Origin of the sequence: Bacteroides sp. (assembly GCF_052357945.1) — a bacterium.
Lineage (GTDB): Bacteria > Bacteroidota > Bacteroidia > Bacteroidales > Bacteroidaceae > Bacteroides.
This window is the reverse complement of the sequence record NZ_DAWCXD010000005.1, coordinates 57,672-109,061: the sequence shown is the minus strand read 5'-3', so window position 1 is coordinate 109,061 and position 51,390 is coordinate 57,672. Positions and strand designations below refer to the sequence as shown.

The 51,390-nt window shown below is 41.8% G+C and carries 37 protein-coding genes and 1 pseudogene (1 of these 38 cut by a window edge); 21 read left to right on the top strand and 17 right to left on the bottom strand.

The features are described from left to right. Positions 1-487 precede the first annotated feature (487 nt). From ACT8YW_RS02850 to ACT8YW_RS02825, 6 genes are read left to right on the top strand one after another with little or no spacing between them, the layout of a single operon-like run. A complete protein-coding gene (locus ACT8YW_RS02850; RefSeq protein WP_444103927.1) occupies positions 488-1,297 on the top strand; it encodes a glycosyltransferase family 2 protein in 810 nt (269 codons plus the stop codon). A 1-nt stretch (position 1,298) separates the two neighbouring features. Then, a complete protein-coding gene (locus ACT8YW_RS02845; protein WP_004298294.1) occupies positions 1,299-2,348 on the top strand; it encodes a pyridoxal phosphate-dependent aminotransferase in 1,050 nt (349 codons plus the stop codon). Beyond that, positions 2,345-3,076, top strand: a complete 732-nt coding sequence (locus ACT8YW_RS02840; protein WP_004298295.1) for a phosphocholine cytidylyltransferase family protein — start codon at positions 2,345-2,347, stop codon at positions 3,074-3,076. Before ACT8YW_RS02845 ends, ACT8YW_RS02840 begins: the two co-directional genes overlap by 4 nt. A gap of 15 nt (positions 3,077-3,091) precedes the next feature. Next, positions 3,092-3,904, top strand: a complete 813-nt coding sequence (locus tag ACT8YW_RS02835; RefSeq protein ID WP_004298296.1) for a LicD family protein — start codon at positions 3,092-3,094, stop codon at positions 3,902-3,904. Between the two features lie 29 nt (positions 3,905-3,933). After that, positions 3,934-5,067: a glycosyltransferase family 4 protein gene (locus tag ACT8YW_RS02830; protein ID WP_444103926.1), complete on the top strand. Its 1,134-nt coding sequence runs from the start codon at positions 3,934-3,936 to the stop codon at positions 5,065-5,067. After that, positions 5,064-5,876: an FkbM family methyltransferase gene (locus ACT8YW_RS02825; RefSeq protein ID WP_004298298.1), complete on the top strand. Its 813-nt coding sequence runs from the start codon at positions 5,064-5,066 to the stop codon at positions 5,874-5,876. The genes ACT8YW_RS02830 and ACT8YW_RS02825 overlap by 4 nt, the downstream gene beginning before the upstream one ends. Here ACT8YW_RS02825 and ACT8YW_RS02820 read toward each other — a convergent pair whose 3' ends face one another. Next, positions 5,877-6,788, bottom strand: a complete 912-nt coding sequence (locus ACT8YW_RS02820; protein WP_004298299.1) for a lipopolysaccharide kinase InaA family protein — start codon at positions 6,786-6,788, stop codon at positions 5,877-5,879. Positions 6,789-7,020: 232 nt separating this feature from the next. Here ACT8YW_RS02820 and ACT8YW_RS02815 point away from each other — a divergent pair, with 232 nt between their 5' ends. Continuing rightward, on the top strand, positions 7,021-8,079 hold the full coding sequence (locus ACT8YW_RS02815; RefSeq protein ID WP_444103924.1) for a glycosyltransferase family 9 protein: 1,059 nt from the start codon (positions 7,021-7,023) through the stop codon (positions 8,077-8,079). Here the strand turns inward: ACT8YW_RS02815 and ACT8YW_RS02810 are convergent. The 3 genes from ACT8YW_RS02810 to ACT8YW_RS02800 are packed head-to-tail and all read right to left on the bottom strand — an operon-like array spanning position 8,062 to position 10,836. Then, positions 8,062-9,138 (bottom strand): glycosyltransferase family 4 protein, encoded by a 1,077-nt coding sequence (locus ACT8YW_RS02810; RefSeq protein ID WP_287768878.1) that lies wholly within the window; start codon positions 9,136-9,138, stop codon positions 8,062-8,064. The two genes, ACT8YW_RS02815 and ACT8YW_RS02810, sit on opposite strands and share 18 nt — an antisense overlap. Positions 9,139-9,195: 57 nt before the next feature. Then, on the bottom strand, positions 9,196-10,227 hold the full coding sequence (locus tag ACT8YW_RS02805) for a glycosyltransferase family 9 protein (RefSeq protein WP_444103922.1): 1,032 nt from the start codon (positions 10,225-10,227) through the stop codon (positions 9,196-9,198). 3 nt (positions 10,228-10,230) lie between these two features. Continuing rightward, positions 10,231-10,836 (bottom strand): DUF4254 domain-containing protein, encoded by a 606-nt coding sequence (locus ACT8YW_RS02800; protein ID WP_004324325.1) that lies wholly within the window; start codon positions 10,834-10,836, stop codon positions 10,231-10,233. 117 nt (positions 10,837-10,953) lie between these two features. Between ACT8YW_RS02800 and pdxB the strand changes: the two genes are divergently transcribed. Next, a complete protein-coding gene (gene pdxB, locus ACT8YW_RS02795; RefSeq protein WP_259025822.1) occupies positions 10,954-11,994 on the top strand; it encodes a 4-phosphoerythronate dehydrogenase PdxB in 1,041 nt (346 codons plus the stop codon). A gap of 106 nt (positions 11,995-12,100) precedes the next feature. Here the strand turns inward: pdxB and purN are convergent, their stop codons facing one another. Next, positions 12,101-12,727 (bottom strand): phosphoribosylglycinamide formyltransferase, encoded by a 627-nt coding sequence (purN, locus tag ACT8YW_RS02790; protein WP_004307440.1) that lies wholly within the window; start codon positions 12,725-12,727, stop codon positions 12,101-12,103. Between the two features lie 98 nt (positions 12,728-12,825). Between purN and ACT8YW_RS02785 the strand changes: the two genes are divergently transcribed. The 3 genes from ACT8YW_RS02785 to rnc are packed head-to-tail and all read left to right on the top strand — an operon-like array spanning position 12,826 to position 15,268. Continuing rightward, positions 12,826-13,062 (top strand): acyl carrier protein, encoded by a 237-nt coding sequence (locus ACT8YW_RS02785; RefSeq protein ID WP_002558672.1) that lies wholly within the window; start codon positions 12,826-12,828, stop codon positions 13,060-13,062. A 15-nt stretch (positions 13,063-13,077) separates the two neighbouring features. Continuing rightward, the gene (fabF, locus tag ACT8YW_RS02780) at positions 13,078-14,340 is read left to right on the top strand and encodes a beta-ketoacyl-ACP synthase II (RefSeq protein ID WP_287646376.1); all 1,263 of its coding nucleotides are present in this window, start codon (positions 13,078-13,080) and stop codon (positions 14,338-14,340) included. Then, positions 14,306-15,268, top strand: coding sequence for a ribonuclease III (rnc, locus tag ACT8YW_RS02775; protein WP_444103920.1), 963 nt, complete (start codon positions 14,306-14,308; stop codon positions 15,266-15,268). The genes fabF and rnc overlap by 35 nt, the downstream gene beginning before the upstream one ends. Here rnc and ACT8YW_RS02770 read toward each other — a convergent pair. Then, positions 15,210-16,220 carry an ATP-dependent 6-phosphofructokinase gene (locus ACT8YW_RS02770; RefSeq protein WP_444103919.1) on the bottom strand — a complete coding sequence of 337 codons (1,011 nt, stop codon included), beginning with the start codon at positions 16,218-16,220 and terminating at the stop codon, positions 15,210-15,212. The two genes, rnc and ACT8YW_RS02770, sit on opposite strands and share 59 nt — an antisense overlap. Positions 16,221-16,357: 137 nt before the next feature. Between ACT8YW_RS02770 and ACT8YW_RS02765 the strand changes: the two genes are divergently transcribed. Further along, complete coding sequence (locus ACT8YW_RS02765) at positions 16,358-17,884, top strand: GH3 auxin-responsive promoter family protein (protein ID WP_444103918.1); 1,527 nt, start codon at positions 16,358-16,360, stop codon at positions 17,882-17,884. 180 nt (positions 17,885-18,064) lie between these two features. On the opposite strand, the gene mnmA is transcribed toward ACT8YW_RS02765, so the two are convergent. Further along, positions 18,065-19,222: a tRNA 2-thiouridine(34) synthase MnmA gene (mnmA, locus tag ACT8YW_RS02760; RefSeq protein ID WP_444103917.1), complete on the bottom strand. Its 1,158-nt coding sequence runs from the start codon at positions 19,220-19,222 to the stop codon at positions 18,065-18,067. A 53-nt stretch (positions 19,223-19,275) separates the two neighbouring features. On the opposite strand from mnmA, the gene ACT8YW_RS02755 reads away from it, so the two are divergent. The 5 genes from ACT8YW_RS02755 (at position 19,276) to cysS (ending at position 29,618) form a co-directional block, all read left to right on the top strand. Next, entirely contained in the window at positions 19,276-22,116 is a 2,841-nt protein-coding gene (locus tag ACT8YW_RS02755) for a DEAD/DEAH box helicase (RefSeq protein ID WP_444103915.1), read from the top strand. A 145-nt stretch (positions 22,117-22,261) separates the two neighbouring features. Beyond that, complete coding sequence (locus ACT8YW_RS02750) at positions 22,262-24,850, top strand: DUF4955 domain-containing protein (RefSeq protein WP_444103914.1); 2,589 nt, start codon at positions 22,262-22,264, stop codon at positions 24,848-24,850. A 21-nt stretch (positions 24,851-24,871) separates the two neighbouring features. After that, positions 24,872-26,875, top strand: coding sequence for a PL29 family lyase N-terminal domain-containing protein (locus tag ACT8YW_RS02745; RefSeq protein ID WP_444103913.1), 2,004 nt, complete (start codon positions 24,872-24,874; stop codon positions 26,873-26,875). 239 nt (positions 26,876-27,114) lie between these two features. Continuing rightward, complete coding sequence (locus ACT8YW_RS02740) at positions 27,115-27,927, top strand: Cof-type HAD-IIB family hydrolase (RefSeq protein WP_444103911.1); 813 nt, start codon at positions 27,115-27,117, stop codon at positions 27,925-27,927. A gap of 209 nt (positions 27,928-28,136) precedes the next feature. Then, positions 28,137-29,618 carry a cysteine--tRNA ligase gene (gene cysS, locus ACT8YW_RS02735; protein WP_444103910.1) on the top strand — a complete coding sequence of 494 codons (1,482 nt, stop codon included), beginning with the start codon at positions 28,137-28,139 and terminating at the stop codon, positions 29,616-29,618. Positions 29,619-29,758: 140 nt separating this feature from the next. Here the strand turns inward: cysS and ACT8YW_RS02730 are convergent, their stop codons facing one another. The 3 genes from ACT8YW_RS02730 to ACT8YW_RS02720 all read right to left on the bottom strand — a co-directional run bounded on the left by ACT8YW_RS02730 (position 29,759) and on the right by ACT8YW_RS02720 (position 35,669). Then, a complete protein-coding gene (locus ACT8YW_RS02730) occupies positions 29,759-32,620 on the bottom strand; it encodes a chondroitinase family polysaccharide lyase (protein ID WP_444103908.1) in 2,862 nt (953 codons plus the stop codon). Positions 32,621-32,750: 130 nt separating this feature from the next. Further along, entirely contained in the window at positions 32,751-34,301 is a 1,551-nt protein-coding gene (locus ACT8YW_RS02725) for a sulfatase family protein (RefSeq protein ID WP_444103907.1), read from the bottom strand. 165 nt (positions 34,302-34,466) lie between these two features. Then, positions 34,467-35,669, bottom strand: a complete 1,203-nt coding sequence (locus tag ACT8YW_RS02720) for a glycoside hydrolase family 88 protein (RefSeq protein WP_444103905.1) — start codon at positions 35,667-35,669, stop codon at positions 34,467-34,469. Between the two features lie 185 nt (positions 35,670-35,854). Between ACT8YW_RS02720 and ACT8YW_RS02715 the strand changes: the two genes are divergently transcribed. Beyond that, on the top strand, positions 35,855-36,265 hold the full coding sequence (locus ACT8YW_RS02715; RefSeq protein WP_444103904.1) for a PaaI family thioesterase: 411 nt from the start codon (positions 35,855-35,857) through the stop codon (positions 36,263-36,265). A gap of 80 nt (positions 36,266-36,345) precedes the next feature. Here the strand turns inward: ACT8YW_RS02715 and ACT8YW_RS02710 are convergent, their stop codons facing one another. Beyond that, positions 36,346-37,221 (bottom strand): DUF3108 domain-containing protein, encoded by an 876-nt coding sequence (locus ACT8YW_RS02710; protein ID WP_008641759.1) that lies wholly within the window; start codon positions 37,219-37,221, stop codon positions 36,346-36,348. Further along, on the bottom strand, positions 37,166-39,082 hold the full coding sequence (locus ACT8YW_RS02705; RefSeq protein ID WP_444103902.1) for an Ig-like domain-containing domain: 1,917 nt from the start codon (positions 39,080-39,082) through the stop codon (positions 37,166-37,168). Before ACT8YW_RS02705 ends, ACT8YW_RS02710 begins: the two co-directional genes overlap by 56 nt. 337 nt (positions 39,083-39,419) lie before the next feature. Between ACT8YW_RS02705 and ACT8YW_RS02700 the strand changes: the two genes are divergently transcribed. Beyond that, a complete protein-coding gene (locus tag ACT8YW_RS02700; RefSeq protein WP_444103901.1) occupies positions 39,420-40,031 on the top strand; it encodes an HU family DNA-binding protein in 612 nt (203 codons plus the stop codon). Positions 40,032-40,149: 118 nt separating this feature from the next. Here ACT8YW_RS02700 and ACT8YW_RS02695 read toward each other — a convergent pair. Beyond that, positions 40,150-40,753, bottom strand: a pseudogene (locus ACT8YW_RS02695) (hypothetical protein); the annotation flags it as partial. 329 nt (positions 40,754-41,082) lie between these two features. On the opposite strand from ACT8YW_RS02695, the gene ACT8YW_RS02690 reads away from it, so the two are divergent. Together ACT8YW_RS02690 and ACT8YW_RS02685 are read left to right on the top strand one after the other, a co-directional pair. Continuing rightward, positions 41,083-41,427: a hypothetical protein gene (locus ACT8YW_RS02690; protein WP_444103900.1), complete on the top strand. Its 345-nt coding sequence runs from the start codon at positions 41,083-41,085 to the stop codon at positions 41,425-41,427. Between the two features lie 332 nt (positions 41,428-41,759). Next, on the top strand, positions 41,760-42,248 hold the full coding sequence (locus tag ACT8YW_RS02685; RefSeq protein ID WP_444103899.1) for an HU family DNA-binding protein: 489 nt from the start codon (positions 41,760-41,762) through the stop codon (positions 42,246-42,248). 213 nt (positions 42,249-42,461) lie between these two features. Here ACT8YW_RS02685 and ACT8YW_RS02680 read toward each other — a convergent pair whose 3' ends face one another. The 4 genes in view from ACT8YW_RS02680 to ACT8YW_RS02665 are tightly spaced (at most 27 nt apart) and all read right to left on the bottom strand, a layout consistent with a single transcriptional unit that may run on beyond the window. Further along, entirely contained in the window at positions 42,462-44,117 is a 1,656-nt protein-coding gene (locus tag ACT8YW_RS02680; protein ID WP_074636343.1) for a RagB/SusD family nutrient uptake outer membrane protein, read from the bottom strand. An 8-nt stretch (positions 44,118-44,125) separates the two neighbouring features. Beyond that, positions 44,126-46,897 (bottom strand): SusC/RagA family TonB-linked outer membrane protein, encoded by a 2,772-nt coding sequence (locus ACT8YW_RS02675; RefSeq protein WP_444103898.1) that lies wholly within the window; start codon positions 46,895-46,897, stop codon positions 44,126-44,128. A gap of 27 nt (positions 46,898-46,924) precedes the next feature. After that, positions 46,925-48,721 carry a RagB/SusD family nutrient uptake outer membrane protein gene (locus ACT8YW_RS02670; RefSeq protein WP_270604134.1) on the bottom strand — a complete coding sequence of 599 codons (1,797 nt, stop codon included), beginning with the start codon at positions 48,719-48,721 and terminating at the stop codon, positions 46,925-46,927. Positions 48,722-48,732: 11 nt separating this feature from the next. Continuing rightward, positions 48,733-51,390 carry the 3' portion of a SusC/RagA family TonB-linked outer membrane protein gene (locus tag ACT8YW_RS02665; protein WP_004298342.1) on the bottom strand. Its footprint extends 468 nt past the window's final position, so only the last 2,658 of its 3,126 coding nucleotides appear in the window; the start codon falls outside the window, past its right edge; the stop codon is at positions 48,733-48,735.

The window sequence follows — 51,390 nt, the reverse complement described above, 5'->3', positions numbered from 1 at the left end:
CTAAAACTTCCTTTTAGCATTCAGTATCTAATTAAAAGTCATAAATACAAAAAGAGCAGAGCTTAAGCGGAAAAAACTATTAACAAATAGTACACTATAAGTTTCTTAGAAAATATCATTTCCATTTACAAAATTTCCAGTTCAATACTTCCTAAAAACACGAGAGAAGCCCCCCTTTATTCTTAGTCATTTACAAGAGAAGTATTGCCAATGATATTTTACATATAATAGAATGTAATACGGCCTTTTGGAAAGAAGATTTATACAAATCCAATGGTTATAATGAAAAGGTGACTCGCCTGGGATACAAAGATAACGAACTTGTATGTATACTTATTAATTCCAGAACAGAAAAAAAGAATCATAAAATCTGATGCAGCTACCTTGAAAAAGCTCTCAATGCTTGTCACAACCAAATAAAATGTATACATTTGTAGAATTTTAGTGCAAGCCCCCTTAACTATTTAACTAACTTAGTAATAATTATATGAATAAACCCATGGCGAGCAACATAAGTACATCGCTAATTATATCCACCTATAATAGAAGCGACGCATTAGAATTATGCGTTAAAAGCGTGCTACGTCAATCTCTCCTTCCTGATGAAATTATCATTGCCGATGATGGTTCTAAAGAAGATACAGGAGAGCTAATTCATCAATTGGCTACTTCTTCCGAAGTCCCCATTATTCATGTTTGGCATGAGGATCTAGGCTTCAGACTGGCCTCCATCCGCAACAAAGCTATTGCGAAAGCATCTAAAGAATATATTATACAAATTGACGGGGATATCGTCTTACACAAAGATTTCGTCAAAGATCATGTACATTTTGCTAAAAAAGGCAGTTTCGTAACCGGTAGCCGTGTATTAATCCGGGAAGGTTTAACCCAAAAGATGCTGGCAGAAAGGAACTGCATTATCTCTATTCACGACAAAGGTACTAAAAACACAATCAACGGAGTACATTTGCCTTGGCTAAGCCCACTACTTCAGCATTATCGCCAATGGGATATTTCATATTCCAGAGGATGCAATATGGCTTTTTGGAAAGAGGATTTATTAAAAGTCAATGGGTACAATGAAGCTATTACCGGATGGGGAAGTGAAGATCATGAGTTAGTGTGCCGTCTCATCAATAGCGGTGTACGCAAGCGTACCATTAAATTTGCGGGAATTGTGTTCCATCTTTATCATGAGCTACATGGAACGGATAATTTGAGCAACAACCGCAGTATTTTGAACGAGACGAAAGTCAGGAAGCTAACCTGGTGCGATAAAGGAATCATACAAAACTAATATGGAAAAGAATTTGAACTTTTTAGATCGAAACGAATTTAACTACAGTCCATCAAAAGAAGTAGTAGAAGCTTTAAAAAACTTCGATATAAATAAACTTTGTTTTTATACCCGCATTTATGATGAAGGAAAGAAAAGTATATTATCTGTTTTCTTATCCGAACTTTATGATATAGATGAAACACAAGTCTTATTAGGATACGGCGGAGAAGATATTCTGAAGCAAGCTGTACACTACTTCCTGACTCAAGAAGATGGAAATAAAACGATGTTGATTCCCAAGTTCTCATGGTGGTATTATAAATCAATTGCAGATGAGGTGAATGGCCATACTTTGCAATATCCTCTCTACGAAGACGGAAATACTTTTAAATATGACTTTGAGACGCTAAAAGATATGATTCAGAAAGAGAATCCGAAGATTCTTTTACTAGCTTCTCCCAATAACCCTACCGGCAATGGTTTAACTCCGAAAGAATTGGATGAACTGCTTGCAGAAGTACCCAGTCAAACAGTGGTATTGATAGACGAAGCATACGCTTCTTTTGTTTCAACTGATACCAGTTATATCAAAAAGCTGGTTAATAAATATCCGAATTTGATTATTTCCCGTACTTTATCCAAGTTTTATGGATTGCCCGGTTTACGTATGGGATTCGGATTCATGAGTAAGGAGCTGGAAAAATTCAGCAGATACAGCAATAAATATCTGGGATATAACCGGATATCCGAAGATATCGCCATTGCGGCTCTTAAATCGGACGCACACTATCGAAACATCGCCAAACTGATGAACGAAGACCGTGAGCGTTACGAAAAGGAAATCGGCGTGTTACCCGGATTCAAAGTATATGAATCGGTTGCCAATTTTATTTTAATCAAATACCCGATAGAACTGAAAGAGGCTTTACAAAAGGCTTTTGCTGAACAGAGTTATAAAGTGAAGTTTATGAATGAACCGGATATCAATACTCATTTGCGTATCACATTGGGACGCCCAGAGCAGAACCGGATCGTTATAGATACAATCAAAGAAATAGCATCCAAATGAAAGCAGTAATATTAGCCGCAGGAATAGCTTCACGCTTACGCCCGCTGACCGATACGACGCCCAAATGTCTTCTCAAAATAGGAGAACGATGCCTTTTGGAAAGAGCTTTTGATGCTCTGATACAAAACGGATTTGATGAGTTCATCATTGTCACCGGGTATCGCCAGCAGCAAATCGTTGATTTCCTACAGGCACATTATCCAACCCAAGATATTACTTTCATCTATAATGACAGGTATGAATCAACCAACAATATCTATTCATTATGGCTCACCCGTTCCTATACAGATGGGCAGGAGATCTTGTTATTAGACAGCGATATTGTATTTGATCCGCAGATTGTAGAGAAACTGCTTCATTCGGATAAGGATGACATATTGGCACTGAATCGTCATGAGCTCGGAGCAGAAGAAATAAAAGTCATCGTGGACGACGCACAAAAGGTCGTTGAAATCAGCAAAGTCTGCTCGATATCCGATGCTATCGGAGAATCTATCGGCATTGAAAAGATGTCAGCTGAATATACCAAAGCGCTATTCCGGGAACTGGAAATTATGATTACTACCGAAGGACTGGATAATATATTCTACGAACGGGCTTTTGAGAGACTGATTCCGCAAGGATATAGTTTTTACGTTATGGACACCACCGAGTTCTTCTCGGCCGAGCTGGACACAGTAGAAGACTTTCAACAGGCACAGAAGCTGATTCCAGCCAGTCTTTATTAATTAAAATCAGATAGAATGGCTAATTACGACATCCGCCCTCTACAGCTTCGCATATTAAAGAACTTATTAGCTGTTGACAAAGTTTGCAAAGAACATAATCTGCGATATTACATCATGGCAGGCACCATGCTGGGAGCTGTGCGCCACAAAGGATTCATCCCCTGGGATGATGATTTGGATATCGGAATGCCAAGAGCTGATTATGACTTACTAATGGCTAATGCCAAAGAATGGTTACCGGAACCTTACGAAGCGGTATGCGCTGAGAATGATAAGGAATATCCTCTTCCGTTCGCAAAGGTGCAGGATGCCAACACAACCTTAATCGAGCGTATGCATCTCAAATATCTGGGAGGTGTATATATTGATATATTTCCACTAGATGGAGTTCCGGAAAGCCGTATGGCGCAAAGAATGCATTTTGCGAAGTATGAGTTCTACAAACGAGTACTTTATCTTATTCATCGCGATCCATACAAACATGGGAAAGGTCCCAGTTCATGGATACCGCTATTATGCAGAAAGTTTTTTACCCTTACCGGAGCACAGGAAAGCATCAGGAAGGTGATGAAGAAATACGATTTCGACCAATGCGCATTAGTCTGCGATTATGATGATGGAATGAAAGGAATCATGTCGAAGGATATCCTGGGCACTCCCACTCCTATCCGGTTTGAAGATGAAGAAGTATGGGGAGTACAGAAATACGACGCTTATCTGTCACAGAAATATGGAGATTATATGACCATACCTAAACAAAGTGGACAAAGACAACATAATTTCCATTATTTAGACTTGAATAAACCTTATCGGAATTTTGAAGTCTAATTATAATCACATAAAGGTAAGAAGAAGAAATGAGAATAGGTTTTGACGGAAAACGTGCAGTACAGAATTTCACCGGTCTGGGTAATTATAGCCGCTATATAGTGGATATTCTATGCCAATTCTATCCGGAGAATGAATATGTGCTGTATGCCCCCAAGAAACGGGAAAACAAGAGGCTGGACAAATTAACGAAGCAGTATCAGCAACTACAGCTTTCTTATCCCACTACTTCTTCCTGGAAAAAGTTAAGTTCATTGTGGCGAGTATGGGGCGTTACCCAACAACTGGAAAAAGAAAAAATCGATATATTCCACGGACTTAGTAATGAGTTGCCCCTGAATATACATCAAAGCGAGGTAAAAAGTATTGTAACGATTCACGATCTGATCTTTCTGCGCTATCCGCAGTATTACCATTCGATCGACAGGAAAATATACACATACAAATTCCGTAAAGCTTGCGAAAATGCCGATAAAATCATTGCTATCAGCGAATGTACCAAGCGTGATATTATTGAGTATTTCAGGATTCCCGCCGATAAGATAGAAGTTGTTTATCAGGGATGTGATCCTTCATTCATACATCCTGTAGCAGCAGAGAAGAAAAGAGAAATCCGGGCTAAATATCAGCTACCGGATCACTATATCCTTAACGTAGGAAGTATTGAAGAACGCAAAAACGCCCTTTCAGCGGTGCAGGCACTAATGATGCTTCCTGAACAGATTCATCTCGTCATTGTAGGACGCCACACGGAATATACTGATAAGATTGAACGTTTCATTAAGGAGAATAAGCTGGAAGAAAGGGTACATATCATCAGCAATGTTCCTTTTGATGATCTGCCGGTTTTTTATCAGTTAGCAGAAATTTTTGTATACCCTTCCCGTTTCGAAGGTTTTGGTATTCCCATTATAGAAGCTCTATACTCCGGTATTCCGGTAGTGGCCGCTACAGGATCTTGCCTGGAAGAAGCCGGAGGTCCCGACTCTATCTATGTACATCCTGACGATATCAAAGGAATGGCCAATGCTTTCAAACAGATATACTCCGATACTGAAAGAAAAAAGGAGATGATTGAAAAGGGGCAAAAATTTGCCAAAAGATTCTCTGAAGAAAAGCAAGCGGAAGAAATCTTAAACATCTACAAGAAACTAATGAAATGAACGTACTTAAACATACAATAAAGAAATTTATATATGGCACTCTCCCATATTATTTCATGAAAGGATATAAGCCTGGCTCTCCTTATCTGAAATACTATGAATATATTAAAGAACATGGATATTCAAGACACCTGTATGAATTCAAGGATGAATACGCCAATATGCCTGTTGATGTACAGAAAGATGAGGAAAAAGGCTTATACTATGTTCAAAAAGAAAAGAAGCGACTCTATTTCAGAAAAAGCACTCCAGCCAAGAAAATTCAAAAATATTATAGGGCTTTGAGTATGGAACAAGACAGGCGCTCACCGCACCATTACTTCAACAGCGTTAAAGAAGTGACAGGGAAAGTATTTGTGGATGTCGGTTGTGCCGAAGGATATTCATCATTGGAAATTATCGAAGAAGCCAAACATGTTTATTTGTTTGAGCAGGACGAGCAATGGTTGGAAGCCATCAGAGCTACCTTCGAACCATGGCAGGATAAAGTGACGATTGTCCAGAAGTATGTGAGTGACCATAATTCTTCGAGAGAGCAAACACTAGATGATTTCTTCAACAACCAGACGAATGAACATCTATTTCTTAAAATGGATATAGAAGGAGCCGAACGGCACGCATTGGCCGGATGCAATAACTTATTCCAGAATTGCCAGAAGCTGGATTTTGCCATTTGCACATACCACTTGCGTGATGACGAAGAAGTTATCTCTGCATTTCTGGACAAACATAACTGCACATATATTAATCAAAAAGGGTTTTTCAGGCATAAAATCCGCAGTGTAGTGATGCGCGGAAGTAAGAAGTAATCATTGATAATCAGCAGAAAGCAATTCACAATAATCATACTTGCACAGGTATGTATCATAGATATGCTTTTCCTTTTTCAATAAGAAACGTGAGATATGCGGTTCCCAAGAAAAGAATTTACGTACGGAACGGTATAAACGGAAGAATAAAATCAGGGATACAATATGCTTTTCTTTCTCTTTCCGTGCCGCACGACGATAAATATAATGAGTAAAAAACTGATCGCTGTAACGAAGGGCCAGACTGACCGTAGATTCGACGTCCCATCCACGCAAAGAAGCATATTCTGTCATGATGTAAGTCAGTACCTCACGCGAAATACACAAACGGCACATATTACGGCATACCATATCACAATCAATATCCGATAGCAACTGCATGCGATTCACGTCGACCAGAGAGAAACTGTATTCATTCGTTTCATTCTGATGAATCAGTATATTACCGGGAGAATAGTCCAAATGGAGAATACCTGCCTGATGCAAAGCAGCAGTGTAGCGCGCAAAAGCAGAAAGTTTATCTTCATTTCCCTCTACTTTCCCATCCATCAGGGAACGGACAGTTTCGCCACCATCATAACAACAAATATAATAGCTATGTGAAAGAAGACCATTCTGAAATTGTTCAATCATAGCCACTGGCTCCGGAGTGTCAAAACCATGCTGTTGGATCTCCATAGAATAAATATAGGAACGTTCTGCTTTTGATTGCCGGAAAAACGAATATACAACGCGGTTGATGATGTGAGGCTTCTTAAAGCTCTTCACCACAACATCAATACTGCCCAAGCCAATTCGTTTTAAAACATTACGACCATCATACACCACATCTCTTTCTTTCTGGAAGGACCTTGGAATTTCTTCTATCTCCTTCTGCAAATGTGCGTACTTGGGATTTACAATCACTCTCATTACACTCTCCTATATAATACTAATTACAAAGATTGAGCAAAGATAAAGAAATTAGGCCATATTCCGACTATATTTTTCTCTTTTCTCACAAAGATTGGCTAACTCGCTCTACATATAAGTCCTGTTACGAACCGCTTTAGTCATTTTTTCTTTTTTCTTTTCATTTATATTTAGACATAAATGCTTTTTTTTAGTTATGTTTGCACGATAAAAAGCATAAGGAAGTTTAAGCATGAAACCAATCAAAAGAATTCTAATTATTCGATTTAGACAAATAGGCGACTCAATTCTGGCTGTTGCATTGTGCAGCACGCTGAAAAAAAGTTTTCCCGATGCAGAGATACACTTCGTGCTTAATAAAAATATTGCTCCACTCTATGAGGGGCATCCGGATATAGATAAAGTCATTACATTTGACAAGAATGAGAATAAACCATTCACTGCTTATATAAAAAAAGTATGGCAGGTAATGCATAAAAACAGATACGATGTAATCATAGATATGCGCTCTACTATCCGGACTCTTTTTTTCTCTCTTTTTTCATTAAAAACTCCTTTCCGGATAGGACGTATCAAAGGATATACACATTTTCTACTGAACTACCGGACAGACACTTACAGTAAGAATCTGACAACTGACATGGTACAACGCAATCTATTGCTTGCAGCACCATTAGAAAAGATCAGACCTATTCAATACACAAAAGAATTCAAGTTATATCTGACTGACCGGGAAAAAGATGATTTCCGATATTATATGGAAAAGGAAGGGATTGATTTTGCACGCCCTGTGTTATTAATAGGAGTCACAACCAAACTCATCCATAAGAAATGGAATACGGAGTTCATGGTAGCCACACTGAAAAGAATATTAGAGGAATACAAGGACATACAAATGATCTTCAACTACGCGCCGGGGTACGAAGAAGAAGATGCCAGAAATATCTACAAGGAATTAGGATGTCCGGAACGTATCAAGATCGATATACAAGCTTCTTCATTACGACAACTGGCAGCGCTTTGTGCCAACTGTTCATTTTACTTCGGGAACGAAGGAGGAGCCAGACACATCGCCCAAGCCCTTGGAGTTCCTTCATTTGCCATTTATTCACCAAGTGCGTCAAAGTCAATGTGGTTACCCGCCAATTCCGTACTCGCCGAAGGAATTAGTCCTGACGACATTCTTCCACCGGAACAACAGGCGACATTACCCTATGAGGAGCGTTTTGCATTAATTACTCCCGAAAAGGTATACGAGCAATTGATTCCAATACTAAGGCAATTGAGCTAACTCCCGATATAAATCAAGGTAGGCTTGTATATGCTTCTCGTAACTGAATGAAGCGGCATGTTCCTTGATTTTCTCCAAGCGTTCCTTATCTTTATAAAAATCAGGTAGATGCTCCCGGATACTTTCCACCATAGATTCTGTATCCAAATGTTCCCACATGATAGCGTGTCCATTACAAACTTCCGGCAAACTAGTGCGATTAGCAGCAAATACAGCCTTCCCAAATTGCATAGCTTCCACCACCGGCAATCCAAAGCCTTCTCCCTCACTAGGAAACAGGAATGCCTCACAGTTCCGATATAACCATATCTTCTCGCTTTGAGAAATAACATCCGTCAAAAAGACATTAGTGAGCTGATTCTCACGGATCAGATTGCGCACTTCTTCAGCATAAGCAAAATGAGCATCGCCACAAATATATAGATCATATTCCGGGAAATGACGCATTACGTCAACCAAGAGATGGAAGTTCTTTTTTCTACGGATTTGTCCAATCGTAAAAAAGAAAGGACGCCCTGTAGCAAACGACGGCTTTATTCCTTCCAATGTATCGATTCTCTCCACTCCATTATAGATGACCCGGATCTCCTTCCCTTTCAAATCTACATGCTGCCGAATGACATCTGCCACATAATGAGAGATCGTAGTCACGACCGCTGCTTTATTGACCTTATTCTGCATCCGGCGAAGATACATTTTCGCCTTCCAGGGCTTTTTCTCTGTTAAGAAATTAAAGTCGTGTATAGTAAAGATAAACTTTGTACCACCGGCAATACGCAACATCTTGCGCTGTTGATTCACCGCATGCCATACATCTACCTTGGGAAGGGTAAAAGGAAAAAACTTATTGATACGACGTACCGGAACAGAGGTCACATTCGGACCAAATTCCTGCATATATTTCTGCCGCAATAAATATACAAAATGAAGATCATCTACCGGCATAGACGAAAAGGCGGTTGCATAGTTGGCCGCAATCTGCCCGAAGCCGGCTGTGAGACTACCATAATTCGTAAGATCTATCAGTACCTTTTTCTTTCGTTGTATCTCTTTCATCATTATTTGATTCTACGCTCTTTCGGCTCAATAAACAGCTAATTTGAACTTCAGCAAGGATTAATCTACAAGCCCTTCTATTTTCGCAATGACCTGCTCCGGCTTTATATCCCTCAAACAGGCATAATCACCTCGCCAGCAAGGCTTCTGACCATATACAGAACAGGGACGGCATGACAAATCGAGTTGCACGGTATTGACCGGCAATTGTTTCCAACCCATAAAACCGGCATAAGGATGGGTGGCTCCCCAAATAGAGACAACCGGAATATTGACCAGGGATGCCAAATGCATATTGGCAGAATCCATTGAAAGCATCACGTCCAGATGGCTCATCAGATTCAGTTCGGTACGCATATTCAGTTTACCGATCATTGAAACGACAGAAGGATATTTAGCAATCCATGCATCAAATACGTCCTGCTCGCTTTTACCGCCTCCAAAGAGGAAAACCTTTACTTTGGGATTGGCAGCAAAATGTGCTATAACTTGCTCCTGCAGTTCAAACGGATAAATCTTACCTGCATGTTTGGCAAAAGGAGCTATACCAATCCACTTTTGATCTTCTTTAGGCCCTGTGACTGGTTCTATTTCCGCAAAGTTTCCTTTTCCTTCGCCATAAATAGAAGAGAAATTTAATAGTACCGGTAAACCTAGCTTCTCAAGTACATCGGCATAACGACGAAAAGAACTCTTCTGATTTTCCATCACCTTATCATGACGGCGAACCAGCTTCTTTTTGCCTGCCCTTCCTTTACAAATGGAAGCTACCGGTTTATTGGCAAGACGGAATCGCAAACATAAATACTTAGAACGAAGTACATGATGAAAATCAGCAATGTAATCAAAATGCATTGCTTTCAATTCCGAATAAAGGCTATTCAAGCCCCAAAGCCCCTTGTGCTTGCCTGTTAAATCAGCTCCGACAAAACCCACATTGGCAGGCAACCCCTGAAAGAGTGGCTGCCATACAGCACGACTTAACACTGTTATTTCATGCTGCGGGTATTGCACAGCCAGCGAATGTATTACCGGGATTGTCATGGCTACATCGCCAAGAGCTGAAAAACGAATAATGAGAATACGCGCCATTCGTTATTTTTTCGCATAAAGCACCGGATTTAATGCCGGGTCATTATACATCTTCATCTGTTTATATACTTTCATATATTTTCTTCCGGCTTCGATATCAGCCAACAGCTGTTCAATAGCCGTAGAAAGGTCTTTGCGTTGTTCCAGCAGGATATTCAACTTAGTCTGGCATTGAGCACGGTGTTCCTCGGTAGTGTCCGTACGTTCCACCTCCTGCTGCATGTGGTAAATTTTCAATGCAAGAATTGACAAGCGGTCAATTGCCCATGCAGGGCTTTCCGTATTGATCGTTGCGTCAGAGAGAGGTTTTACCTCTTTGTATTTGTCTAAAAAGTAGCTATCAATTAATTCCACCAGGTCTGTACGGTCCTGATTTGATTTATCAATTCTTCTTTTCAAGGCCAATGCTTCTACCGGATCAATCTGCGGGTCACGGATAATATCCTCAAAATGCCATTGCACAGCATCAATCCAGTTCTTTAGATATAAATAATACTCAATAGTTTTCAACTCGTAAGGATTGTTCATCGGAGCATCCACACTATCCGTTACATGGTAATCTGTTGTCGATTTCCAAAAAATCTCGTTGCAAAGGTTACTAAATGTCATAATCTTAACTAGCTAATAGATATATAATAGGGCAAATCTATGTAATATTTTTCAGACAAGCAACCGTTTCTTACTTTTTTATTTGATACCTTTGTGGGTATAAAAGATGAATTGTATATGAAAATTATTATCGACAATAAAATACCTTATATAAAAGAAGCGGTGCAGAGAATAGCCGATGAGGTAGTTTATGCACCGGGGAAAGATTTCACTCCGGAGCTCGTACGGGATGCGGACGCACTTATTGTCCGTACCCGCACACATTGCAACCGGGATTTATTGGAAGGTAGTCGAGTGAAATTCATAGCGACGGCAACCATAGGTTTCGACCATATTGATACGGAGTATTGCAAACAGGCCGGTATCGAATGGACGAATGCACCGGGATGTAATTCGGCTTCTGTCGCCCAATATATACAGTCATCGCTTCTTGTATGGAAGTCCGTCAGGAATAAAAGACTGAATGAACTGACGATTGGAATCATAGGAGTAGGAAATGTCGGGAGTAAGGTAGCTAAAGTTGCCCAGGATTTTGGCATGCGTGTTTTATTGAATGATTTGCCACGGGAAAAAAAAGAAGGTGCAGAACGATTCTCTTCACTGGAGAAAATAGCGGAAGAGTGTGACATCATCACTTTTCACGTACCTTTATATAAGGAAGGAAAGTATAAAACGTTCCACTTGGCGGATGAAGTTTTCTTTCAGTCACTCAAACGGAAGCCTGTTATCATCAATACCTCACGAGGAGAAGTCATCCAGACTGATGCTCTTTTAAAAGCCTTGAACAGCCGGATGATTTCGGATGCCATCATCGACGTATGGGAGCATGAACCGGAAATCAACCGTGATCTATTGGAAAAGACATTTATCGGAACTCCTCACATTGCAGGTTACTCTGCAGATGGAAAAGCAAACGCCACACGTATGTCATTGGATGCCATCTGCAAATTTTTCCAAATAAAAGGGGATTATGAAATTAACGCACCCGCACCTGTCTCCCCCATTATTCATGCAAAAAACCACGAAGAAGCAGTCCTCCAAATGTATAATCCAACCGAAGACAGCAACCGGCTAAAAAATCAACCGGAGCTATTCGAAACCCTACGCGGCGATTATCCTTTGCGGAGAGAAGAGAAAGCATACATTATTAAGTATTAGGTATTAAGTTTCAAGTAAGTATCAAACATTAATCGCATTGACCGAAAAATTTAATAAAATTCTGTCAAAGGATTATCTGTACGACGTAATACTTAATACCTGATACTTAATTCTTATTATTTAGTACTTGTTCTATGATTTGAGGGAAGTGTTCATATTCCAAAGCATGCACCTTCTTAGCTACATCATCCGGAGAATCAGTCGAAAGAACAGGGCAAGTAGCTTGAAAAATCGTATTTCCTTCGTCGTAATGCTCATTTATATAATGTATAGTAATGCCGCTTTCTTTCTCACCGGCAGCCACTACCGCTTCATGAACCCGGTCACCATACATCCCCTTGCCTCCAAACTTCGGCAGAAGAGCAGGATGTATATTTATAATTTTATCGGGATAAGCATGCAAAAGTAAATCAGGCACACGAACCAGAAAGCCAGCCAGCACGACAAAATCAATGCGGTACTCCTGCAGAATAGCCAAAATTTCATCTCCGGCTATCCAATCCTCCTTTGGAAACACGTTAGAAGGCACTCCCAAGCGATGCGCACGTTCCAAAACATAGGCGTCACTCTTATTAGAAAGCACCAACGAAACCTGAACGGAATCGTTTTTTTGGAAATACCGGATAATATTCTCAGCATTTGAGCCGGAACCGGAAGCGAAAATTGCGATGTTTTTCTTCATAACTCTCAAATTCGATGCACAAAACAGTGAAAAATGTGCAAAACATTGCATTTATTTAGTCAAATATTTGCGCAAAACGATAAATATTCATTCCTTTGCACCGCAAATTTAAAGAAATAAAACTAATTATTAATTAAAAACTTAAAGTTATGTCTGAAATTGCATCAAGAGTAAAAGCGATTATCGTTGATAAATTAGGCGTAGAAGAATCAGAAGTTACAACCGAAGCAAGCTTCACTAACGACCTGGGAGCAGATTCTCTTGACACTGTAGAACTTATCATGGAATTCGAAAAAGAATTCGGTATCTCTATTCCTGATGACCAAGCAGAAAAGATTGGTACTGTAGGTGATGCTGTATCTTATATCGAAGAACACGCTAAGTAATTCGATTTCATCAATATGGAATTAAAAAGAGTGGTAGTAACAGGCCTTGGCGCCATTACTCCCGTTGGCAACAGCGTTCCCGAATTTTGGGAAAACATTGTGAACGGGGTTAGTGGAGCAGGGCCTATTACTCATTTTGATGCGTCGTTATTCAAGACCCAATTCGCATGCGAAGTGAAAGACTTCGATGCAACGAAATACATAGACCGCAAAGAAGCAAGAAAGATGGACTTGTATACTCAATATGCCATCGCTGTTGCTAAAGAAGCGGTGAGTGATTCCGGTCTTGACGTCGAGAAAGAAGACTTGAACAAAATCGGTGTTATTTTCGGCGCCGGTATTGGTGGTATACATACATTTGAAGAAGAGGTAGGCAACTACTACACTCGTCAGGAAATGGGTCCGAAGTTTAATCCGTTCTTCATTCCAAAGATGATTTCGGATATTGCAGCCGGACAGATTTCTATCATGTATGGTTTCCATGGTCCTAACTACGCGACTTGTTCAGCATGTGCTACTTCAACCAATGCTATTGCAGATGCTTTCAACCTGATTCGTTTGGGCAAAGCAAATGTAATTGTATCCGGTGGTTCGGAAGCAGCGATCTTCCCGGCAGGTGTAGGCGGTTTCAACGCTATGCACGCCTTGTCAACACGCAACGACGAAGCTTCTAAAGCTTCACGTCCGTTTAGCGCAAGCCGCGATGGTTTCGTTATGGGCGAAGGTGGCGGTTGCTTGATCCTGGAAGAACTGGAACACGCTAAAGCTCGTGGTGCAAAAATCTATGCAGAAGTTGCCGGTGTAGGTATGTCTGCAGATGCACATCACTTGACTGCTTCTCATCCGGAAGGTCTGGGAGCGAAACTGGTGATGATGAATGCATTGGAAGATGCGGAAATGGATCCGAAAGAAGTAGATTATATCAATGTACACGGTACATCTACTCCGGTTGGTGATATTTCAGAAGCAAAAGCAATCAAGGAAGTATTCGGTGATCATGCATTCGAGTTGAACATCAGTTCAACCAAATCAATGACAGGTCACTTGCTGGGAGCTGCCGGTGCGGTAGAATCTATTGCAAGCATCCTTGCCATTAAGAACGGCATTGTTCCTCCGACTATCAACCACGAAGAAGGTGACAACGACGAGAATATCGACTACAACCTTAATTTCACGTTCAATAAAGCACAGAAACGCGAAGTTAATGTTGCCTTGTCCAATACATTTGGATTTGGTGGTCACAATGCGTGCGTTATCTTCAAGAAATACGCAGAGTAATATCGTGTTACGTAACGAAATAGATAAGATAAGGCTCTTGTTCCGCAAGGATAGAGAGTCTTATCTTTGTTTTTACCGGATACTTGGGTTCTACCCGCGCAATATCCAGCTTTATGAGCAGGCTCTCCTGCACAAATCGACTTCTGTCCGCTCCGACAAGGGACGTCCCCTCAACAATGAACGGCTGGAGTTTTTAGGTGACGCCATCCTCGACGCCATTGTGGGAGATATTGTCTACAAACGTTTCGAAGGGAAACGGGAAGGTTTCCTAACCAATACACGTTCCAAGATCGTACAACGAGAGACGTTGAACAAGTTGGCCGTTGAAATCGGCCTGGATAAGCTCATCAAGTATTCTACCCGCTCTTCTTCTCACAACAGCTACATGTACGGAAACGCCTTTGAGGCATTTATCGGAGCTATTTATCTGGATCAGGGGTACGAACGTTGTAAACAGTTTATGGAGCAACGGATCATTAACCGTTATATCGATCTGGATAAAATATCCCGGAAAGAGGTTAACTTCAAATCCAAGCTTATCGAGTGGAGCCAAAAGAACAAAATGGAGGTTTCCTTTGAATTAATCGAGCAGTTTCTCGATCATGACAGTAACCCTGTATTCCAAACTGAAGTACGTATTGAAGGACTTCCGGCAGGAACAGGTACGGGGTATTCCAAGAAGGAGTCTCAACAGAATGCCGCCCAGATGGCTATAAAGAAGGTAAAGGAACTGACATTTATGTCAACCATCGAGGAGATTAAAACACAACATTCTGCAACTGCTACTGAAACGGAAACAGAGAATGTTTCAGAAGAAAACATCCTCGTCGATGAGATTTCCACAGTGCAGGACACAGAAGCTCCGGCAACTAACCAAAACAAATCCCCATGCGACGACCCTGAATCACCAAATCGTGATCTTCAGTAACCAATTTCAGTTTTCCTGCAACTTCTTCAAGAGGAATAGATGCTATATCGTCTCCTTTTAAAGTCACCATACGCCCGAATTGACCATTGGCTATCAATTCTGTTGCATGCCCGCCCATGCGGGTAGAAAGATTGCGGTCGAAAGGAGTAGGCGAACCACCACGTTGGATATACCCCAAAACTGTTTCGCGGGTTTCTATACCGGTTTCATATTCAATTTCCTGCGCGATATATTCAGCAGCACGTTTACGCCCGTCAGTCTGAATTCCTTCCGCTACCACTACAATAGAATAGGGTTTGCCTTTCTTTAGTCTTTCCAGAATCGTATTACCGATATTCTTAATGTTATAAGCGATTTCAGGGACAAGAATCACATCCCCTCCTCCTGCCATACCGGAATACAAAGCAATCCAACCGGCTTTATGCCCCATCACTTCAATCACCATCACCCTTTTATGAGAGCTTGCGGTGGAATGTAGACGGTCAATGGCATCGGTAGCAATACTTACCGCCGAGTCGAAACCAAAAGAGATGTCCGTGCCCCAAATATCATTATCAATGGTTTTAGGAACAGATACGATGTTAACTCCCATTGCAGCAAACTTGGCTGCAGTCTTCTGCGTTCCATTTCCACCGATACAAACGACACAATCCAGCCCAATTTCATGGATATTCTGAAGAATTAAAGACGGTTTGTCAACATCAGAGACAACGCCTCCTTTTTTGAAAGGCTTCTCGCGAGAGGTTCCTAGCATCGTTCCACCCAAATTCAGTAGCCCGGAAAGCGACTTGTCTGTAATAGATTCGACATCTTTGGTCAGCAATCCCTGAAAACCACTGTGAATGCCTATCACTTCCATCCCATAATAATTGATGGCAGTTTTGCACACGCCACGAATGGTGGCATTGATACCGGGACAGTCCCCGCCGGATGTTAAGATTCCAATTCTCATTGTCGCATTTTTTAGTCTAAAACTCGGGTATTCTATGAAAGTCGTCAATTTTTAACGATTATTTCCGTCGTAAAGATAGAAAAAAAAGATAAATAAGTTACTTTTGCACGACTAAACATTATTATGTTAAAGCAGAAATGAATATTACAAAAATTATTAGTAAGACTTTCGATTCCCGTTTAAAACAGATAGACCTATATGCTAGTCAGGCTAGTGAGATACAGCATCGTGTGTTAAGTCGCTTAATACACCAGGCCGCTCAGACTGAATGGGGAAGAAAGTACGATTACTCCTCTATCCGTAACTATGAAGATTTCCGAAAACGTGTTCCTATCCAAACATACGAAGAAATCAAACCTTATGTAGAACGTTTGCGAGCCGGGGAACAGAATCTGCTTTGGCCATCGGAGATACGCTGGTTTGCAAAATCCTCCGGAACGACTAATGATAAAAGTAAATTCCTTCCCGTCAGCAAAGAGGCACTGGAAGACATTCATTACAGAGGAGGAAAAGATGCGGCAGCTCTTTATTTCCGCATCAATCCGAATAGCCATTTTTTCTCCGGCAAGGGACTGATTCTTGGGGGTAGCCATAGTCCGAACCTCAACTCCAACCATAGTTTAGTAGGAGATTTATCCGCTATTCTGATTCAGAATGTGAATCCGCTTATCAATTTCATTCGTGTACCCAGCAAGAAAATTGCATTGATGAGCGAATGGGAGACCAAAATAGAAGCAATCGCCAACAGCACTATTCCGGTAAATGTGACAAGCCTGTCCGGTGTACCGTCGTGGATGCTGGTACTTATCAAACGTGTTCTTGAAAAGACAGGAAAACAGACTTTGGAAGAAGTATGGCCCAACCTGGAAGTTTTCTTCCACGGTGGAGTGGCTTTCACTCCTTATCGTGAGCAATACAAGCAGGTGATTCAAACACCGAAGATGCATTATGTAGAGACTTATAATGCTTCGGAAGGATATTTTGGAACTCAAAACGACCTCTCCGATCCTGCCATGTTATTAATGATCGACTATGGAATCTTCTACGAATTTGTTCCGCTGGAGGAAGTAGGAAAAGAGAGTCCACGAGCTTATTGTCTTGAAGAAGTCGAGCTCAACAAGAACTATGCAATGGTTATTTCTACTTCTTGTGGTTTATGGAGATACATGATTGGGGATACAGTGAAGTTTACCAGTAAGAATCCCTATAAGTTTGTCATCACAGGAAGAACGAAGCATTTCATCAACGCATTTGGCGAAGAACTGATTGTCGATAATGCTGAAAAAGGATTGGCAAAGGCTTGTGCCGAAACCGGAGCGCAAGTTAGTGAATACACCGCGGCACCTGTGTTTATGGATGAGAATGCCAAATGCCGGCACCAGTGGTTAATAGAGTTTGCTAAGATGCCGGATTCAGTAGAAAAATTTGCAGCGATACTTGATGCCACACTGAAGGAAGTTAACTCCGATTATGAGGCGAAACGATGGAAAGATATAGCTCTGCAACCATTGGAAGTAATCGTTGCCCGTGAGGGATTATTCCATGATTGGCTGGCACAGAGAGGAAAGTTGGGAGGACAACACAAAGTCCCCAGATTAAGCAATACGCGCGAATATATAGAAACAATGTTAGCGCTGAATGACAGCATTCCTTCGAAAGAATAACCAAAAACCAAGACATAACCGACACAAGTTATCCTTATTACAGAGATTGCTTGTACAAGGAGAGCGTTTCGAAGCACCTCTCCAATTTCTTCCAGGCACGGATTACACGGATAAACACGGAAAGAGAATAAACCTTATCCATGTAATTCGCATAATCCGTGCCTTAGTTATGTCGGCTAATTACCGGGCGTTGACTATTATCCCTCCTCCCAATAATAAGCCATCTTTATAGAATGCAGCAGCTTGTCCCGGAGCAATGGCGGTTAAAGGCTCATGAAGTTGCACATGCAGTAGATGATCTGGTGTAATGGTAATCGTAGCATGGTTTTCCTGTTTGCGATACCGTATTTTCACAATGATGTCAGAATGCCCTAAAGTACGCTCCTGATTGACAAGATTCCAGTCTTTCAACCACATTTCTGTTTTCTCCAGAGCTGAAAGAGAAGCTAATACTACTTCGTTCTTTTCAGGATTAATCTCTTTCACAAATACGGGACGGTTCAAATGAATGCCCAAGCCACGTCTCTGTCCAATGGTATAAAAAGGATAACCCTCATGCCAGGCAATAAAATCTCCCTTTTCATCGACAAACCTTCCTCGTTTCACTTTATTGAGTCCTGCCTGATTGCTTCCAACCAATACTTGCCAATCTCCAACCAATGCTTGATTCTCCCCCATCATCTGCTCTTCTTCTGCCAATGCCGCACTATTTTGAGCCAACCAGTTTCTCAGAAAAGTCCGATAGTCCATTGGGCAAAAACAAACGCCTATACTGTCCTTTTTAGTTGCCACCTTCCGGAACCCATGTTCCGCAGCCCAGGCACGGGCTTCCACTTTCGTAATATTCCCCATCGGCAACAGCATCCTGCAAAGAATATCTTGTTTCAATCCCCATAGAAAGAAGGTTTGATCCTTATCCGAGTCGGCAGCGTATGTTATATAAAAGGTGTTATTTAGTTGTATATTCTGTGCATAGTGTCCGGTAGCGATATAGAAAACACCCATTTCATCGGCAATTTTAGCAAGCAGAGGCCATTTCAGGTAATTATTACACAATGTACAAGGGACCGGAGTCCGTCCTGCCAGATACTCCAGCACAAAATAGTCAATAATCTGCTTATTGAATATTTCACGGGCATCGTATGTTATATGCCGTATTCCTAAACGTTCTGCCAGATTACGGGCATCTTCCAGATACTCTGTCGAGCCATTCAATTCATAAAAACGAAAGGTTACTCCGATTACTTCATAACCGGCTTCCAGCAATCGCATAGCAGCAACAGAACTGTCTGTACCGCCGCTCATTCCAAGCAATACTCGTTTGTTTTCCTCCATCATGCTGCAAAATTAAGTATTTTCCCGTATCTTTGTCTGTTAAAGCCTAAAAGAGAATGAAAGAGAGACCAACTAACGGACAAGTCATAATCGTTTTCACAGAACATCCGATACTCGGCATATTGCTGATTCCCTATATTGCGGAAAGGCTGGACGATGGTACCTTGCAATTAGTAGAACAAGCATTTCACGCCTCTCCCGAAGCTATGAGCAAGATGAGTGAGGCAGAAAGACAAGCTATTCATATCGCCTCTTATTATACAGAGAAGCATCTAATGAGCGTTTACTCCCGCGAAAAAACAGTATCGCGTTTTCTACATAAGTTATCCGAAGATCCGGAACGAATTAAAAATGATATCCGTCCGTCTATCGAAAAGAAGCTGTTGGAAATGCTGGCACTGATACGCGACAATGGACTGCCTTTTTATCAGAAACAAGCCGGCAGTAAAATACTATACGCCCATCATGCCTATCACATAAATCCTCATAATGCAGAAATTCGTGTAACGTTTCATGTTGACAATAAAACGTTTCGTTATCAGTTGCAGTGCTATTATGAAGGACAGCCATTCTCTTTAAGTGAGTTGAAACCTGTGGTTGTACTGACATCCGCACCAGCCACGTTATTATTGGGAATGGAGCTATACTTCTTTCCGCACATTGAAAGCGCACGCATCTTACCTTTTACAAAGAAAAGATCGATCAGCGTAGACGCTTCCCAAATTGAAAAATATATAGATAACATTGTTATCCCGATTGCTCGTTATCATGAAATCGAGACTCACGGTTTGAGTATAATGGAAGAGAAATGCCCCTGTGAAGCAATTCTCTCATTCGAAGATACCACGTACAACGGACAAGCATTGCAGCTTGGTTTCCGTTATCGAGATCAGACATTTACACCGGATAGTGCCCTTGAAATGAAAAAAATCATTTATCGGAAAACATCCGGTGAAATCTTCTTTTTTCGCCGGAACATTACTGCTGAAGAACAAGCCGTTCAGCTCTTAACGGATGCAGGCCTGCGACAACTCAATGATACACATTTCAGCCTATCCCCTGAAGCTCCGGAGAAAACGATCGTCGAATGGATCAACAGCCATCGGGAGATGTTGCAGCAGTCCTTCCATCTCACCAGCAATATGGGAAACACACCTTATTGCCTGGACGAGATACGCATCGAGCAAAGTTGCGACGATGAGGTCGACTGGTTTGAATTGCACATCACCGTTGTTATCGGTAATCTGCGTATTCCTTTTTCACGTTTCCGCAAACATATCCTGGAGGAAAAGAGAGAATATCTGTTACCTGATGGGCGCATGATTCTCCTGCCAGAGGAATGGTTCAGCAAATATGCGAATTTACTAGAGATGGGAATTCAAACGGAAAAAGGAATCCGCTTGAAACATACGTTTGTTGGTGCTGCACAGACCGCCTTAGGTAAAGAGGAATTAAAGAAATTTCCGGTGAAGCAACAGATACAAAATGTTGCCGTACCCAAAAACCTCAAAGCAACATTACGTCCCTATCAGCAGAAAGGATTCTCATGGATGGTACACTTGCATAAACAAGGATTTGGCGGATGCCTGGCAGATGACATGGGGCTTGGGAAGACACTCCAAACTCTTACTCTATTACAATATATATATAAACCATCTACCCCCAGACAACCGGCTACCCTGATCGTTGTCCCCACATCGCTACTTCATAACTGGCGACGGGAAGCCAAACGCTTCACAGCACTCTCGATGGCGGAATACAACAACACCGTGTCTATAGACAAGGAACAACCGGAAAAATTCTTCGGTCATTTTCACTTGATCTTTACGACGTATGGCATGATGAGGAATAACATTGATATACTCTGTTCATACCGTTTCGAATACATCGTGCTCGATGAAAGCCAGAATATCAAAAATAGCGAATCGCTCACCTTCCGGTCAGCCATTCGACTACAAAGTAAACACCGGCTTGTACTTACTGGTACTCCCATCGAAAACTCATTAAAGGACCTGTGGGCTCAATTTCACTTTATACAACCAGACTTACTGGGTACGGAAAATGCTTTCCAAAAGCAGTTTATAATGCCGATTCGTCAGGGGAATGCCCGTGCAAAAGTATTATTGCAACAACTGACAGCCCCATTTATCCTCCGTAGAAGCAAGAAAGAGGTAGCTCCGGAACTTCCGGCACTTACCGAAGAGACCATCTACTGTGACATGACTGAAGAACAGAATACTTGTTACGAACAGGAGAAAAACAGCCTGCGCAACATCCTTCTTCAGCATCCTCAAAGTACCGACAGGCTTCATTCGTTTAGTGTATTAAATGGCATCTTACGTTTACGACAACTATCTTGCCACCCGCAACTTATCCTTCCCGACTATACCGGAACATCCGGAAAAACGGCACAAATAATCGAAACATTCGACACGCTACAGAGTGAAGGCCACAAAGTTTTAATTTTCTCCTCATTCGTCAGACATCTGGAGGTGCTCGCCGAAGCTTTCCACGAACGGGGTTGGAAATATGCCTTATTAACAGGATCGACCAACAACCGTCCTTCCGAAATCGCCCATTTCACCGATCAAAAAGATGTCCAGGCATTCCTGATTTCACTAAAAGCAGGAGGCGTGGGACTGAATCTGACCCAAGCCGACTATGTATTTATCATAGACCCCTGGTGGAATCCTGCCGCCGAATCGCAGGCGATCGCCCGCGCCCATCGTATCGGGCAGGACAAGCAAGTAATTGCTTACCGCTTCATTACCCAAAACAGTATCGAAGAAAAGATTCTTCACCTACAAGATGAGAAACGGAAACTGGCAGAAACATTTGTTGCCGATAGTGAGCCATTACCTATATTAAGCAACGAGCAATGGGTAGACCTGCTCTAATAATACATAAAGTCGCAATCTATCACAGAGGCGTGTAAAATGTATTATTTCATCGTATTCCTGAATTTTTTTATCCATATACTCTTATTTTATCCGGTTATCTTTGCCATTGTGAAAATTATAAATAACCCGAAATAATAAACGTATGAAAAACAGGAGCATTACCTACCTATTACTATTTGGTATTTGCAGCATGTTGGCAATCATGCAATCGTGCCAGAAAACAGATGACCTGGAAGCAGACATCAATTCTCTGAAAGACCGTGTCGCTGCTTTGGAAAAAGCAACGGAAGGACTGAATACTTCATTTGCCAGTCTGCAAGCCCTTATGCAAAAAAACAAAGTAATTATCGGAATTACTCCGACTAAAGATGGTCTGGGATATTTGCTGGAACTTAGTGACGGAACAAGCATTAAAGTCATGGAAAGTGAAGCGGTACAGGCGTCTGTCCCTGAATTTTCAGTAGATGAAGAAGGCTACTGGATATATAAAACAAGTAGTGATACCGATTTCAAATATCTGCCAGGAGCCGATGGAGAGAAAGTATCAGCATGGCCCCGTGATGAAGAAGGCAATGTGGTGGCAACTCCATTAATCAGCGTATCCTCCAGTGGATATTGGCAAGTGAGCTACGATAATGGACAAACGTATACAAGCTTAGGAACTAAGGCCGAAGGTGGAAGTCAGGGAGGAACCAGTATATTCAGTAAGGTAGAATATAATGAGGCAAACCACACTTTCTCATTCACATTATCCGATGGAGGAAAAACATATACCTTTCCGGTAGATGACACCTTTGGACTGATAATTTATGGTCTCAATGATGCCGACAGCGAACAAGCTGTGCAGGTTTTCGCCCCCAATGAGAATCATAAGGAATATAAAGTAGAACAGAATGACGTACAGCAAGCCGTAGTACAAGCTCCTAAAGGATGGAATGTTCTTTTGTCCGAGAACTTGTTAACTATCACACCACAAGCAACTGCGACAAAGGATGTGGAAGAAACTATTAAAATTGTACTGACTTCATCAAAGAATTATATCCGTATTGTATCTATTGAAGTTAAACAACTTTCCAGCGAAGCCGGAGCAGAAGCCTGGCAGCAGTTTGTTAACGCTGACCAACAGAATGTGTTATTAGACTTTTCATACGCCGGATATAAGTATGGCGAAATGGCTCCTCCCGAAATAGAAACGCTAACAGCGCAAGGATATAAAGTATACGATGTTACAGATCCCAAATATGGAGCTATCCCCAACGATGGCAAATCTGACAGAGCAGCTTTCATGAAGGTCTTGGAAGAAATAGCGAGTCAAACAAAGCAAGAAGACAACAATATGACCGACCGATATATCAAAGAAAATGCTAAAGCTATTATCTACTTTCCCGAAGGAAACTATATCCTGCAAGATGAGGATTCTAAAGATCGTAGGATTCGTATATCGATGAGTGATATTGTTTTAAAAGGAGCCGGAAAAAATAAAACGACACTCGAAATGACCGCTGCCAATAATTCTCTCAAGCCAACCGAAGAAATGTGGAATGCTCCCGTCATGATGGAGTTCAAACACAATACAGGATTGGGAGATCCTGTCGGTACCATCACCGAAGATGCTCCGATAGGCAGCAAAACCATAACGGCTAGTTTAACAGGAGTAAGCGGAGGAAGTTGGATATGCCTTGTATTGGAAAATACGGATGACAATGTAATTAACTCCGAATTATATCCACACAAATGGGAAGATATTAAGATACAGCAAGGCGGTACTCCCAATATCAAGACAAAAGGGATTCAGATATACGAATATCATCAGATTGAGAAAATCAACGGTAACAATGTTATCCTCAAAGAGCCTATCATGCATGCCATCAATAAAGACTGGGGATGGAAAGTACACAAGTTTGCAAACTATGCCAATGTTGGTGTAGAAGATCTTACATTCAAAGGACATGCCAAAGAGAAGTTCATTCATCACGGCTCTGACATTGACGATGGTGGTTTTAAGCTCATCGATTTTGTGCGTCTAACCAATTCGTGGATGCGCCGGGTTAATTTTGAGAGTGTTAGTGAAGCCATGTCAATCACAAGTTCTGCCAACTGTTCTGCTTATGACATCACTATTGGCGGTAATCGTGGACACGCCTCTATCCGTTCACAGGCTTCTTCCCGTATCTTTATTGGAAAAGTAACTGAAAACAGCAATGGCTACACACTTAGAAAAGGAGAAGGTGAAAGCACATTGATGGAATATAAAACGAACGTTGGACAATATCACGCTTGCGGTGTTTCAAAGCAAAGTATGGGTGCTGTAATATGGAATGTTAGATGGGGAGATGATTCTTGCTTTGAATCACATGCCACACAGCCACGTGCAACACTAATCGACTGCTGTTCCGGTGGTTTCATGCATTGGAGACAAGGAGGAGACTCTGCCCAAATGCCTAATCATATGGAGAATCTGACAATATGGAATTTCTATGCAACAAATGCACAAACAGACCAGGACATCGATACAGAAGGTAAATTTACCTGGTGGGATAGTAACGGCTTTTGGTGGAAATTTATGCCTCCTATTATTGTCGGTTTCCACGGAAGTCCTTTAGATTTTGATGCTACTCAAATGAAGCGACTCGAAAGTAACGGAACTGCTGTGGAACCATATTCACTCTATGAGGCTCAATTACGTAAACGTTTGGGATATGTTCCTTCCTGGCTATCCTCTTTAAAATAATAACTTTAAAACAATATAATCATGAAAAAAGTATGGAGTATGTTCATGTTATTGGCTGTATGCCTGGTAGCATGTACCAACATTGACGATTTGGAAGATGATGTAGACGCACTGAAAAAGCGCGTTACCGCACTCGAGACACAAGTACGTGATATAAATAGTAACACAGAAGCTCTTCGCGAACTTTATAATGAAGGAACATTTATTACTAATATAGAGGAAAAGTCTGATTCTTACACACTCACTTTGAGCAATGGAAAGACAGTAAATCTATATATGAAAAACGATAATAACCTGTTATGCCCTATTATCGGTATCGATTCAGAAGGCTACTGGACTGTTCTTTATAACAAAAATGAAACTCCGGAGCGTCTGACTGTAAACGGACAACCTGTGAAGGCTAATGGAGAGAGTGGTAAAACTCCCACATTCAATGTAGATAGCGAAGGTTACTGGCAAGTTAGCTATGACGGAGGAAAAAATTATGAATATATATACAAAGAAGGAACTACTGACAAAGTCAGCGCAACTGGTGACGGTTCCGCTCCGGCAGAAGACAAAAACTTCAAGAGTGTAACAGTAGAAAACAACGAACTGGTCTTAGTACTTGCGGGTGAGGATGCTCCAACCATACGTATCCCTATCATCAGCGACTTTGAATGTAGTTTTGCGGCTGAAGATTTAGAACAAATACAAGAGTTTTCTGCAGGTGAAACGAAAGAATTTACCATGACCATGAGAGGAGTAGAAAATACAATGATTACTGCTCCAGAAGGATGGAGTGCTAAATTCTCTAAGGAAGCTGGAAAAGAAAATGTATTGATTGTTACTGCCCCTGCATCAAGCGCAAAGATGATGACTCGTGCAACAGCTGATAACAGTACTGATATTGCGATATTGGCAACAAGTGGAAAGTATGCTATGATTGCAAAGATTCAGGTTAAAATTATAGATACCCCACAATCCAAAGACTTCTACACAGAGTATAATACAAATGGAAATATTACTATTGGAAATGTTTCCATAACCAAAGGAGCAAATGAAGCTATATTATTAGATGGTTCTGATGAGAGTGCTTCTAATATCAGAAACCTAATCCATCAAAAGACAGAACAAACTGTTATTTTCTTGGAAAAGGGAGCTTACGACTTTAATACGCCAACTATTGCTGAAATCACAGGACCAGTTGTTATTATTGGAAGATATAGCGACAGTAAACCTATATTAAAGCCAAACCTCTTTTGGAAACTCAGATCTGGTAAATTGATATTTAAAAATATACAATTAGACCTGACAAATATTGATGCCAGCGAAAACAATGATAAATTTATGTTCTGTAATGCAAATGCTACAGCTGATTTTGAAGACTTTGTATTCGAAGATTGTGAAATAACTAATATTCAAAAAGAGTTTTATTATAACAATACAGCAGAATATACAATCAAGAATATTTATGTAAAGAACTCACTTTTTCAATTAAAGACAACAATCGATGGTATTCTAATATTCAAAATCTATAATACATCCCATTTAGATGCAATGCAATCGTTTATTTTCGACAATAACATTGTATACAATAAAACGTCAGTTGCCGGACAGATTCTTTCATGGAATCACAATATTGCGCAAATTCCCGATCAGCAACAAACAGAAGTGTCTTTCTGTAATAATACCATTGTAAATTATGTGGGAAAGAACTACCATCTAAAATTCTATGATACTAAAAAAATTACGATCATGAAAAATATTTTCTATGCAGATCCCAATATGAGTAGTGACGCTACAATGTGTGGTATTTATAAAAAAGAAAGTACTCCAGAATTCGATGTAAAAGATAATATAGCATATGGACTTGCCGAAGCAAATAAATGGAATAGTTTTGGTGCAACAGTTAAGCCTACCAACCCAATCGAAGAACAATTACTTCGCTTGACAAATAGTCCGTTCACTTCAATGGATTTGGATAAAGGCATCTTTATACCAGATAATGCATATACAGGGTTTGGGTCTACTATTATTAAATAAGCTATATACTCAAGTATCTTAAAGTAGAAAAGGATGCCCTACGGGCATCCTTTTCTACTTTATAAGTTTTTTCAGCTATCTCGTCATAAATAAACGTATGATTACGTTGCACTATAATAGTGCAAATAACAAAATAAATTGCACTCTCACAGTGCAATTTCAGCTAAAGCCACATCTTTTCCCCCACCACCTTGCGGAAAAACTTTTTTAATCTATCTTTGCACCCAAAACAACGCTACATGAAATACAAACTTATCGTGCTCGACCTTGACGGCACACTCACCAATTCTAAAAAAGAAATCACTCCCCGCAACAGGGAAACTCTAATACGTATACAAGAGCAAGGAATACGACTCGTATTAGCTTCCGGACGACCTACTTATGGTATTGTACCATTAGCCAACGAATTACGGATGAATGAATTCGGAGGTTTCATCCTTTCCTATAACGGAGGTGAAATTATCAATTGGGAAACAAAAGAGATGGTATATGAAAATGTGTTACCTAATGAAGTTGTTCCAATGCTCTACGAATGTGCCCGTACCCACCAACTAAGTATATTAACCTATGACGGAGCAGAGATAATAACCGAAAACTCTCAAGATCCATACGTATTAAAAGAGGCCTTTCTCAATAAAATGACAGTTCGGGAGACAAATGACTTCCTGACAGACATCACGCTTCCCGTAGCCAAATGCCTCATCGTAGGAGATGCCGATAAACTGATTCCACTTGAAGCCGAACTTTGTCTCCGGTTACAAGGCCGCATTAATGTTTTCCGTTCAGAACCCTATTTTCTCGAATTAGTCCCGCAAGGTATCGACAAGGCTCTTTCTTTGGCCGTCCTGTTAAAAGAAATAGGGGTAGCGCGTGAAGAAGTTATAGCCATAGGTGATGGATATAATGACCTATCTATGATTAAATTTGCAGGACTGGGGATTGCCATGGGAAATGCTCAAGAACCTGTAAAGAAAGCAGCAGATTACATCACTCTAAGTAACGAAGAAGACGGTGTAGCAGAAGCAATCAATAAGTTTTGCAATCAACAATAGCCAAACATTTACTGACATGCCGGCAGAGTTTTAGTTTCTCGGTGTGAAACTATTGGTTCCTCGGTGTGAAACTGTTAGTTTCATACCGGAAAACAAATCACATTACTGGTAAAAACGACCCGACACTTAAAATCAACCGATTAAAGATAGGGCGCATATTCAGATTTTATACTAACTTTGCGATTCCAATAAAACAAATATAAAATGTTATGGAACATCAACTTACCATTTACAACACCTTAGATAGAAAGAAAGAGTTGTTTGTACCGCTTCATGCACCTCATGTAGGCATGTATGTGTGCGGACCGACTGTTTACGGAGATGCCCATTTAGGACACGCCCGCCCGGCTATAACCTTCGATGTGTTATTCCGCTATCTCACCCACCTAGGATATAAAGTACGCTACGTACGAAATATTACCGACGTAGGTCATTTGGAACATGATGCTGATGACGGAGAAGACAAGATTGCCAAGAAAGCACGTCTGGAAGAGTTGGAACCAATGGAGGTTGTTCAATATTTCCTGAACCGCTATCATAAAGCAATGGAAGCGTTGAATGTACTTTCTCCAAGCATTGAGCCACATGCTTCAGGACATATCATTGAACAAATCCAACTGGTACAGAAGATTTTGGATGCCGGATATGCCTATGAAAGCGAAGGCTCCGTCTACTTCGATGTAGCCAAATACAATAAAGATTACCACTACGGAAAACTTTCCGGACGTAATCTGGACGACGTATTAAATACCACCCGTGACCTCGACGGACAAAGCGAAAAACGCAATCCCGCCGACTTCGCCCTTTGGAAAAAGGCACAACCTGAACATATCATGCGCTGGCCGTCTCCATGGAGCGACGGTTTCCCCGGATGGCACACCGAATGTACCGCTATGGGACGCAAATACCTAGGTGAACACTTCGATATTCACGGAGGAGGAATGGACTTGATTTTCCCTCACCACGAATGTGAAATCGCACAATCGGTAGCTTCACAAGGCGACGACATGGTTCACTACTGGATGCACAACAACATGATTACCATCAACGGAACCAAGATGGGTAAATCACTCGGCAACTTCATCACTTTGGACGAATTCTTCAACGGTACTCATAAGCTGCTAGCACAAGCCTACACACCAATGACAATCCGTTTCTTCATCCTGCAAGCTCATTACCGCAGCACGGTAGACTTTAGCAATGAAGCACTGCAAGCATCCGAAAAAGGGCTGCAACGTCTGATGGAAGCCATTGACGCATTGGATAAGATTACTCCCGCACCGGCAACTTCAGAGGGAATCAACGTGAAAGAACTGCGCGCTAAATGCTATGAAGCAATGAATGACGACTTGAATACACCGATTGTCATCGCACAGCTTTTCGAAGGTGCCCGCATTATTAACAATATCATTGCCGGCAATGCTACCATATCCGCCGAAGACCTGAAAGAGTTGAAAGAAACATTCCATCTATTCAGTTTCGACATCATGGGATTGAAAGAAGAAAAAGGCTCTTCTGATGGTCGTGAAGCAGCCTACGGCAAGGTAGTAGATATGCTACTGGAACAACGTATGAAAGCGAAAGCCAACAAAGACTGGACTACTTCCGACGAAATCCGCAACACACTGACAGCACTCGGATTTGAAATCAAAGATACTAAAGACGGTTTCGAATGGAGACTGAATAAGTAACAAGAAAAGAAAGTGCTCAACGCACCTTGTAAATACAAAGAAGACCGGCTCACCACGAACCGGTCTTCTCTTTTTTCATAGAAACATGATAACTAATACCCTCTCTTTAAATTCTTATTTTCTCTTATCTTATTCACTAATTATTTATTTTCCATGAGCATTTCAACCGGCTGTCCATGCTGACAAGTTACCGTCAGTACGGTCTGGTCTCCCTGCTGTTCCAACTGGGCATTTTCCATCGGGCTTGTCAATCTCCAATGTCCTTTAAGCCGTATCTCCTTAGTAATAGGACGACTGGGTTCTTTCGTTGTATACGTCTTCTCTTCTATATTCAGATTCGGATCACAGACGCTTAAACGAATCCCCTTATCAGATTCCTTTGCATACATCACCATTGTTTCCGCAGGAATAGCCACGAACACTTTATCAGTGGCAGGCTGATAAGCTTCAAAAGCAGCATACGCCGTGATACCTGTCTTTTTATCATAAACAACGTGAGCAGTCTGATCGCGTTGCAACACCTCGTATGCAGGAGTTTTACGCAGCTCGTCGAGTTCGGAAACAGAAGGTTGTATCAATACCATATATTCATAAGTCCCTTCTTTCGGCGCCTTGCCATGTTCTATCCAGGCAGAAGAGAATTTTCCTTTGGTTATTTCACGCGTCTTTTCATGCCGTGATTCCTGTTCTGCCACCTGTGAACGAACGGTTCCGTCCACTACATGATAATAATTGTCATAACCATCATGAAGCCAATAGCTATCCTCTCCTACTTTGGACTCCTTACCATTATATTTTGTCTGGAAAAGAGTCGTTTCCGTAGGATAATCCGTATTGGAGTTCGAAATACCTGTTCCCAGGCAAACCATCCGGTTATCAAAACAGAAAACGGATTTACGGGCCACAAAGTCCGGTGTGAAGTTCTCATAATCCCGTTCTGCCAATTTCATAGCGAACATTCCATTTTTACCATCTAAAGAACTGCTTCCGGAGAAATTCTCTTTGGAGCGTGCCATGGTCGTTCCTTTCAATGGGCTATCAAGCAAATCGAAAGGCAAATGAATGGTAGTTGTACCCGGCAAACGGTTCCAGTCCCATCCCTCCTGCACGAAGCCACTTCCGGCACGTGACACGGGATTCCCTTTCCCCATAATCTGCACGGAGCCATAACTCTGATAACGTCCGTAACGGTTATCTTTCGTATAAATTTCAGAGCCCCATACGTCAGTGGTATACCCTTTCAATGTCACCATCCAGTCCGCACGACGGAAAATGCCTGCCGAACCATAGTTGTAAACGAAGAATCCCTGTGGAGCCTGTGCCGGTTGAATACCTTCCTTCTTGAAGAAACGCGCATTCGGAGTATCACTATTGCGTATCAGACGCAAATAGTCGGCAGCCAGACCACGATCAAACGTATTTCCCTGACCGGACAAATCGCCGGATAAAGCTATATTGGCAAATGCTTCGATATCATCGCTTCCCATCTTCCCTCCAAAAGGATGACGACCACTGATTCCGATGCCCCATTCATAGAAATTGCAATAATTGCGCATAGCAATAAAGGCTGATTTCATGTGTTTGCGCGCATCTTCGGTCAGTTCAAAACTTGTACCATTGGTAAATGCAATATATTCTCCTACAGTCGCAAGTACTCCAGTGGTATATCCCGGATAGAAACCGCCATGATGGAAAGTCGTACCGTCTACCTTTATACCACCGATCGTTCCCGGAGTATAACGCAAAGAAGAAGAAAGCCAACGTGACAAGCCACTCAAAGCTTGCGCCTGTTCCCTTGCATCGGGAAACATCATAGCGGAAATAAATTTCGCCATCAATAACGTATGCCAGGAATCCAACAATTCATCACGTGTTGGAGAGCATGGCTGACGAGTTTCCTGCAGAGCCGCCCAAAAACGCAATGTGGAGAGATAAGCATCCCGATGAGGATGTTTATAGATAGCATCACGCATCAGCCAGGCAGTTGTATATATCTTACGTACCTGATAACCATAATGATGATTGGTGCCCATACCGCTACCGTATGCAAATCCCTGATCGATAGCATAGTCGAATACGGTAAAGTAGTTTTTCTTTGATGTTTCGTTCTGATTATAACAAGCATCATAGGCAAAACCGGAAAGCATCGTTTCAATATCGTTCCATGACATTTCTCCTTTCTTCTTGTCCTGTTCATCAGGAGCAACAATAGGAGTTCCTATAAATCCCGTTCCGGCGATGGATGGACTGATAGCCGCTTTCTCAAATGTTTTATAGGCAGCATTAATCGGTCCTTGCGGAGCCTTTTTCACTTCCAAAAAGTCAGTCAAACGTTGCTCGATAGTCTTCAGTTCCTTCTTTTGCTCGCTTGCTAATTTAGAAGGCAGAGGAATATCATACGACAGTTGTTCCCATTTCCACACGAGACACCAATGCCACAGGTCACGATTAGACAGCCCATTATTAGTAGGCAACTGCTGATCGGGGGTAGTACGAAGATTCATTTTCTTTTCCGGAAAAGTCAGACGGTCAAGAAAGATACGTCCCTTCCGTTGCGGGGCAACCAGCCGATAGGCTACGATCTTCTTATCTTTCTTGTCTCCCTGCATATACTCAAAAGAGATCCAGCAGGCCCGCCAGCCTGCTGCCTGCAAACGATAAGAGAACCAATAAGAGACTTCTCCCGCCTTATTCAGAAACTCAAAACGAATAGAATCCTGTTGTGGTTTCTCATTATAAATCCATAAGGTAATGCCGAACTGCTTCTCGTTTCTCGTATTCAACGATAAAGGAGCAACTTGAACGTCCAGCGTAGAACCGGGCTGAAAGTCCCATTCCAGACTACTTTCACCCTCCTTGTAAAAAAGAGAAGAGATTTTCACTTCTCCCTTTCCGGAAACTTTAAATGCTTCGGGCACTTCCCCTTCAAATCCGATGAGTTGGGCGAAAGCTGAAGGAATAATTCCCAAAAGGAATAATATTATAAAACAACTGCTTTTCATTACTGAATTGTTATCTTTTTTAGGCACGGATTACACGGATGAACGCGGTTACTTTGCAACAATGACAACACTAAAGACCCTGAATCCGCGTGATCTGTGCCTAAATGATTATATAAGAATACATAAATCGTTAATAAGGAATCCGATCCGACAGAATCTTTTCCGTATACCAAGGATCATTAATCTCCTTTAGCATAGCTCCCATTTCACCGCAAAGTTGTGCCACAATTTCCTTATTTTCTTCCAAAGGCAAGTTATGCAGTTGATATGGATCTTTTACATCATCGAATAAGAGGCTTTTCTTCAATTGCTTCGTATCACGGTCGATATATAAAGCCAACGTATATTGAGCCGTCTTGATACCTCTTGAAGAAGGGAAGTAAGTCTGCACCAATCCATTCTCATCTTTATCGCCATCTACATTCTGAATATACAGTGCACCTGTAGGACGAACAATTTCAGCCTTTTCATCGAAGAAAAGAGGAGCGAAATTACGTCCCTGCACCTCTGCCGGAATAGAATCACCCAGTCCGCACAAGCCAAGCACCGTAGGCATAATATCAGGAGCCGAGAGCAATAAATCATCTACCCTCGGCTGAATCTTACCGGGGAAACGAACCAGGAACGGAATATTCATGGATTCAGAATAAGGGGAATTCTTCGGATCATCAGTGCGCTGGCTACACATCGTCTCGCCATGATCGGAAGCAAAAATTACGACTGTATTCTTATCCAATCCCAGTTCTTTCAATATCGTCAAAATCTGTCCGAAAGCACGGTCTACTCCGGTAACGGAAGCGAAATAATAACGTGCAGACTCCGCTTTCTTCATCTTCAAATCGACATTCGGACGAATCAGCAGACTATCCAGAGGCTGATCTTTATAAAGATTGAAATCCTGCTCTTCGCAGTCATTCAAAGAACGATACGGGCTGTGAGGAGGATTCATACCCACCATTATGAAGAAAGGTTTCTTGGTATCACGCACGTTACCGTCATTTTTCAGATAAGAAATGACTTTACCTGCCTCATGCAGGGGCGACCATTCTTTCGGATCGTGTCTCTTGCCATCCGTGTCCCAATAATGCGGGTTCTTATGTTCATCAAATGTACCGTAAGAATACCAGTAATTAAAACCATGACGACGTTCTTTCGGAGTATAAGCATCCCATGCCGGACGTTTCTCTTCTACATATTGTCCCGGATGTTCAGGATCGTTCGGAGTTGGGAAGTCAGCATGAAGTTTACCGAAGTAGGCACAATCGTAACCTGCTTTACTAAATACATCACCAATACATTCCGCATCTTCGCGTAAAGAACTGATCGGACGTGTGGAGTTACAATTCAATGGCACACCGCTTTTATTCGGGTACATACCGGTCAGTAACATTCCACGATGAGGGCTACTCAACGGACAGTTACTCTGTGCAGACGACAGTACCATCGATTCACGCGCAAACGCATCCAAATTAGGAGTATGCACGGGGTCTCCTTTAAAATTTACTTTATCCCGAAATCCGTCCTGATTCCAAAAGCCCATCGCCTGATTACGGTATTGATCGGGAAATACATAAATTATATTGGGATGTTCTGCTTGTTGGGGCACTTGCTTCGGAGCCTTGCAACCCTGTGCGGCAAACAGTGTCAGGCCTCCTACAAGAAGGTTAATAGGTTTGTTCATGATAGTTTACGATAAATGATTTAAACAGGTTAGTGATAAATGATAAGAGGGGAATAACAAACAATCAATGCTGAATGATAAACGGTAAACATGTTACGTTAGAATCTGTAAAGTATTCATCGTTCACTGTTTACCGTTCATTATTTTTTTGTTATTTCTTATTCCTTATTTCTTTTCTAAATCTCTTTTACGCATCAATCCTTCCAGGAAGTAATAGTCAGCATAGTTCAGAGGGACATCGATTTCCTGACCGTGAGGAATACTACCTACTGAATGCATCAGGATAAAGTTGCCATTTGTTCCAACCTTTGCACGATAAGCAGGCGAGCCTAAACTTTCCATAATCTTATCAGCGGTTTCCTTGTAATGATTACCTGGCAGGTAGCCATCCAGTTCGTAAAGGGCAGAAGCCGTACAAGCGGCAGCAGAAGCATCACGCGGTTCGTTTGGAATATTCGGAGCATCGTAATCCCAGTAAGGAACAAGATCTTCCGGCATATTCTTATTATTAAATATAAAATTATATACTTTTTGTGCCTGGTCGAGGTATTTCTTGTCTTTCGTATAACGATAGCAAGTAGTGTATCCATAGAGTGCCCAAGCTTGTCCGCGAGCCCAAGCCGATTCGTCGGCATATCCCTGTGCAGTTTGTCTCTTACGCACTTCTCCTGTCTCCGGATCGTAATCTACCACATGGTAGCAGCTGTTGTCCGAACGGAAGTGATGAGCCATTGTTGTATCAGCATGCTTCACTGCAATATTATAGAAAGTAGAATCACCTGAAAGAGCGGTTGCCTCAAACAAGAGTTCGAGATTCATCATATTATCAATAATCACCGGACATTTCCATCCACGCGTTCCCTGCCAGCCTCTATCGGCATCCCATGACTGGATAACGCCTGCATTCGGACGAAAACGAGTGGAAAGCGACTTGGCTGTTTCAACAATTACATCTTTATATTCTTTCTTGTCTGCCAAACGGTATCCGTTCAAATAACTGCAACCAATCATGAAACCTACATCATGATGCCATTTCAGATATTTCACAGAATCAAGAGCTTCTGTATATTTTTCGGCCAATGGTAACCATTTCTGATCTCCTGTCAGATTATATGTGAGCCACATACTGCCGGGGAAGAAGCCGGAACACCAATCATCGATAGGTATATAAGAAATACTACCATCTTCGTTGATAGTTCTTGGATTCAGGATCTTACCGGATTTTTCAATAATGTCCGTTTGGATTGTGTTCTGTGCCACAGCGTTGTCGATGTTGTCCTGAATAAAGTCTACTTCAACCTTTTTTTGTCCACCGCAACTCGTAAAGATCAATAGGGAAAGTCCTAATGCGCTAAGAATTGTTTTCATAATACAAGGATTATTTGTTAAGTGATTAATTTTCTTGATGGCAAAAGTAGTGCATTTAAATAGAATTGACCGACCTAAATAATCCAAATGAAAGACAATTTTGGTACATTTGCAAAAGAAATAGTAGATTTATAAAGATGAATCACACCTAGAGATACAATGTTGACAACTTTAAACAAACTCATATGACTCCACAAGATTTCTTTAAGAATGATTTATTTGCCGAAAACACAGGAGTAGCACTGCTGGAAGTACGCAAAGGTTACAGTAAAGCCAAATTAGAAATAAAACCCGAACATCTTAATGCAGGAGCCCGCACACAAGGAGGAGCGATCTTCACGTTAGCAGATCTGGCACTTGCCGCAGCAGCCAACTCACACGGCACACTAGCTTTCTCTCTCTCATCCACTATTACTTTCCTGCGTGCCAGCGGCCCCGGAGATACTCTCTTTGCCGAAGCACGCGAACGCTATATCGGCCGAAGTACAGGTTGCTATCAGGTAGATATAACAAACCAAGACGGAGAGCTGATTGCAACTTTTGAATCCAGCGTGTTCCGAAAGGATCAGAAAGTGCCTTTCGAAGTTCAGGAATAAAAAACAGGAAGGTATATCAACACTCTTAACAGGTTGGCAGGTCAATTTACTTCTGATATGCCTTCGTTTTTTCTCTATATCTATTTAACGATAGAAGTCAGCGGATGTCGGTTACCCGTCACATTATTCAGGAATGCTTTCGCCGAACCGAAGTTCAGGAATAAATCCAGGCGGACAGGAAGATGGTTCAAGTCGTCCGTCACGAAGAAAGTAATCACCTCCTTTTCTTTTCCTTTCTTATCATATTCTACCAATGAGAAGATCAGGCAACGGTAAGTAACTCCATTCTCCGCTTTCACATTTTCTTTTCCACGGTAGATAAGCGTTTGCTCTTCCACTTTACGGCCCGTAGCCATCGGGAACTTGATTTTGTCTCCCACCTTATAATCTGCAGGGTCGTAAGAACGTGCCTGCGCCAAGATGCTTAACATATCGTATATACAGCGGCTATCGCTAGCTTCAGATTCATCAAACGCTCCATCCCGGTAGGTACGCTTTTGATTTACCAGACAAAGACCGTCCTTATAAGAAAACCAAGCCTCATCGACCGTGTAACGTTTTCCCTCTTCGGCACCTTTGCGGAAATAGCGCGGTTCCAGTTTTTCACCGATCACGCAAGTCAGCGTATCGCGCATCTTGAAAAAGAAGTCTGCCCGTTTACTGCCTAAAGCGAGCAGGTTAATCCGGTAGGCTGGCTGCGAATGATAAGTGGTCGCATTCGTTGTCAGACTGGCGAGTCCGGCTTTCACCCAGACAAACTTCCAGTTGAAGTATAAATCATACATTACATGTTCGCCGGATTGAAACGCATCATTCTTCGCTTCACATTGGGCACTGGCAGGGAGGGCGAAAGCTCCCATCAGTAAGGCCACTAATCCGATAATAAAATTGCGTCGAACGCTAACGACGGCGGTTCTGACTATTTCGTTCCCGATCCTTTTTCTTCTTGTCTTCATCTGGTTTTTGTTTTTTAAGTTCATCCAGCTTTTGCTTATCCAGCGGAACTGCATGAATATCCCAACTTTGTTCTAGATCCCAGTTGGCTTTCGGCTCTAAAATCTGATTATAATAATACACCTCTTCGGGCTGCACCCCTTTTTCAAAATTGCCGGTATCCCATTCACCGTTTCCATTCCGGTCGTTAATCAACCGGGCGGAGTACTTACCGGGATTTAAGTAATAAAAGTCGGCATAACCTCCTTCCTCTACTCTTCTTCGGCGTACCACTTTATCCTGCGCATCCAACAGTTCAACGAAAGCATTAGGTTCCGCTCCCGTCACCACAAACGTGATTTTGGCATATTCTTCCAAACTACGCACCTTGAACCCTTGTTTTATTTTGTCTGTAAACAATCCGTATATACCATGGAACGCAGTCGAGTCTACCGAAAATTCATATTCCAGTGTCGGCTCCCAATCATAATACAGATTGAACCTCTTTAGATTCACAGAGTCCTGTTCAAAGTCGAATGGTATATCTTTCCAGAGCGTATCTACCTTTTGCCGTAGATGGATGGCCGCAGTATCGAAACTGGCTATCGGTTCTTCAAAACTCAAAGAGATAGAACCATATACATCCATTGACGAAGGAGCACCGACATTTACCGGCAAGAATTTTGTCGGTTCGGGTTCATCCTCTTCACCTTTCTTTTTCTTCTTTTTCTTTTTGTCCTTATCCGGCTCCTCTTTCTTATATTTCTGCTTCGAAACGAGGTTGAGCGTATCCGTACGGGGCACTAACTGATTCAATGTATCCGTATAAAGATAAGTCAGGCTCATGGCCAGCGTATCCTGCTTAAAGAGCAGGGAGTCTTTTACCCAATAATGGATGGTGTCGTTCCGCTGATTCTTTTCGATAACAAAAGCATCCTTTTCATCGAAGTTCAAGCCTTTCAATACAGGCAAAGTATCTGCCTTACCTGCAAAATAGAACGTAAACTTCTGCGGAACCAGTCTTTCCGACTTGATAAGGTATTGCGAATAATTGAGTTCCTTAAAGGCACGGAGGATGACATCATCCGGCAAATAATGCATATATTTCTTCTCAACAATCGTGTCATAAGTCAATGAATCCACCCAAGCCGTATCCATGCGGATACGTTCTTCCATACGAGGGATAATCAACGAGTCATGGAAAGCGATCATCTCGCTCTTCTGATTAAAAGTAAAGTTCTGGTCGGCATCCATCAAACCGTAGATACGATACTTGCCGGGAGCTATACCCCGGATAGAGAAACGTCCACGGCTATCTGTACGTGCCACACGGTCGAAAGGCAATTTGTTGAAAGCCGAATCATTCAGGTTGGAATGTAGCCCGACAAGCATACCTTTAATAGGTTCCAGGTTAGAGGCGTCGAGCATCGTTCCTGCTACTTCCATCGTATCGATTTCCGTACCGGTAGAGAACGTAAACGCAAAGTTACCCAACGGGTTACCTTCATTATTGTCGACAATTGCATCCGAGAAGTCAATCGTATAGGTCGTGTTAGGCTTCAAAGAGTCGAGCAGGTTGACTTGTATTCTCTTGCCGGAAGCCTTGATTTCCGGTTGCTGTATCTGGGGAGGAGAAACAACGACTTTTTCGGTTGCTTTCTCCAGCTTAATAAACTCATCAAACATCAAAGAAATTTTAGTTCTTTCATTATTCAGAGCGCCCGCAGCAGGAGTACTACCGATGAAACGGGGCGGCGTCTCATCATAAGGGCCTCCGTCCGGCCGTCCAATACTGGCGCAGGAATATAACATAGCTGCCAGCGTTACTACCGGAAGCACCTTGCGAACTATTTGCTTTATCTTTTGATTCTCAAATTGTAACATGCTGCAAAAATAAGGGTTCTTATTCAATAAACACCACACTTTCTAGCTAATTTATTAAAAAAGGAAAGGGTGACTCAAGGTAATAAACAATATTTGCGACGTTTTTATTTCTTTCTTACTAATAGATTTCGTTTTATTGCCGAAAGAAATTACCTTTGTTGCCTGACATCTTTTCGTATAACTATAGTTATTCGTAAAGATAACTATAGTCTCCCTTGCGTATGACTATAGTTATACGAAAGAAAGACTATAGTCATACGAAGTAAGAATAGCTAATAATACAAATCCTCACAGGCAATCGGATCAATAAAAGTACCGGTATAAAACAATTCTGATTATGAGTATACATTATGACCTTTACGACACTCCCGACATTCAGAAGAAAGGCGAAGAACAGCCGCTTCATCCCCGTGTCGTTTTCAACGGAACAATCGACCAGGAAGAATTTCTGGATCGTGTTCACAAATTCACCGGAATAAGCCGTAGCTTATTGGTTGGTGCCATGCAGTCTTTTCAAAATGAATTAAGAGATCTGCTTGCAAACGGATGGATTGTGGAGCTAGGCGATATCGGATACTTTTCCGTCTCTCTGCAAGGACCTCCAGTGATGAAAAAGAAAGATGTGCACGCACAATCCATCAGCTTGAAAAATATCAATTTCCGGGCAGGCAAACAGTTCAAAAAAGAAGTAGGCCAGCAAATGAGACCGGAGCGCGGCAAATCGTTCACCCGTCCTGTCGGAAAAGGGCACAGTGAAAAAGAGTGTCTAGCTATCATCAACGAACACCTCCAACGATTTCCCTGTCTGACCCGTGCTGATTATTGTCGATTGACAGGACATGATAAGCAACGGGCACTTAATGAGCTGAATACTTTCATCGAACGCGGATTGTTGATACGCTACGGAGCCGGAAAACTGGTGGTTTATGCAAAAAAAACAGAAGGGTAAAAACATCACTATTTAGTAAAATTATCAAAAATCCTGTACTGAACAAAAAAGAGTTGTTCAGTACAGGATTCTCTTATATACCCATAAGAATAGGAAACCTTAATCGTAAAAGCAATAACTAGAGTCGCTCTATCTCTTCTAACGACAGACCGGTAACTTCCATAATAGCACCAATAGGGACATTGAGAGATTTCAGTTTACGGGCAGTGGTTGTTTTTCTTTTTCGATACCTTGCTGAATGGCTTTCTCAAGACTTTCTTTAAATCCCATTTCTCGCCCCTCTTCAAGCCCAAGCTGTCGTCCTTCTTCATACCCTTCTAATTTAGCAGTACTTAACACATCATTTTGAATCATTACTGCATCTATATGGCAATCATACGCTAACTTTTCAGCCGCATCCATATTATAATAAGACAGCGTCTTATGAGCTTCTTCCAATCCTAGGACTTTCGTATTAGAACGTATACGCCCTGTCTTAAGATATTCAATCCATTCTTCCAAAGGAGTAAATGCCATTTTATCAAACTGATTTATACGAATAAGAAAGTATTCCGAAAAAAATTAACCGGTAATTTACAAACAATAATATTCCGTTCTTTAACTGTTAACTTCAAGTTGTCACCCGTATAAACACCCAAAAACGTATTCTGACCATGATAATGAATCATATTTATAATGACCTTAATTAATTCAGAACCATCTATGAAATTATAAAACAAGATTACTTGCTTTATCGATATTTATTGCTACTTTTGTAGCGGTTTCCTTTCATACGTAGAGAGGAACATTTTATTTTTTTACAGAGAACGATTATTTATTGCATTCAACCATAAATTCGGCAAAAATTTACCGCGAATGGCAATAAGTGATGTCAGGTCTCGCGCACACTTCTGTATATAATTTGTTTATATACCCAATGGGCGTGGGACTATCACTTATGTCGCGGAGGGTCTTTGCCGAGCCTATGGTTGGCGTACAGTTGGTAGTTTCCCACGCTCTCTTTTTTTAACCGCGCACCACAGGGAAATGATGCGGCAAACATAACAAAGATATGTACGACGACCTGAAAGAAAACATTATCCTATTAATGCAGCACCCCATCGCGCGCCGCCCCATCTCCAACTTATCAGATGAAGAACGAGAAAAAGCATTCGACTTGTTGAACTATCTTTCAACTTTATCCGTTGACGAAAATTACACCTTATTAGATTACATCCAAATGGCACGTCTTGAATATGCACTTGGAGAACTTGAGTATAAAACAACCAATGATACAGAAAAAGTAATCCGCCATTTTAGAGCTGCCCTTCAGCACCTGGAGAAAGGAGGGTTCGACTTAAGTATAAGCAAGTGGACAGAGTTAGTCAGCCTGCGAACCAAAGAAGATACGGAATAATTCAGAATCATAACCCTTACCAGTATATATAGAAGATAGACAACAAAGCGAGAAAGATTGCTTGTGCAAGTAGTCCTTTCGTTCTATCTTCGAAGAGGATGCCTTCCCCACACTTGATACCCCAATACCTTAATCGGCATCCTCTTCTTCTATCTTTCTGCCAAATCTTTTTTACATAAAATCCCCCAATGCAGCAGTATTCTACTTATTAACTAATTTATTAACGCACAATTCTTTTTTAGCTTGGTCATGAATTTCGGAAACCATACCTTTGCGTCGTGATCACAAAACAACAATAAAACAGATTAACTAACTATTAAAAAAGAAAGATTATGGCACTAAAGTATGTTGTCAAGAAAAGAGTTTTCGGTTTTGACAAAACAAAGACTGAAAAGTATGTAGCACAGAATGTAATTACCAATACGGTAAATTTCAGAGACTTATGCAAGGAAGTATCCATGTTCGGTATGATTCCCGAAGGTGCAGTGAAACACGTGATTGACGCACTGATTGATGCGTTGAACACGAACCTCAACAAAGGATTGTCAGTGCAATTAGGTGACTTCGGATGTTTCCGTCCGGGCATGAACTGTAAAAGTCAGAATGAAGAAAAAGATGTAGATGCCGATACCGTTCGACGAGTGAAAATTGTATTTACTCCGGGATATAAATTTAAAGATATGCTGGATAATGTAAGTATCTACAAGACGGAAGGAAACGGCGGCAGCATCTCTTCCGGAAATGGAGGGGGAAATGAACCGGAAAATCCGGGCGGAGGAAACGAAGGCGGAAGCGGCGAAGCTCCCGATCCTGCAGCATAAAACGGGAACGAGAGACCATAGCCAGTCACAATGCTTGAATTTAGAAAGAGGCTGTCATCTTCGTCTCATGCAATCCGGACTCTTTGAGAATCAGTTTCACAGGTTTTCCTGTCTTTAACTGACTCGCTATATTCAAACGTTCTCCAGAACTTCTTCCCATAAAAATGAACCCTAAAAGTTTTTGTCTAACTTTTAGGGTTCACTTATTCATAGCTACCAGCCTGTATTTTGACCTAAATTAGGGTTCTTATAATACTCTGCTTGCGGTATAGGATACAAGTACATCTTATCATCCCAGTTACGTGTTTCAAGCAATTCTTTCTTATAAGCAGGCAAGCCGTTTTCCATAGTGATCTTGATGCAATAAATAGCTTTGGTTTTATCACCGATTTTCCAACGGCGGATATCCCAGAACCGATGGTCTTCGAACGCAAGTTCCACTCGTCTTTCACGACGGACGCTTTCAGTAAACGCGTCGCCGCTTGTTGTAATGGCGGGCATATCAGCAGCAGCACGCACCTGATTCAGTGCCGCACGTGCAGACAACGGATGATCATTATCCGTATAATCAGCGTCTTTCCAGGCATCCATTGCTTCCGCATAGTTCAGGAGAATTTCCGCATAACGGAATATGATGAAATGGTGCGGTTTCTTTTTCTCATTGGAAGGAGCTAGAGAAACAGTCTCATTCATATACTTCTTCAAATAATAACCTGTGGTAGTCGCTCCGGTTGTTCCGGCACCGTCTTTTCCTCCTTCATAAGACTGGATGGTCGAGTTCATCCATGTATCGCCATTGCAAAGCACTGTTTTATAAAATCTCGGGTCTCTGCCTTCATACGGATTCTGCCCTGGTGTAATCTGTTCCCAATCAAAGTCTTTTCCATTAGTCATCTGGAAGGCATCCACCAAGTTCTGGGTGGGCACGTTGCCTGTTTTCCCCTTTTCATAACTGATGGGCAAATTGTTAGCTTCAAAATCAAAGCTTTCCCCATTTCTACGTTCAAAAATTAATTGCGGAGATTTCAACACATCGTTTCCACCATTCTTGTCATACAGAGGATCTACATTCGTCTTCGGCAAACTGTACCAGTTCTCTTTTATGATAGCATAAGCCGCATCGGCAGCCGCTTTCCATTTATCGGCATCCTGTGCGGGATTATGCAACAAACTCGCCGCATAAAGAAGAGCACGGGATTTCAAAGCCAACGCTGTACCTTTGGTCACACGTCCCGTCTCCGCCCAAAAGTCCTGATGACTGACAGGCAGGGTTTTGGCCGCGTCACTACATTCGTCACAGATATATTTTATCACTTCATTGAAAGAAGTCTTTTCCACGCCGTTGATTTCATCCAAAGCATACGTACGTGTCAAGAGCGGAATATCACCGTATCGTTTAGCCAGTTCGAACAGATAGAAAGCTCGCAACACCCGTAATTCTTCACGATACATGGTAGCTTTGGCAATGTCTTCTTCATACGTGTCGTTCCAGCGGAAACGCTCCAGTTTTTCCTGTGAATAGTTTTCAAGGAATGAATTGACGGAACGGATAGCTCCATAGCACTTCGACCACATATTATCGACTGCATTGTTGGGACTCCAGGCATTGTTATAAAAGTCGTGAACACTATTATCACTCCAGACATAAACAGAATTATCCGTTGCAGACTCCCTCAAAGCCCCGTCGAGCACTCCGAGATCTCCGGGCAACTGGCTATAAACGTAGGTAGCCAAACCTTTCACATTGCTAAAGTAGGAATAAGCCTCTTCCCTGTCCAAGCCTGTCGATTCGTCCAGTTCGAGCAAGCTGCACCCCGATACGGATAATAGCAAACCTGTATATAATATGATATATTTTCTCATGGTCATCTCACTTTTTAGAAGTTAATATTCAACCCGAAATAAACGGAAGTCATATCCGGATAATTGATGTTTAAATCCTCACAATTCATATACTTCACATGATCGAGCGAAAAAAGATTATTAGCTCTCGCATATACCTGAATCTTCTCCATTTTCATTTTCTTCACCCAAGAGGAAGGAAGGTTATAGTAGACATTCAGGTTACGAAGTTTGAAATAGCTACCGTTCTCCAACCACTGTGTACTGTTTCTGAAGTTATTGGCATTATCCAACGTGGTCAGGCGGGGGACATTTGCGATATCTTTCGTTTCTTCCGTCCAGCGGATTCTGTCGTTCAGATACCAGCTGGAAATATTCGTGTTGTTTCTCAACGGCCAGTATACGCTGGCAGTGTTCAACATCACACTATAATGAGCTACTCCTTGAAACAGAGCATCCACGCCGAAACCTTTATATTCAAATCCCAAATTAATGCCATAATAAATCTCCGGTATGGCAGTGGAATATCCTATCGCCTTCTGGTCATTGTTGTCAATCACGTTATCGCCATTCAGATCTCTGTACTTGACATCACCCGGACGTACTTCCGAGAATTTCTGCACAGGACTGCTCTTTATGTCCGCCTCATCTCTGAAATAACCGATAGCCTCCCAGCCAAAACACTGCCCGACAGGGTAACCTTTTTTAGACAAATAGCCATACGGCTGATATCCCTCACCATTTTCTACGACTTTACTTTTGGCATAGGAGAAGTTGGCTCCGATATAATAGTTAAAGTCCTTGTATTCCTTTTTCCACATGGCAGAGAGTTCCGTTCCTTTTGTTTCCACTTTTCCTGCATTCATCTGCGGAATAGTAACCCCGATTGCCGATGAAATCAGCCCACTTCCGTCAATCAGGATATTAGTGCGCTTGTCATAAAAACCGTCAATAGAAAAAGTCAGTCCTTTGAACAGGCTCATGTCCAAACCAATATTATATTTATCCGCAACTTCCAGATCCAGTCGTTCCATTGCCAGCACTCCTTCCTTCAGGCTACTTCCGGCAGAAGTATTTCCGGCCTGAAAATAGTAAGCACCGCTTCCTATCCAATATTGCTTATCCATGTCATAATCATAAATATCATATCCGGAGCGTCCGTAAGAAGCACGAAGTTTCAGATAATCAAAAGCGGAAATTCCTTTCATGAAATTCTCGTTCGAAAGTATCCAGGCGGCAGATATGGCGGGATATGCGCGATATTTGTCATTTTTCCCCAACACGCTGCTGCCAAAACAGTTGGCTACAATATCCACCATATAACGGTTGTCAAAATTATAACCTGCGGTTCCGATGATGTATTGGCGGTACCGACTATTATTAGGTCCTGTCAATGTCATTGATTCCTGACGGAACATAGCACTGGTCGTAAAATCATGTTTATCCCATGTCCGGTGATAATTGACCTTCGCTTCAAAATTGGCATGTATGTATTGATTGGCCAATCCTTTGTTGCTGATTTCCAGTTCATCGTTAGGATTTCCGTAATTCGTGTAAATCGGTTCTCCGTCTGTGCCTTTTTCAATGGTCTGGTACATAAAACTTTTCTTGGCTGTTTCCTGATAGGTCGCATTATTATCATAAGCAATAGCGAGTTCCGCACTCAACCCGCGAGTCAATACAGACAAATCCTGCACCAACCGCAAATCCGCCTGCAACATACGCTGATTCAGTTTATAATAACCTACGTCCGCCAGATTGGCTATCGGGTTTGTTTTCAGCACATTGTTACTGCCCCAGAATCCATTCTGTGTCTGCACGGGAAATGCGGCGGACGGGGTGTTGAAAATCTGTTCAAACAAAGTAGCTTCCGATGTGGTGGGACGCTTGGTCTCTCGCAGCATACCGAGCATACTCAATTTCAATTTTGTCGCGTCCGTAATATCCACATCCAGATTCATGCGAAGATTGAGGAAGTATTTCTTCATCTGAGAATTATAACGATCCGTATAATCAGTATACTTGCTATTCAGCAGTCCCATATCGTTTTTGTAATTGAAAACACTGAAATAACGAAGCCGCTTGCCACCTCCACGGAAAGTGATGTCCAGTTGATGACTGGTCGTATGATTGCGTAACGCTTCTTTCTGCCAGTCCACATTCGGATAAAGATCGCTATTGCCTCCGGACAGGAAAGAGGCCTCATCCATGTCCGGTTGCAAGCCATCATATCTCAATGCTTCATTACGGGCTTTGGCATAGGTATAAGCATCGGCAAATTCCGGCTGATTAACAGGCAAGCCTAAACCGAACTTGTAGTCTACTTTTATATCCTTCTGGTTATATATACCGCGTTTGGTAGTTATCAATACCACTCCGTTAGCGCCTCTGCCTCCCCAAAGAGCAGTAGCAGCACCGTCTTTCAAAACGGATATTGATTCTATTTCCGAAAGGTTGATATATTCGAGAGGGCGTGCAAAACCATCTACTACAAATAAAGGTGTATCTCCATTCAAAGAACCGCGTCCCCGCACATTGAGACGAGATTTATCTGTACCCCAACTAGTGTTCTGCATCACACTCAATCCCGGCAACAGGCCATAAATGGCATTGTAAGGACTAGTGGTAGCATTTTTATCTAATTCATCCGAATAAATGGTAGAGACAGCCTGTGTCTTCCGTAATTCGGTGGTCGTCTGTGTGCCCAGATCGATTACCTTATCTTGTCCTTCATTATTTTGCGCTATACCCGTAGTGGCAAATGCCAACGAGAAAGCTACGATATAAAGTGATTTATTCATAATCATTCTTCTTATTGTTCAACGATTTGATTATTACCAACCCGGATTCTGAATCAATCCATATTTCTTGTTTATCTCATCTATAGGCAGAGGCAACAGGAAATACTTGTCGTTCCACTTTTCAGGTTTTGCATACTGACGCGTTTCCGCCATTGCATGAGATACAGCATAAGAAAAGCCGCTTGGCTCACCGGCCGCTTTTTTAATAATCAGACGTGACAATTGTCCGGTAAATATATCTGCGCGTTTCCAACGTACCAGATCGAAATAGCGTACTTCTTCATAGCCGAATTCAATGGCTCTTTCGCGTAATATCGCTTCACGCAAAGGTTTACCAGCCGGAACATCTGTTGCTGAAATCGCAGGCATACCTGCACGCAGTCTGGTTTTATTCAGATAATCATAAGCCGTATTACCAAACTCATCACGAACTTCCGCCTTATTCAATTCGTTCATCGCTTCGGCCATATTCAGATAAACCTCCGGAAGGCGGATCAACGGACAAGAATAAAATTTGCCATTCACTTCGTCATTGAAGTTTCGTATGAATTTTCTCATGGCAACCCCATTGTAACTCATTCGTCCGTCTTTATAAGGTGCCTGGGTGGCTCCTTCGTAAATCTGCACTTTCTGGGCGCCCTTAAACTTATCTCCATTCACAGCAACCGTTTCATATAAGCGGATGTCTCTTCTGGGGTTTCCGTCCTTATCAAAGAAAGGGAATTTATTATGGTCCGGATTGTTCCAGTCGAATTCTGTTCCGTCTTTCATCTGAAACATATCGACATAAGTCAATGTAGGAGAAGCAACTCCATAACGCACCTGGGCAAACGGAAGCTTTCCCGTAGCATAAGTGGTGAATCTTCTGGAAGAAATCAAAACTTCACCGTTATGGCGATTGAAATATCCTGCTGCAAAATCATCGCGGGGATTACCTGTATTCACCAGTTGATAAGCGTCCGAGTTCTTTTTATTAGCCCGCATAAATTCTAATCCGGCATCCAACGCCTTCTGCCACCTGTCTGGTGAATAGTTGCCATACCAAGTAAGGAATTGAGACGAAGCATCTCCTTCCATATAGGGTTTATCAGCATTAAATAAAGGACTCGCCACAAACTGAAGCACCCTGGACTTTAACGCTAAAGCAGAAGCAGCCGTCATTCGTCCGTCATTATCTGCATTCACCTGCCAAGGCAGTACAGAGGCTGCCGCATCCAGTAATCCAACAATCTTCTGTACGGTTTCTTCCACTGTCATACGAGGAAATTTCATCGCATCTTCTGCCGTATATGCATGGTCTATCCACGGCATACCACCATAATAACGGAGCATTTGAGAATAATGATAGGCAATGATTACTTGCGCTTCCGCTTTTCCTATCGCTTTCTCATCCGCAGTCATATCCGGCACTCTATCCACATTCTCAATGTAAATGTAGGCTCTTCGAATACCATAAACCGGCCCTACTCCTATCGTAGCACTGGCGACATCCAACCGATATGGAAGATGTTCCAGATATGTATTTGTTCCGTCCACTGTTCCTGTATAGAATTTAGGCGCTCCCTTTTTCGTCCAGTCACCCAGATCGGTTAGCATTTCCAGAACGCCATATCCCAGACGTCCTTGCATCGGCAGATAATCCGGCAGGGAATGATAAGTTTCCGCCAGTGCCTGCTCAGCATATACCTTTTTGTTAAAAACAGAATCGATATTCTGTTCGTTACTTATCGGCTTATCCAGAAATTTCTCTCCAAATTTAAGGTCTTCGCACCCTATCAGTGTCAATACAGAGAGAGAAAGACAGCCTATATATTTTTTATAGTTTTTCATTGTCAGCACTATTAAAAGGTTAGATTAATACCTAAATTATATATTTTAATGATAGGGTAAGAATCCGCATTATTCGGATTACATTCAGGGTCCATGATGTCAAACTTATCAAAAGTCAGCAGATTATAGCCTGTCAGTTTTATACCTAACTGCTGGATACCCAGTTTCTTCAACATCTTCTTATCTGTGAAGTTATATCCTATTGTCACATTCTTCAGCTTCAAATAAGAACCGTCTCGCACCCACAAAGAGGAGGAACGCATATTATAGACTGCATTTGTCTCTGTAAACCGCGGTGTAGTAGCTGTATTAGCCGTTTCCGGTGTCCAGCGCGTATCTGCATGGAACTGCATCAAACCACGGATTTTACCATTACCAAAAGGTTCTCTGAAAGCTCCGTCCAGCAACAAAGAGCGTTGTGCAGCACCAGTCCAGTTCATCGTCAGGAAAAAGCCTTTGTAATTGATACCATAATTCAATCCGAATGTATAAGCCGGACGAGTCGGGTTTCCAATGATAGTCTGGTCGTCGGAAGTAATTTCCTCATCACCGTTCAAATCCCGGTATTTCACATCACCCGGCTTCACGGACACACCCGGATCGGGCAGACCTGCCACCAGTTTGCCGTTCTCTCCGAAGTCCGCTTCTGTATAGAAACCGTCCGCCACATACCCGAAGAGTGTCCCGACCGGATTTCCTGTCCGCCACATATAAGGTTCATTAGGCTCAACTTCGTCTTGGAAAATAATCTTATTCTTTGAATAGGAAACGTTTGCCTGAACATTATACTGAACCTGCCCGATCTTGTCATTCCACCTCACTTCTACCTCATATCCACGGTTTTTCACTTTACCCATATTTACAGCAGGTAGAATTGATGAAGTCAACCCCGTTAATAAAGGTACTGTCTTACGATTGATGAGAATATCCTTACGTTCTTCGAGGAAATAGTCCAAAGAGATTTTCAGACGGCTCTTCAAGAAATGAACGTCCAATCCATAGTTCTGTTTCAGCGCAGTTTCCCAAGTCACGTTCGGATTGCCCAGACGCTTCTCCAATGCACCCAGAATTAACGCCTTACTGTTATAACCAAAGTTGAATCCATACTTATTGTTATTCCACCCGTCTACTCCGCTCAGATTCACATCATAAGAATCCGGCAGGAATAAGAAGCGGTTATTTCCAAGATTGTCATTTCCGACCAAGCCGACAGAAGCACGGAATTTCAGATAATCAACCACCTTCTGTTTTTTCATGAAGGCCTCTTCCGACAGGATATAACCGATGGAACCGGCAGGAAACGCACCGAATCTCTTACCCGGAGCAAAATTCTCAGAACCATTATAACCGAAGTTAACTTCTGCCATATAGCGAGATTTGTAATCATACGTCAGACGGCCTACAAAACCGATGTAAGCAGACGGTACTCCCACCCATTGAGCGGGATAGTATTTCTTACTCTGATTGTACAAGAACAATCCCCCGACATTATGAAAACCAAACTTACGATTATATCTCAAGCTTGCTTCCAGATACCAGTCTCGTGCCCGCGAGGAAGTTTCCTCATATTGCAAGCTCTTATTTTCTCCTTTGATCTTATAAACAATATTCTTGTTGAAATCTGGCGAATCATAACCAAGTGACGGATCTTCCAAAGAAGATTGATAGAAAGGCATAAATTGTTCCACTTGCCCTTTACGCTTTTTGGTAAAACCATAACTCGTATTATAAGCACCTTTTATTTCCGCCGACAATCCTTTGGTTATGAAGTCCAACTTCTGATTTAACAGAAGGTCCAGATTCATCGTATTATTAATAGCAGTTGAGTAACCCGTTCCATAACATTTAGGCAAAGCACTGTTGCCCAGATTTATTTTATTATCAAAACGTTCCTCGGGGGTAACTATGAGTTGTCCGTCAATTACACCCGGACTACTGAACGGAGTTGTCTGATTAATCAGTGTCCAGATCGAATTAGTCGCATCATTAATCATCGGCTCATTCCGGTTACCTACAATCCCGCCGATACCAATCTTCAGCGTGGTAGTCTTAGTTACATTAAAGTCTAAATTCGCACGATAATTGTATCTTTTGTATTTATAATTATTATCATACCCCACTCCTTCAAACTGTTTCAACAGACCATTCTGATATAAGAAACCTAAAGATATGAAGTAACGTATATCCTTTGTTCCTCCGGAAATATTCAGGTTATGCTGTGTCTGCATAGATGTTTTATTAAGCAGATACTTTCTCCAGTCGATACTGGGGTACATAATAGGCTCATCATTCAATCTGAACCGTTCAACTGCATAATTATTGAACACCAAATCGTTCTCGGTAGCATTTGGTTTGTCATTTGTTATAATCTCGTTTCTTAAAGTAGCATACGTATAGCTGTCTGCCATTTCAAGCATACGGGTGGGCATCTGGATACCAACTGAAGAATTTACGGAAATTTTCGCTTTGCCTTCCTTACCACGACGTGTAGTCACCAAAATTACGCCATTTGCACCACGCACACCGAACACGGCAGTAGCAGAAGCGTCTTTCAGAACCGTCACGCTCTCTATTTCATTCGGGTCCATTTGATAAAACGAACGTTCTATACCATCCACCAAAATCAAAGGAGAGGAAGCACTTTCTGTCAAGGACCCCACTCCGCGAAT

Bases quoted from the DNA above. Each gene is read 5' to 3' on its own strand.
- purN (WP_004307440.1), bottom strand. From the start codon at position 12,727: ATGCAATGTTTTGCACATTTTTCACTGTTTTGTGCATCGAATTTGAGA.
- ACT8YW_RS02725 (WP_444103907.1), bottom strand. From the start codon at position 34,301: ATGAACAAACCTATTAACCTTCTTGTAGGAGGCCTGACACTGTTTGCC.
- ACT8YW_RS02845 (WP_004298294.1), top strand. From the start codon at position 1,299: ATGGAAAAGAATTTGAACTTTTTAGATCGAAACGAATTTAACTACAGT.
- ACT8YW_RS02835 (WP_004298296.1), top strand. From the start codon at position 3,092: ATGGCTAATTACGACATCCGCCCTCTACAGCTTCGCATATTAAAGAAC.
- ACT8YW_RS02710 (WP_008641759.1), bottom strand. From the start codon at position 37,221: ATGAAGACAAGAAGAAAAAGGATCGGGAACGAAATAGTCAGAACCGCC.
- pdxB (WP_259025822.1), top strand. From the start codon at position 10,954: ATGAAAATTATTATCGACAATAAAATACCTTATATAAAAGAAGCGGTG.
- ACT8YW_RS02720 (WP_444103905.1), bottom strand. From the start codon at position 35,669: ATGAAAACAATTCTTAGCGCATTAGGACTTTCCCTATTGATCTTTACG.
- ACT8YW_RS02800 (WP_004324325.1), bottom strand. From the start codon at position 10,836: ATGACATTTAGTAACCTTTGCAACGAGATTTTTTGGAAATCGACAACA.
- ACT8YW_RS02755 (WP_444103915.1), top strand. From the start codon at position 19,276: ATGAAAGAGAGACCAACTAACGGACAAGTCATAATCGTTTTCACAGAA.
- ACT8YW_RS02810 (WP_287768878.1), bottom strand. From the start codon at position 9,138: ATGATGAAAGAGATACAACGAAAGAAAAAGGTACTGATAGATCTTACG.
- ACT8YW_RS02770 (WP_444103919.1), bottom strand. From the start codon at position 16,220: ATGAGAATTGGAATCTTAACATCCGGCGGGGACTGTCCCGGTATCAAT.
- fabF (WP_287646376.1), top strand. From the start codon at position 13,078: ATGGAATTAAAAAGAGTGGTAGTAACAGGCCTTGGCGCCATTACTCCC.
- ACT8YW_RS02850 (WP_444103927.1), top strand. From the start codon at position 488: ATGAATAAACCCATGGCGAGCAACATAAGTACATCGCTAATTATATCC.
- ACT8YW_RS02700 (WP_444103901.1), top strand. From the start codon at position 39,420: ATGAGTATACATTATGACCTTTACGACACTCCCGACATTCAGAAGAAA.
- ACT8YW_RS02815 (WP_444103924.1), top strand. From the start codon at position 7,021: ATGAAACCAATCAAAAGAATTCTAATTATTCGATTTAGACAAATAGGC.
- ACT8YW_RS02730 (WP_444103908.1), bottom strand. From the start codon at position 32,620: ATGAAAAGCAGTTGTTTTATAATATTATTCCTTTTGGGAATTATTCCT.
- ACT8YW_RS02690 (WP_444103900.1), top strand. From the start codon at position 41,083: ATGTACGACGACCTGAAAGAAAACATTATCCTATTAATGCAGCACCCC.
- cysS (WP_444103910.1), top strand. From the start codon at position 28,137: ATGGAACATCAACTTACCATTTACAACACCTTAGATAGAAAGAAAGAG.
- ACT8YW_RS02740 (WP_444103911.1), top strand. From the start codon at position 27,115: ATGAAATACAAACTTATCGTGCTCGACCTTGACGGCACACTCACCAAT.
- ACT8YW_RS02685 (WP_444103899.1), top strand. From the start codon at position 41,760: ATGGCACTAAAGTATGTTGTCAAGAAAAGAGTTTTCGGTTTTGACAAA.
- ACT8YW_RS02805 (WP_444103922.1), bottom strand. From the start codon at position 10,227: ATGGCGCGTATTCTCATTATTCGTTTTTCAGCTCTTGGCGATGTAGCC.
- ACT8YW_RS02750 (WP_444103914.1), top strand. From the start codon at position 22,262: ATGAAAAACAGGAGCATTACCTACCTATTACTATTTGGTATTTGCAGC.
- rnc (WP_444103920.1), top strand. From the start codon at position 14,306: ATGCGTGCGTTATCTTCAAGAAATACGCAGAGTAATATCGTGTTACGT.
- mnmA (WP_444103917.1), bottom strand. From the start codon at position 19,222: ATGATGGAGGAAAACAAACGAGTATTGCTTGGAATGAGCGGCGGTACA.
- ACT8YW_RS02680 (WP_074636343.1), bottom strand. From the start codon at position 44,117: ATGACCATGAGAAAATATATCATATTATATACAGGTTTGCTATTATCC.
- ACT8YW_RS02785 (WP_002558672.1), top strand. From the start codon at position 12,826: ATGTCTGAAATTGCATCAAGAGTAAAAGCGATTATCGTTGATAAATTA.
- ACT8YW_RS02670 (WP_270604134.1), bottom strand. From the start codon at position 48,721: ATGAAAAACTATAAAAAATATATAGGCTGTCTTTCTCTCTCTGTATTG.
- ACT8YW_RS02705 (WP_444103902.1), bottom strand. From the start codon at position 39,082: ATGTTACAATTTGAGAATCAAAAGATAAAGCAAATAGTTCGCAAGGTG.
- ACT8YW_RS02715 (WP_444103904.1), top strand. From the start codon at position 35,855: ATGACTCCACAAGATTTCTTTAAGAATGATTTATTTGCCGAAAACACA.
- ACT8YW_RS02820 (WP_004298299.1), bottom strand. From the start codon at position 6,788: ATGAGAGTGATTGTAAATCCCAAGTACGCACATTTGCAGAAGGAGATA.
- ACT8YW_RS02825 (WP_004298298.1), top strand. From the start codon at position 5,064: ATGAACGTACTTAAACATACAATAAAGAAATTTATATATGGCACTCTC.
- ACT8YW_RS02840 (WP_004298295.1), top strand. From the start codon at position 2,345: ATGAAAGCAGTAATATTAGCCGCAGGAATAGCTTCACGCTTACGCCCG.
- ACT8YW_RS02745 (WP_444103913.1), top strand. From the start codon at position 24,872: ATGAAAAAAGTATGGAGTATGTTCATGTTATTGGCTGTATGCCTGGTA.
- ACT8YW_RS02765 (WP_444103918.1), top strand. From the start codon at position 16,358: ATGAATATTACAAAAATTATTAGTAAGACTTTCGATTCCCGTTTAAAA.
- ACT8YW_RS02675 (WP_444103898.1), bottom strand. From the start codon at position 46,897: ATGATTATGAATAAATCACTTTATATCGTAGCTTTCTCGTTGGCATTT.
- ACT8YW_RS02830 (WP_444103926.1), top strand. From the start codon at position 3,934: ATGAGAATAGGTTTTGACGGAAAACGTGCAGTACAGAATTTCACCGGT.